Here is a 55,570-nt window from a genome sequence, read left to right as displayed (position 1 = left end):
TCAACCACTTGCGCTTCAGATCTCTCGTCAGCGGGAGGCGAATTCTACAGCGTTACACGCTACTGTCAACACCTCTTTTTCAACTTCCTTCTAGCTTCGATGAACTGAAGCAACCTGCTGCCGAAAACTTCGTAACTCATTGTTTACCAAGGAGTTTTCCGTTTCGACTGCGCCGGAAGTGGGGCGAATTATAGGCTTCCAGAATCTGCCGTCAAGCATTGATTTGGTTTTTCTATCAAGGGCACAAAAACACGGCTTATATATAGACGCGCACACATCAATTGCGCAGTATATTGCCCAACACCAAGTACAACACTCAAGTTCCATACCCCGGACGGTGCCTCCCAATGAATGATCAGCCGCGCAGCCTTGCCTCGACCCTGTTTTCGGTCGGCCTGCTATTAATAGCCATGGCATCGATTCAGTCGGGGGCCTCGCTGGCCAAAAGCATGTTCCCTATCATTGGCGCCCAAGGCACCACCACCCTGCGATTGACCTTCGCCAGCGTGATCATGGTGTTGTTGCTGCGCCCATGGCGGGCCAAGCTCACCACAAAATCACTGCGCACCGTGATTGTCTATGGCATGGCACTGGGCGGTATGAACTTCCTCTTCTATATGTCCCTGCGCACGGTTCCCCTGGGTATCGCGGTTGCCCTGGAGTTCACCGGGCCACTAGCCGTTGCCATTTATGCTTCACGCCGGGCCATCGACTTCTTGTGGATAGCGCTGGCCGCTGTCGGCTTGCTGCTGTTGATACCGACGGGAGCAACGGCGCAAGGTATTGATCTGCTTGGGGCCGGTTATGCACTGGGGGCAGGCGTCTGCTGGGCGCTGTACATTCTTTTCGGGCAAAAGGCCGGTGCCGACAACGGTGTGCAGACTGCCGCCCTGGGTGTGGTGATTGCCGCACTGTTCGTCGCTCCGATCGGCATTGTTCATGCGGGAGCGGCGCTGCTGACCCCATCCTTGATTCCGATCGCCATCGGTGTCGCCGTACTGTCCACGGCCCTCCCCTACACACTGGAAATGGTCGCCCTCACGCGCATGCCGGCCAGGACCTTCGGCACATTGATGAGCATCGAACCGGCGGTGGGCGCCTTGTCCGGTTTGTTGTTCCTGCAGGAGTTCCTGTCTTTGTCACAATGGATGGCCATCCTGTGCATCATTCTGGCTTCCGTGGGGGCCACCATGACCATGGGCAATGCCGCCAAGCCCGCCGTTGCAGCCGATTGACGACCGGTTTTGCACAGGCTCTGGTATTTGCCGCTCAATTAGGCCATGTTTAAGCCCGCAACCCAGTGTCAGAAATGGATTTTTTCAGGACAGGGACTTCAAACCGCTTCATGTGCAAGCGAATACCGCCAGACCGGGCGACAGATCCGGGAACGCTACAAGGATAGCAATGAAACGAATTTTGATACTGATCGCCGTTCTTGCCGTTGCGGGCTGCGCGGCGACCTCCAAACCCCAGACCAAACACGGCAAGAAAGGCATCCACATCAACTGTTCGGGGCTGTCGTCCTCATGGGACCAGTGCTACGCCAGCGCCGCCAACTCGTGCGCCCCCAAGAACTACAAGGTCATCGCCAAATCCGGCGATGCCGTGGAAGAGCCAGGTGATTACCCGTTCGGGCTCAACCCCGCGGGCTATACCAGCCGCAGTATGATCGTCATCTGCAAATGACCTGAAGCCACTGTCAGGCCCGCGGGCCTGACAGCTGGCGGCCAATCTCCTCATGGCTGGACTTCAGCACCCTGCGCTGCAGGTCCGGCGTGACCAGCATTCGCGCTACCACCAAGGCACCGATGCATTGGGACAGAATCGCCCAGGCCAGGCTGTCGCTCTCCAGCACCCGCGCCCAACTCTCCTGCAGCTGGCAGATCCAGTGCTCGGCCTGCTGTCGAATCAGCGGATCGGAGCGAGCAATCTCGGCGCCCAACGCCGGTAATGCACAACCGGTTTCCGGGTGCTCGACGTGGGACATGCTCAAGTAGAGCTTGAGGCAACGCTCGAATTTGTCGCGATCCTGATCAGCCCTCAAGCGCTCCAGGCTTTGTCGCAACTCACGCTCGACAATGGAAGCGAACAGCTCGTCCTTCGACGCGAAGTGACTGTAGAACGCGCCACCACTCAAGCCGATGGCTTTCATCAAACCGTCGACCCCCACCGTGGAAAAACCGGATTGCTTGGCCGACAGTGCGCTGCTTTGCAGCAGTTTCTCTCGGGTTTCCAGTTTGTGACTGGCTGAATAACGCATTGCCCTTCCCTCAAGTTCGATCATCTTGACGCCTGTCAAATCGTAGCATAACGTTCGTTTAGTTAACGATCGTTTACTAAAGAGGTCCAGGCAATGAATAACAAAAAGGTCGTACTGGTTGTCGGTGCGGGAGATGCCACGGGTGGCGCCATTGCCAAACGGTTTGCACAGGAGGGATTCGTGGCCTGTGTGACCCGTCGCAGTGCGGACAAGCTCCAACCTCTGGTCGATGCCATCAATGCCTCCGGCGGTGAGGCCCACGGCTTCGCCTGCGATGCCCGCAAGGAAGACGATGTGGTTGCACTGGTCGAGCAAATCGAAAGCGATATCGGGCCGATCGAAGCGTTCGTGTTCAACATCGGCGCCAACGTGCCCTGCAGCATTCTCGAAGAAACTGCCCGCAAGTATTTCAAGATCTGGGAAATGGCCTGTTTCTCAGGCTTTCTCAATGGCCGGGAAGTGGCCAAGCGCATGGCCAAGCGGCAACGGGGCACTATCCTGTTCACCGGCGCCACTGCCGGTTTACGCGGTGCTGCAGGCTTTGCCGCGTTCGCCGGGGCCAAGCACGGGATCCGTGCGCTGGCGCAAAGCATGGCTCGGGAACTGGGGCCGATGAACATTCACGTCGCCCACGTCGTGGTCGACGGCGCCATCGACACCGATTTCATTCGTGACAGCTTCCCCGAGAAGTACGCAACCAAGGACCAGGACGGCATTCTCAACCCCGAGCACATCGCCGAGAACTATTGGTACCTGCACAGCCAGCCGCGCGACGCCTGGACCTTCGAGCTGGACCTGCGCCCCTGGAGCGAACGCTGGTAATCCTTCCTTACGACAACAAGAAGAGTGCATCGACCATGAGCAAAACCGTGGAGTTCTATTTCGACCTGGGCAGCCCCGCCACCTACCTGGCGTACACCCAGCTACCGAAGATCTGTGAGCAGACCGACAGCCAGCTGATCTACGTGCCAATCCTGCTCGGCGGCGTGTTCAAAGCCACCGGCAACGCTTCCCCGGCGACTATCCCTGCCAAGGGCCGCTACATGTTCATAGACTTGGATCGGTACGCCAGACGCTACGGTGTGCCACTGAAAATCAACCCGCACTTCCCGATCAACACACTGCTGCTCATGCGTGCCGTGACAGGCATGCAGATGCGTCACCCTGAGCGCTTTGCCGCATTCATCGATTGCCTGTTCAAGGCGCTTTGGATCGAAGGTCGAAACCTTAATGATCCGGCCACTGTCGGGGCAGTACTGAGCGAAAACAGTTTCGACCCGCAAGAAATCCTGGCCCTGACCGTCGACGAGGATGTCAAAAACGAGCTCAAGGAAACCACCGAAAAAGCCGTGCAACGCGGCGTATTCGGCGCGCCGAGCATGTTTGTCGGCGATCAGCTGTATTTCGGCCAGGATCGACTGGACTTTGTCATCGAAGCCCTGGGTTAAAAACCCGAGGACCCGATCGACTACGTGAACCGGGCGCTGGAGACAGCGCCCGGGCTGCATCCATCAAATAGCCGCAGTGCGAGTGTTCAACCACTCCAGTGCAGCGCCGTCGAGCAACGGGCTTAAACGCTCGCGCACTTCGGCATGGTAAGCGTTGAACCACTGCTTTTCCTCTTCGCTCAGCAGCGAGGTTTCCAGGCAGCGCGTGTCGATAGGGCACAAGGTCAGGGTTTCGAACTTGAGGAATTCACCGAATTCGCTGCTGCCTGCCTCACGGTTCATCGCCAGGTTCTCGATGCGCACACCCCAGCGCCCTGGACGGTAGGTGCCGGGTTCGATCGAGGTGATCATGCCTGGCTGCATCGCGGTTTGCGGCGCGGGTGCAGCCTGGTAGGCAATCACCTGCGGCCCCTCGTGTACGTTGAGGAAGTAGCCGACGCCGTGACCGGTGCCGTGACCATAATCAACGTTTTCGGCCCAGATCGGCGCCCGAGCGATGGCGTCCAGCAATGGCGACAGGATACCTTTGGGGAATCGCGCACGGGACAGCGCGATCACGCCCTTGAGCACGCGGGTGCAATCGTGCTTCTGTTCTGCCGTCGGTGTGCCGACCGCCACCATCCGCGTGATGTCGGTGGTGCCACCCAGGTACTGGCCGCCGGAATCGATCAGCAACAAGCCGTCACCCTCGATCACCGCGTGCTCTTCTTCCGTGGCGTGGTAATGGGGCATCGCGCCGTTGGCGTTGAACGCAGCAATGGTGTTGAAGCTCAGCGACACATAGCCCGGCCGACGTTCACGCGCTGCGGTCAGTTTTTCATCGATGGTCAGTTCGGTAATACGCTCTTGGCCCCAGGCCGATTCGAGCCAGGTGAAGAATTCGCACAGCGCTGCACCGTCCTGCTCCATGGCCTGGCGGATGTGTTCGGCGTCGGCCAGGCTCTTTTGGGACTTGGCCAGGGTGGTCGGATTCAGGCCTTCGAGCAGTTTGACACCGCTGTCGAGGTTATCCAGCAGGCCCGCCGTTACCCGCGCCGGATCGACCAGCAGGCTCGCCCCCGTCGGCACCGCGCGCAGGGCGTCGGCCACTTCGCTGTAATCGCGCAGGGTCACGCCATCCTGCTCCAGCACCGCACGCAACTGCGCATCGACCTTGCTCAGCGCGACGAACAGCGTCGCCTGCTGCTGGCTGATCAGGGCGAAAGAAACAAACACCGGGTTGAACGACACATCGCCGCCGCGCAGGTTGAACAGCCAGGCGATGTCATCCAGGGTGGCGATGAAATGCCAGTCGGCACCACGTGCCTGCAGGGTTTCGCGCAGCTTGGCGAGTTTTTCGCCACGGCTGACGGTGGCTTGCGGCGGCAGGTGCTGGTAGATCGGTTCGTTCGGCAGGCTTGGGCGGTCGCTCCAGACTTCGCTCAACAGGTCGATGTCGGTGCGCAGGCGTGCGCCCCGCTCTTCAAGCTTGCTGCCCAGCGTGCGTGCGGAAGCCACCGCCATCACCGCGCCATCGACCGCGACTACGCCGCCTTGCGGGGTTTGCTCGGCCAGCCAGTCCAACGGACCCGGTTGCCCGGGTTGCAGCTTGACCAACTCGATGCCACTGCCCTTGAGTTCCTTGCTCGCCTGCTCCCAGTAACGGCTATCGGCCCAGACGCCGGCGAAATCCGCGGTAACGATCAGGGTGCCGACCGAACCGTGGAAGCCGGACAACCATTGACGCCCTTGCCAGTAACCCGGCAGGTATTCGGACAGGTGGGGATCGGCCGACGGCACCAGCAAGGCATGGATACCCTCCCGGCTCATCAGCTCGCGGGTTTGCGCCAGGCGCTGGGGCACTGACCCGGTGATCGTAAACTGCGTATTCATCGTGACTCCTGCTAACCACTCGTCATTATTGTTCAGTGCCGATCAGGGTCGGCGCTTTATTGCCCTATTGCCAGAATGCCGGAGCACTGGCGCAGGCGGTTTTAATCAGCTGTACCGCTTGATCGATATCCTGTTCGGTGGTGAAACGCCCCAGGCTCAAGCGAATGGTGCGACTCGCCGTACGGGCATCATGCCCCAGGGCCAGTAGCACATGGGATGGCGCATTGCTTGCGGAATTACAGGCCGAGGTCGCGGAAAACGCCATCGAGGCGAGCAATGCCGCCGAGTTGAACTCGCCTTCACTGAAGGTCAGGCTCAATGTATGCGGGATGCGTTGGGTGGGACTGCCATTGAGCCGCACGCCCGGAATGCTTAGTACTTGTTCAAGCAGACGTTCGCGCAGATGCACGATCAAGGCTTTTTCTTCATCGAACGAGGCCGCTGCCAAGGCAAAGGCCGCGCCCATCGCGGCAATCTGGTGGGTCGCCAGGGTACCGGAACGCAGGCCGCCTTCATGGCCGCCGCCGTGGATCTGCGCCAGCAGGCGTTGCTGCGCACGCGGGCCGACATACAGCGCGCCGATGCCTTTGGGGCCATAGAGCTTGTGCGCAGAGAAGGACATCAGGTCCACCGGCCACTGCGCCAGGTCGATCGCAACCTTGCCCGCGCCTTGCGCCGCATCGACATGAAACAACGCGTTGCGCTCGCGCACCACTTGACCGATGGCCGGGATATCGTTGACCGTGCCCAGTTCATTGTTGACCAGCATCAGCGACACCAGGAAGGTGTCCTCGCGCATGGCTTCGCTGACCGCTTGCGCGGTGATCAGGCCATCGGCGTCCGGCACCAGGTACGTCACCGCCACGCCGCTGTCCTGCAACTGCCTGGCGGTATCGAGGATGGCCTTGTGTTCGATCTGGCTGGTGATGAGGTGGCCGCAGGCAGAGCCGCGTGCCTGGGCCACCCCCTTGAGGGCAAGGTTGTTGGATTCGGTGGCGCCGGAGGTCCAGACGATCTGTTCAGGCGTGGCGCCGACCAGTTCGGCGACCTGGCGCCGCGCCTGCTCTACCGATCGCCGGGCCTGTTGGCCAAAGGCGTGGGAGCTGGAAGCGGGATTGCCGAAGTTACCGTCAAAGCCCAGGCACTCGACCATGATCTTGATGACTCGCTCATCCACCGGCGTGGTGGCGGCGTAGTCGAAATACAGCGGACGTTTATTCATAAAAGACTCGCAGAGCGTGTTCCGGGATCAGGAGGCTCATGACTGTAAACGGCGAAACGCAGCCTTATGAGCTGCGTGCGGTTTTCAGAAGGTTACCAATACCTGATCGGATGCCGTTAAAGAAGAACAACTTCATTTAAAAGTGCGTCGGAACGCTCCTGAAAAGCCAGCTTAACAGGCATCGGGCAAGCGGTTGAAGCAATGCGTCAACTAAAGCTTTCGAGCAGAATCGGATACAGCGACGCCACCAGCAGCGCGGCCATGCCCCAGTTGAACAGGCGCAACCAGCGCCGGTCCTTGAGAACATTGCGCAACAGTGTGCCGCAAGCAGCCCAGACACCGACGCTCGGCAGGTTGATCAAGGCGAACACCGCAGCGATCACAAACACGTTGGTGAAATAGCCCTGCATCGGTGTGTAGGTGCTGATGGCTCCGATGGCCATGATCCAGGCCTTGGGGTTGACCCACTGGAACGCGGCGGCGCCCAGGTAGCTGATCGGCTTGGCCTCGCCTTTGCCGCTGTCCGAGACGGGCCCGGAATGGGCGATTTTCCACGCCAGGTACAGCAAGTACGCCGCACCGACGTAGCGCAGCACGGTGTAGAGCACAGGATACGCCTGGAACACCGCGCCCAGCCCGAACCCCACTGCCACGACCAGCACGAAGAATCCGCAGGTGATGCCCAGCATGTGGGGGATGGTTCGATGAAAGCCGAAGTTCACCCCGGATGCCAGCAACATGGTGTTGTTCGGACCGGGTGTGATCGAGGTGACGAGGGCAAACAGGGCAAAGCCCAGCAGCAGATCGAGTGAGAGTGTCATCGGTGGCAGTCCATCGGGGTCAGTCAGGTATTGACCCTATCGCGAACTCCCGGGGAAACCCATGGACAGTTGGGTGAAAGTTCAAGCGGTACAGTTTTCGCTCAGCTCTGGCGTCCGTGCAGCTGTACAGTTCGTTCGGCGTTCATTTCACCCTGTTTATCGAAACCAAAGGTTTTGCGTGGCTCGCCAAGCAATTCGGCTTTTTTCGCGTGGTATTCGTCGAAGGACAAGCCGCGGCGATTCAATGCTTCCAGCGCCAGCTCCCGGGTTTCTTCAGCGGTGTAGGGACGCAATTCCGGGGAAACATGACTGGCACATCCGGCAAGTACAGAGACCGCAAGCAGCAAAAAAGTGGCGATTAGAGGTTTCATCTTCGGCGTCCTGGCATCGTGTTCGGGGCAATGAACACAGGCTACTCGCGCCTTTGTCCGAGCAGAAATCAACGCTCTCGATAGTGGCTATCGGGTTTTTCTAATGCAGCCGTTGCAACGCCTTAATATTTCTTAACGATCTATAAATATAGCTTTATTGTATTTTTAGGAATAACAGACAACCTTTATAACAATTGCATCCACTGTTGCCCACGCAACAGTCATTCAACAAACAGCCCCTGAAAATCAACAGCGCGGCCCGCTCAAGGCGCTGAAAGCCCGGTAATCCGGGGCCTCAAAGGATTGGTACAGCTCTTGCTCAAACTGGTGACTACTCACGGGCCTGCTCAAGCACCTGTTCGATCTGATCGACCTGAATGCGCTGATCGACACACCGGTCCTGCTGGCAGCCACCGGTGGCAGCGAACGTCACGCGCTGGTGCTCGATCATCAACTGCGCCCGCTGTTCAGTTTCTTCCAGGCCTTGACCTTGCCGATTGGCGTGTATGCCACCGAAGCCGATTTCTCCAATTACCAAATAACCAGTGATCCCTGTAGGAGCCAGGCTTGCCGGCGATGAACGATAACGCGATGCATCAGATACACCGCAGCGCCTGGTTCGCCGGCAAGCCTGGCTCCTACAAGGCCGTGTCGATTCCAAAAGAAAAACAGCGTGACCGCCAAACCGCAAAGCGCCCTGATATCCCCATTGCAGACCGCCCGCCAATTGGCCGCCGAGTTTGCCTTGACCGCCGTCGAGCGCGACGAACGCGGCGGTACGCCCAAGGCCGAGCGTGATGCCCTGCGCAACAGCGGCCTGAAACCCTGGGCATCGTGCGCGAGTTCGCCAAGGTCGACAGTTCGATTGCCCACGTTTTCGGTTTCCATCACCTGATGCTCGCCACCGTGCGCCTGTTCGCCCGGCCCGAGCAATGGCAGCCGTGGTTTGAACAAACCGCACGCAAGAACTGGTTCTGGGGCAATGCCCTCAACCCGCGTTCACCGGCGCCCTGAGCGCCAAGGCCGGCTGGATCGAGGAAGCCAACGGGGGCACCTTGTTCCTCGATGAAATCGGCAGGTCAAGTTAATGCGCGTGTTGCAGGAGCGCGAAGTGGTGCGCCTGGGTTCGCGCAAGAGCATTCCCATCGATGTGCGCGTGCTCGCGGCCACCAACGTGCAACTGGAAAAAGCCATCAACGCCGGGCACTTTCGCGAAGACCTGGATTACCGGCTCGACGTCGTCAGTCTGGAGCTGAGCCCGCTGCGCGACCGCCCGGGCGACATCCTGCCGCTGACACGTCACTTCATCAACGCCTACAGCCAGCGCCTCGGTTACGGCACCATCACCATCAGCAAAGAGGCCGAACTGAAACTGCGCAGCTACAGTTGGCCGGGCAATATCCGCGAACTGGAAAACGTGATTCACCACACCCTGTTGATTTGCCGCAACGGCGTGATCGAACGCGATGACTTGCGCCTGTCGAACATGCGCATCGAGCGTCAGGACGACTACCACACCCAGGTCGACGACTGCGCCGAAGCCCTGCTCGACCGGGCCTTCCAGAAGCTCTTCGAACAACAGGCTGGCGCGCTGCATGAAAAAGTCGAAGATGCCTTGATGCGCGCGGGCTATCGGTTCAGCCATTACAACCAGGTGCACACCGCCGCCCTGCTGGGGTTGAGCCGCAACGTGACCCGCACGCGCCTGATCAAGATCGGTGAACTGGCGGTGAACAAACGCCGGCCCACGGAAAACATTCAGGGCGAGCGCTTGATGCAGCTGTCGATCTAACCCACCAGATTGCAGTGCAACCCGTGGTCGTGGCTGCGTTCCAGGCTGTGTAGCACCTGGAACGAGCCGAAGGTCACGGTCTTCGCCTGATGGGCGCGGATCAATTGCCAGAAATCCTGTTCCCCGCTTTCAAACGCCTGAAACGCCGCCTCCCCCGCCTCGCGGGTTTGCCATTGCAGATAATTGAGTACCCGCCGTCCGTCCTCGCTGGCCTGGATGCTGGCACTCAGAAAGCCGCTGTGGTGCTGGGCCAGACGCTCGGTCTGCTGTGACAGCGCTTGCACCAGCGCCGGCTGCTGCTGCGGTTCGATTTCGAATTCGATCAGTTGGGTGAAGCTGCGATGTTTCGCTGGCGCGTGCATGGATAGTCCCCCACTCAGGTGCAAGGCGAATCTTGCGATCCGAAGGCGTGCAGGGTAAAACCTCCAGTTAACTAGAGGTCAAGGGGCAATCTGCAAATGATCACTTCAGAGAATCTGCACAAAGAGCTCAGCGTCGGCCAATTGGCCGCCCGCAGCGGTGTCGCGGTCACGGCGCTGCACTTTTATGAATCGAAGGGGTTGATCAAGAGCAATCGCAACCAGGGCAATCAGCGACGCTATCCACGGGAAGTGCTGCGCCGGGTGGCATTGATCAAAGTGGCGCAGCGGCTGGGCATTCCGTTGGCGGAGATTGGCGAGGCGCTCAAATCCCTGCCGGATCACCGTGCACCGACGGCGGCGGACTGGAAGGTGCTGTCGGCGCAGTGGAGTCGGGATCTGGATGAGCGGATCAATCAATTGACGTTGTTGCGCGACAAGCTCAATGGCTGCATTGGCTGTGGGTGCTTGTCGATGGAGGCCTGTCCGTTGCGTAATTTTGGGGATGTGCTGGGGGAACAGGGGCCGGGGGCGCAGCTGCTGGAATCGGGGATCGATCCAAGAATGAATTGAGCCCTTCGCGAGCAAGTCGGATCGCGAAGGAGTACTACTCGACGAAGATTAGAACCCCGGCGCGATTTGGCCTTTGTAGCGGGTCAAAATGAACTGCCGCACCTCATCGGAGTTCAACGCCTTGGTCAGTTTCTGCAGGCCCGGGTCGTTGATGTTGTCCGGCCGTGCCACCAGGAACTCGATGGCGCGCCGCCGAATTCCCTGGGCACGGTGATGCCCCACAGGCCACCGTTGGAATACAGGTCGACGATCTCGGCAGGCACCTGGCGTGTGCGGCCGCGCTCGGCATCCTGTTCCAGCAGGATCGCGGCGACCTGCTCGGCCACCTGCAGCGCTTCGGCTTCGTCGGCGATCCGGTGGGCGGCCGGCGGGTTGATCGGATAAACGGCAGATTGGGACATACAAGACTCTCGATACAGGTGTTTATCGAAGGTCATTGCAGCTTCTGTGCCTGACTGTGTGGGGCAGTGTTTAAAGAGGTTCCAGGGCGTTTTCAAGGGATTTCGCATGACGAAGGCAAGCAATCTGTTGCTTCACTGTTGATGGCTGAACAGTGACGATGAACCCTGTAGGAGCTGCCGCAGACCGCGAACTTTATGGAAACTTGAAACATGCTGACGATCAAAACAAAAGATCGCAGCCTTCGGCAGCTCCTACAATTGTCCGGCTGGAGAGCGATCTTCGTCTCACTATAAAAAGGAGAACCATCATGAGCGTCAAACCGATTCCAGAGGGTTATCACAGCATCACCCCGTACCTGGGCATTCAAAAAGCCGCCGAAGCCATCGATTTCTACAAAAAAGCCTTCGGCGCCATCGAGGTCATGCGCCTGGCCATGCCCGACGGCGGCATCGGCCACGCCGAACTGCGCATTGGCGATTGCCCGATCATGCTCGGCACTCCGTGCGATCAAGGGCCGTTGAGCAATCCAGACAACTCGCCGTCGGTGGGCCTGCATCTGTATGTGACCGATGTGGACAAGTCCTACAAACAGGCCATCGATGCTGGCGGCATCGTGGTTTCAGAGGTCAAGGATCAATTTTACGGCGACCGTTCCGGGACCTTGAGGGATCCCTACGGGCATTTGTGGTTCCTGGCCACGCGTAAAGAGGATCTGACCCAGGAGCAGATCGAGCAGCGGGCGAAGGAGATGTTCCAGCAAGGGTGAAATCTGCGCGGCCTCGTCGTCGGAACGCCGGGTGGCGTTCCGACGAGGGTCTGGCGAAACACGAAACATTTTCTTTCATATCACCCTTCGGGATTTCGGGTGCTCATTCGTCCTATATAGATGCAGTCCTGTCGCGTAGGAAAAACCGCGACCGGACCGTCCATTGACCTCATCGCTGCGAAGCCCGTAGCAGAGGCCTTTCATCGATATAAGACGCCTTAATCATGTCGAAGAAATCCCGTTCAAAAATCTGGTTCCTGGTCCACAGCTGGCTGGCGCTGCCGATCTGGTTTTTCGTGCTGATCGTCTGTGTGACCGGCACGCTGGCGGTGGTCAGCCAGGAAATCGTCTGGCTGGCTAATCCGCAAATGCGCGCCAGCCAACCTGCGGATGACGCGCCACGGCTCAATTACGATCAGATCGTCGCCGCGATCAAGCAAGCCGAGCCCGACATCATCGTCGACAGCATCAGCCGCCCCGACGAAGCGCATTTCGCCCTGGACGTGCGCGTCAACTACCCCGATGGGCGTGAGTTGACGGTGTACGTCAACCCCTACACCGGTGCCATCCAGGGCCCCGCTCCGCAATTCAACTTCCAGGCGTTCACCCGTGCCCTGCATGGCTGGTGGCTGGTGCCGTTCACCAACGGCTACAGCTGGGGCTGGTACCTGGTGTCGTTCCTCAGCCTGCCGATGCTGGCCTCCCTGGTGACGGGTCTCGTGGTGTACAAGCGCTTCTGGAAAGGCTTTTTCCGGCCAACCCTGCGCATTCGCCATGGCGCACGGATTTTCTGGGGCGATTTCCACCGCCTCAGCGGCATCTGGTCGATCTGGTTCATCGCGGTCATTTCCGTCACCAGCACCTGGTTCCTGATCGAAGCGTTCATGTTCGATAACCAGATTTCCATCTCCACCGCGCCTGTGGCGGCCGTGGTCCCGCGCGAAAGCGTGCCACTCATCACCGATGGCTCGCCGGCGCCGATGATCAGCTTGGAAGCAGCGATCCGCGAGGCCAAGGAACGTATCCCGGGGCTCGACGAGAGCTTTGTCAGTATGCCGGCCAACGCCTACAGCTACCTGTCGGTGGGCGGGCGCAGCTGGTATCCGCTGATGTTCCAGACCGCCGACATCAACCCGTACACCGGCGAAGTCGCCGCCACGCGCCTGCTGTCGGACCGCTCGGGCCTGGAGTTCGTGACCGAATCCATGCGTCCGCTGCACACCGGTGATTTCGGCGGGATCTGGATCAAGCTGATCTGGTGCTTCTTCGGCCTGTTGTTGAGCATGATGGTGCTCAGCGGCCTGTTGATCTGGACCAAGCGCACCGCGCTGGCCACGGCCAACGCGCTCAAGCGCAACAACAAACGCCCACGCAACGAGTCTGCCACGGCCAGCAGCGCTGAAACCACGGAGGTTAGCCAATGAGCCAGGTCGCCACTCAAGCACCCCGTTCGACGCTGAGCCGCTTCTGGCACAAATGGCGTTTCCACATCAACGTTTTGCTGTTGCTGGTGCCGCTGGGCTTCATGCCCAAATACTTCGCCGATGCCGCGCTGTTTCGCGGTGACACGGGCCTGGGCGAGCGGGAAATCGGCGAAGTCCAGGTCGGACCCTGGAGCCTGCGCCTGGCCGAGCTTCGTAATGAAGCACCACGGCCCGATGGCCCGGCCGGCTATATGAAAAACTTCAACGCCGCGCTGTGCGACAGCTGCCGCGAGCAGGTCAAGGCGACTTACCTGCGCATCGGCAAGCCACGCAGCTTGCGCGCCGCCGGGGTGATTTTCTTCGGCACGCCCTACCGCATGGGCGCCATGCTGCCGGTCCCGACAAAAACCAAGGCCGACGCCGAACTGTGGATCACCATGGAAGGCTGGGATGGCTCCATGCATCAGGCATCCATTCCTCTGAGCCAGGCCTCCCCCGCCACCCTCGCCTGGCTGTCCACCCAAGGAGGCAAACCATGATCAAACCTATCCGCCCTTTGCGCGCCGCGATGCTGGTGCTCAGCGCCGGCTTCAGCGCCAGCGCCCTGGCCCACAACCCGATGTGCGAATGCAAGGCCATCGACGCCGAGCAGATCCAGTGCACCGGCGGTTTTTCCGACGGCAGCGGTGCACCGGGCGTGACCCTGGACGTGATCGGCTACGACGAAACCATCCTGGTGCCGGGCAAGCTCGGGGCCGACTCGACCTTGACCTTCAAGAAGCCCGGGGCCGAGTTCTATGTGCTGTTCGACGCAGGCCCTGGCCATGTGGTCGAGATCGACCAGGCGGACATCGAAACCCCATGAGTACGCCAACCAGCCAAATCGTCCGCCCGGCCGGCGCCGGCCATGAAACCCTCTACGTCTTGCTGTTGTGCCTGATGATCCTGGCGGTGGCCGGCTCGGTGGTCGCCTGGCGCGGCGAGTCGCAGCCAGTGAGCAGCGTCAACAGCCATCAACTGGATGCCCGGCGCGATCTGAGCGCCTCCGAACAAGGCATCTACGCCGATTTGCGCGTGACGCTGGATGAGATTCACCTGCTGCGCCAGGAACAACACAGCCTGCCGACACCTGAAACCCTCGCCGATGAAGGCTTTGCTCCCTTTGCCCAGGATGCCAGCTCGGTCAGCCGCGGCGGCCATGCCTGGCAGTTGCTCGACACCAGGGCGTACTTCGGACGGAGCCTGCGCGTCACCGTGGCCGGCTCGTTCCTGATGCGCCTGAGTGCTGGCGACGACGCCCCGGACATCTGGCTCAACCGCGCCGCCGACCTCAAGGCCCCTGGCGACCTCAGCGACGCCACGCTCGAAGGCACCGGCTGGCAGCAGGTCGTCGCGCAATTCGACGCCGGCGTGACCCGCCAGCACCGGCACTGAACCCTCGCCTTCACCCGAGAGAAGACCGATTTCCCATGCCAATTTCATCGCTACGTTCTTTCCTGCGCCTGTCACTGGTCGGCCTGCTGGCCTGCCTGCTGACACCCCTGGCCAGCGCCGATGAGGCCAAGCGCCTGCGCATCGGCATCACCCTGCACCCCTATTACAGCTACGTGGCCAACATTGTCGGCGACAAGGCCGAGGTGGTGCCGCTGATTCCCGCCGGCTTCAACCCCCACGCCTACGAGCCACGGGCCGAGGACATCAAGCGCATCAGCGGGCTCGACGTGATCGTTCTCAACGGCGTCGGCCATGACGACTTCGCCGACCGCATGATCGCCGCCAGTGAAACACCAAACGTGCCGGTGATCGAGGCCAACGAAAACGTGCCGCTGCTGGCCGCCACCGGCGTCGCCGCGCGTGGCGCGGGCAAAGTGGTCAACCCGCACACCTTCCTGTCGATCAGCGCTTCGATTGCCCAGGTCAACAATATCGCCCGCGAATTGGGAAAACTCGACCCGACCAATGCCAAAACCTACACCGAGAACGCTCGTGCCTACGGCAAGCGCCTGCGCAAGATGCGCGCCGACGCGCTGGCCAAATTGACCGAGGCACCAAATGCCGAGTTGCGCGTGGCCACGGTTCACGCCGCCTACGATTACCTGCTGCGCGAATTCGGCCTGGAAGTGACGGCGGTGGTCGAGCCGGCCCATGGCATCGAACCCAGCCCGAGCCAGTTGAAAAAGACCATCGACCAACTGCGTGAACTGGACGTCAAAGTGATCTTCTCGGAAATGGATTTCCCCTCCACCTATGTCGACACCATCCAGCGCGAATCCGGGGTGAAGCTGTACCCGCTGTCGCATATCTCCTACGGCGAATACACCGCCGACAAGTACGAAAAGGAAATGACCGGCAACCTCAACACCGTGGTGCGGGCGATTCAGGAGTCCGGGGCATGACAGCGCAAGAAAACCTGGCCGTACAGAGTAGCGGCCCGACTCTGGATTTCGCCGACGTCAGCCTGACCCTCGGTCGCACGACGATCCTCGATAAAGTCACTTTTCAAGTCCGTCCCGGCAGCGTGCATGCACTGGTCGGCCCCAACGGCGGCGGCAAAAGCTCGCTGATCAAGACCCTGCTCGGGCAGATGCCGCACCAAGGCCGTTTGAGCCTGCAATGGCCGGGCGAACCGGGAACGATCGGCTACGTGCCCCAGGCGCTGGAATTCGATCGCGGCCTGCCAATGACCGTCGACGATTTCATGGCTGCGATGTGCCAGCGGCGCCCGGCGTTCCTCGGTTTGAGCAAGCACTACGTGAAGGCGATTGGCGATGCGCTGGAACGGGTCGGTATGCAGGACAAGCGCAAGCGGCGCATGGGCGCACTGTCGGGTGGCGAGCGCCAGCGAGTGTTGTTGGCGCAAGGGCTGATTCCGGCGCCGCAACTGCTGGTGCTCGACGAGCCGATGTCGGCCCTCGATGAAGCCGGCATCCGGGTGTTCGAACGCTTGCTGGGCGACTGGCGCGCAGCGGGCATCACCGTGCTGTGGATCGAGCACGATCTGGAGGCGGTCGGACGCTTGGCCGATCACGTCACCGGGCTGAACCGCCGAGTGCTGTTCGACGCTACGCCGCAACAGGCGCTGACCCCTGATCGCCTGCTGACCTTGTTTTCGACCCATCCACGGAGCGCTGCCTGATGAGTTACGAAGCCTTTCGTTTGATGGTGCAGGGCTGGGCCTCGTCGGGTTACCTGCCAGAGGCGCTGGCCTATGGATTTGTGGTCAACGCCTTGCTCGCCGGCCTGTTGATCGGCCCGGTGCTGGGCGGTCTGGGCACCTTGGTGGTGGTCAAGCGCTTCGCGTTTTTCTCCGAAGCGGTGGGTCACGCAGCGCTGACCGGCGTGGCCATCGGCATCCTGCTGGGCGAGCCCTACACCGGGCCCTACGGCAGCCTGTTCGGCTACTGCCTGCTGTTCGGCATCTTGCTCAACTACCTGCGCAACCGCACAGGTCTGGCGCCGGATACCTTGATCGGTGTGTTCCTGTCGGTGTCGTTGGCGCTGGGTGCCAGCCTGCTGTTGATCCTGGCGGGCAAGATCAACGTGCACATCCTCGAGAACGTGTTGTTCGGTTCGGTACTGACGGTCAACGGCAATGACCTGCTGGTGCTGGCCATCGTCGGTTCGCTGGTCATGGCCCTGGCCTTGCCGCTGTACAACCGCATCATGCTCGCCAGCTTCAACCCGCAATTGGCGGCGGTGCGCGGGGTGGCGGTGAAGTCACTGGATTATTTGTTCGTGATCCTGGTGACGCTGATCACCGTCGCCGCCGTGAAAGTCATCGGCGCCATCCTCGTGGGTGCGTTGCTGGTGATACCGGCCGCGGCGGCGCGCCTGCTCAGCCAGTCACTGAAGGGCTTCTTCTGGTGCTCGGTGCTGATCGCCACGGTGAGCACGCTGTGCGGGATTCTCGCGCCGATTGTCTTTGACCTGCCGATCCCGTCCGGTGCCGCGATCATCCTGATGGCCGGCATCGCCTTCGCCCTGGCCGCCATCGCGCGCGGCGTCGTCCCCAGCCTCAAAGGGAACCTTGGATAAATGTCATTTTCTCTGCGACAACTGACCCTGGCGCTCGCCCTGTGCGGGCTGGCCACTACAACCGTCGGCGCTGACAGCAGCAAACCGCTGCGGGTGCTGGCTTCTCTGCCCATCACCTACGGCCTGGGCGAAGTGCTGCTCAAGGGTACCGATGTCAGCCTTGAGCGCGCGGCGCCAGCCAACCTGCCCGGCAGTCGCCAGACCGCCTACTTCACGGGCCGTGGCGCTCCAGCGCTGGCAACGCTGGCGACCGGCGCCGATGCGGTGATCGGCGTGCGTTCGCTGTGGCCAGACGATCCGTTGTACCCGATCTCCCGGCGCAGCAATATCCGCATCATCGAAGTCGATGCCGCACGACCTGTGGATGGTGCCCTGCCCGGCATTGCCGTGCAGCCGGGCAACCAGGTCGATGGCTTGAACAGCCAGCCCTGGCTGGCCAGCAACAACATGGGACGCATGGCCGACGTGATGGCCGCGGACCTGGTACGCCTGGCCCCCGCTGCCAAGCCTGCGATCGAGGCGAACCTGGCGGCACTCAAACAGCGCTTGCTCAAACTCAGCGCCGACAGCGAAGCGCGCCTGGCCGCCGCGGACAACCTAAGCGTGGTGAGCTTGAGCGATCACTTTGGCTACCTGATCGGTGGGCTTAACCTGGAGTTGGTCGGGCTGGATGCACGGCCGGATGCCGAATGGACGCCAGAGGCACTCAAGACACTGGCTGCGACGCTCAAGGACAATGACGTGGCGGTGGTGTTGCACCACCGGCAGCCCCCAGACGCGGTGAAAGCGGTGATTGCCGAGGCCGGGAGTCGGTTGGTGGTGTTGAGTGTCGACGCCGCCGATCCGGTGGCCGAGCTGGAAGGGGATGTGGATCTGCTGATCAAGGGGTTGAGCGGCGCGTAGCGCCAGACACCAAAGCGCCTGGCTCGCCTGTCGTTGTAGGAGCCAGGCTTGCCGGCGAACCAGACACCGCGGTGTATCTGTACGCCCGCGTTATCGTTCTTCGCCGGCTCGCCTGGCTCCTACAAGCGCAGGCGCTGACTCAGTGCGCCACAGCCGCCTGCTCGTCCATCTTCTGGCGCAGGCTCAGCGGACGCATATCGGTCCAGGTCTCTTCGATGTAGGCCAGGCATTCCTTTTTCAGCCCACTTTTGCCCACGGTACGCCAGCCCTCGGGTACGGCTTTGTAGTCGGGCCAGATCGAGTATTGCTCTTCGTGGTTGACCACGACCTGAAAGAGGATGTCCTCGCGGTCGAATACTGACGTCATGCTGTCTCTCCATCGCTGTTAGGGTGGGCTGCACGCTGTGTGCAGCCGCTATGTAGAAGGAACGTTCCAGGGCTCGGAAAATTTAGAGGCTGGCGGTGGCAGCGGCCAGGGCCCTGCCGAAAATCTCGGCCACCCGGTCGATTTCCGTGGCGGTGATCACCAGCGGTGGCAGGAAGCGCACCACGGCACCCTGGCGGCCGCCCAGTTCAAGGATCAAGCCGCGCTTGAGGCATTCGCGCTGCACCAGTGGCGCCAGTCGCGCAAACGCCGGCGGATGCCCCAACGCATCCGGTGCGCCGGTCGGATCGACCAGTTCCACACCGAGCATCAGGCCTCGACCTCGAATATCGCCCAGCTGCGGGAAATCCCGCTGCAGGATGCGCAGGTGCTCGCCCAGGCGCTCGCCCATGGCGGCGGCATGTTCGCAAACCTTGTGCTCGACCAGGTAACGCATCACGGCAGAACCGGCGGCCATCGCCATCTGATTGCCACGGAAGGTCCCGGCATGGGCGCCCGGCAGCCAGGTGTCGAGCCAGTCGCGATAGACCACCACAGCCAATGGCAAGCTGCCGCCGATGGCCTTGGACATCACAACCACGTCCGGAATGATCCCGGCGTGCTCGAAGGCAAACATCTTGCCGGTGCGGGCAAAGCCGCTTTGAATCTCGTCGACGATCAACGCCACGCCGGCTTTTTCGGTGATCCGACGCAAGCCGCACAACCAGTCGAGATCGGCCGGGATCACCCCGCCCTCTCCCTGCACCACTTCAACGATCACTGCCGCCGGCAGTTGCACGCCGGCCTCGGGATCGTTCAACAGGTTTTCCAGGTAGTTGAGGTTGGCGTTCACCCCCTGCGCGCCACCCAGGCCAAACGGGCAACGGTAATCGTAAGGGTACGGCATGAACTGCACGCCGTTGCTGAGCAAGGCGCCCAAAGGCTTTTTCGGCCCCAGGCTGCCCATCAAACTCAGCGCCCCCTGGCTCATACCGTGGTAACCGCCCTGGAACGACAGCACGGTGCTGCGGCCGGTGGCCGTACGCACCAGTTTCAGCGCGGCTTCCACCGCATCGGTGCCGGTGGGGCCGCAGAACTGGATCTTCGCTTGCGCAGCCAAGGCTTTGGGTAACAAGCCGAACAGGTCCTGGACGAACTGATCCTTGACCGGCGTGGTCAGGTCCAGGGTGTGCAGCGGCAGTTCGTCGGCCAGCACGCGCTGGATCGCCTCGATTACCACCGGATGGTTGTGCCCCAGGGCCAGCGTCCCGGCGCCGGCGAGGCAATCGATGAACGTGCGGCCTTCGACATCTTCCACATACAGGCCCTTGGCGCGCTTGAGTGCCAAGGGAATGCGTCGCGGATAACTGCGCGCGTTGGACTCCTGCTGGCTTTGACGGGCCAGCAACGGCGATTCGTTGAACTGATAAAGCGTCTCGGCCGGCACCGGAATGATCCGGGCCGACTGGTCTTGCACAAGCCTGGAAGCGACTGACATCTCTCGACCCCTCAAAAAGGTTTTCCTGTTGTGGAAACGCATCAGGAGTCCGAGTATTTAGACCTCAGGCAACGCTTTGTGCATGGGGATGGCATACAGGCCTGCTACCGCGAACGCCTGGGCATACGCCTGATAACCCAGGCGCCTGTAAAAGGCTTCGCCGGTGCGGGTGCTGTTGAGTCGAGAATGACGCAGTCCCTGTTCGATCAACCAGCCTTCGAGATCGCGTACCAGGGCCTGCCCGACCCCGCGACGAAACCATTCCGGCAGTACGTAACAGAACGCTACCTTGCCGCTGCTGGCGGCCATGGCGACACCCACGGGCTTGTTCTGCAACAGGGCGATGTTCAGGTACAACCGCCGGTCGGTGAACCAGGGAAGGATGTGTTCGACGGTCTTGTTGTGGGTCCAGTTGGCCACGGTTCGCAGGTTGTTGCGGTGGTCGAGCACGCAACCGACCCGGATGGAGCGCTCGATGATGCGACTGATGATGCCAGCGTCGGCCGGGGTTGCCTTGCAGGTGTGTACGGATGCTTCCATGGTGTGCTCACCTCAATCCATTGAGTAGGAGCAACGATAGTCGTGCGGGATCCGGGCGGCCAATCGACAGGAGTTACATTTGATGTGCGCCCGGGATCCGTCGGGTTTTATGTGGTTCGTTACACCGGTTGCAACGGCATCGTCAGCTCCACCCGCAAGCCATCCGGCCGGCTGTCGAAATGCAGGGTGCAGCCGCAGCGCTGGACGATCGCCTGGACAATCGCCAGGCCGAGGCCGCAGCCGTTGCTCTGGCCGTTGCGCCAGAAGCGTTGGGTCAGGTGTTGCAGGTCGTCATCGGCAATGCCCGGGCCATGGTCGCGCACCACGAACTGCACGCGGTTACCGGTGGTTTGCAGGCTCAGCTCCACCGGCCCGTCGCCAGGCGTATGACGCAAGGCGTTGTCCAGGAGGTTGCGCAGTGCGGCGATCGACAGCACCGAGGGCATTTTCACCGGGGCGTGGGAAACCCTGGTCGGCAGCTGGAGCCTGATGCGTTGACGATCGCCACCGGCCGTGTCCTGTATCGCCAGTTTTGCCACCTGCTCGGCATTGCACTGCACGCCATCGTCAAACGACAGGCTGCCCTCGACCCGTGCCAGCAACAGCAGTTGCTCGAGGGTGCGATGCAGGCGGTCGGCGCCCTCTTCGGCCCGGGCCAGGGATTGATCCCGGGCCGCGCCTTCGGTCATGCGCGCCACTTGCAGGTGAGTCTTGATCGCGGTCAGCGGGCTGCGCAATTCATGGGCTGCGTCGCCGGTCAGCCGGCGTTCGCGTTCGATGGTCTTGCCGATGCGCTGGAACAACTGGTTCTGCGTGTCGAGCAAGGGTTGCAGTTCGCTGGGCAACGGCTGGACCTGCAAAGGCTCCAGGGAGTCGGGGCTGCGGCGCATCAAGGCGTCGCGCATGCGGTTGAGCGGCGCCAGGCCCTGGCCGATGCCGAGCCAGAGCAGGCACAGGCAACCGAGCAGCGCCACGCCCACCGGCACCGAAGCGGCCAACAGGATCGACATGTTCAGCGCCTCGCGTTCGATCTGCCGGTCGGCCGTGGTGATCCGCAGGTCGCCACGGGCCAGGGTGAAACTGCGCCACGGCGCGCCGTCGATGATCTGGTCGTGGAACCCCATTTTCTCGGCTTCGAGGGTTTGCCCCGGATCACTGTGGCTGCGGGCAAGGATTTCACCGCGCAACGAACTGACCTGACAAGCCATGCCACCGGGAATGTTCAGTTGCTCGGCACTGAAATGGGTGCCCTCGCCCTTGCTCGGCAACGGTGGCAATTGCTCCATGAGCCCGGCGACCATGCGCGCCGAAGCCACCAGGCGCTGGTCGAGGGAAAACATCATCTGGTTGCGCAGGTCGCTGAGCATCCAGGCTGCGGCCAAGGCCCAGATCAGGGCAAAAGCGCCACCGAGCGTCAGGCTCAGGCGCAAACGCAGGCTCATCACTTTTTCAGTTCCTCTGCGCCATCGGCCGGCCCCAGGCGATAGCCCAGGCCGCGCACTGTTTCGACAATGCCATTACCCAGTTTGCGCCGCAGGTGATGGATATGCACGTTGAGGGCGTTGCTTTCCAGTTCGTCGTTGAATCCGTAGACGCTGTCTTTCAACTGCTCGGTGGACAGCACCCGGCCACGGTTGTGCAACAAGGCTTGCAACAGTGACTGTTCACGACGGGAAAGGTCCACTGGCTGACCACCAAGCGTGGTTTCGCGGCTGCTCGGGTCGTAAGTCAGGGCACCGTGCTCAATCAGGTTGACGCTGCGACCCGCCACCCGCCGCAAAAGCGTGTGCAGGCGCGCGGCGAGTTCGCGCAGGTCGAACGGCTTGAGCAAATAATCATCAGCACCGGCCTGCAGGCCATCAACACGGTCGGTGACCGAATCCCGGGCGGTGAGGATCAGCACCGGAATCTCCAGGCCATGATGGCGCAACTGCTGCAACAACTTCAGCCCATCTTCATCCGGCAAACCGAGGTCGAGGACCATGACGTCGAATTCGGCGACCTTGAGCATCGCCCGCGCCGCCGATGCGGTGGCGACATGTTCCACGGTCAGGCCCTGGGCTGTCAGGCCGGCAACGATGCCGCTGGCAATCAACTCATCGTCTTCGCAAACCAGTACGTGCATGGAAAGCCTCGTGTAAATAACGCTATTAGGCCGGTGACCGATTAAGCGGACATTATGCCGCAAGTGCCCCAGCCACAAGGCGGCCAGGGTTAATCATCGGTTAATCGCCACCCCCCATTGTGCAGCTCACTTGCTAAAGGATAAGGCTTTTCCATGCGTCAGCTGTTTCTACTCATCGCCCTGCTGTTTTCCGGCCTGACCCAGGCTGGCAGCAATCCGTTCGAGACAAAACCCGACTTTCTCCCGGTCGGCAACGCGTTCGTTTTCACTTCAGAACGCCTTGAGTCCGGTGAAACCCAGCTGTTCTGGCAGATTGCCGATGGCTATTACCTGTATCAGAAGCGCTTGAAATTCGACGGTTTGCCTGTCGACCAGCATCCCGCGTTGCCGGAGGGTGAATCTCACAGTGATGAATTCTTCGGCGAGCAGCAGGTTTATCGCCAAGGCCTTGAGCTGAAAATCCCGGCAGGCGCGACGGGCCAGATCAAGGTCGGGTTCCAGGGCTGTGCCGATGCCGGCCTGTGTTATCCGCCACAAACCCAGGTCGTGGATCTGGGTGGTCAATCCCTGACGGGCGCGGTGGGCGAAGCGCCGGACCAGGCCCTGGCCAGCAACCTGCAGCAACGAGCACTGGGCTGGAGCCTGTTGGTGTTCTTCGGGCTGGGCCTGTTGTTGGCATTCACCCCGTGTTCGCTGCCGATGCTGCCCATTCTGGCCGGGCTGATTGTCGGCAGCGGCGCTACGCCGAGGCGCGGCGTGGCCCTGGCCGGCAGTTATGTGGTGAGCATGGCGCTGGTGTATGCGGCGATGGGCGTGTTGGCCGCATCCCTCGGGGCGAACCTGCAAGCCTGGTTGCAAAACCCTTGGCTGCTGGGCAGTTTCGCGGCGATTTTCGTGCTGCTGGCATTGCCGATGTTCGGCTTCTTCGAGCTGCAACTGCCGGTGGCCGTGCGTGACCGGCTGGAAAACGTCTCACGCAATCAGCGTGGTGGCAGCCTGGTCGGCGCCGGTGCGCTGGGCGCGTTGTCCGGTCTGCTGGTCGGCCCGTGCATGACCGCGCCCCTGGCCGGAGCGCTGCTTTATATCGCGCAGAGCGGCAACGCGCTGCACGGTGGCTTGATTCTGTTTGCCATGGGCATCGGCATCGGTGTGCCGTTGCTTCTGCTGGTGACGGTCGGCAATCGCTTCCTGCCCAAACCTGGCGCCTGGATGAACCTGCTCAAGGGCATCTTCGGCTTCCTGTTCCTCGCCACGGCGTTGCTGATGCTGCGCCCGGTGCTGGATGAATCCCTGTGGGTCGGCTTGTGTGGTGCATTGCTGGTAATCGCGGCTTATAGCGCGTGGAAGCAGTCGGACGGTTTTGGTCGCATCGCTCATCTGTTCGGCACCACCTCGCTCCTGCTGGGTTTGTGGGGCAGTCTGTTGATGATCGGCGCGGCGGGGGGCAGTGATGACCTGTTCAAGCCGTTGCAGGTCTTTCGCGCTTCCGGCTCGGCCGTGGCCGCCGTGCCAAGCGGCCACGACGCCTTCACCACGATCAAGGACCCTGCGGCCTTGCAGCGGGAACTCGACGCGGCACAAGCGCAGGGCCAATGGGTGCTGCTGGATTACTACGCCGACTGGTGCGTGTCGTGCAAGGTCATGGAAAAAAAGGTGTTCGGCAAAGCTCGCGTCCTGCAAGCCTTGAGTGACGTGCGCTTGCTCCGGCTGGATGTCACCGCCGACAATGCCGCCAGCCGCGAACTGCTCGGCCGTTATAAAGTGCCAGGCCCACCGAGCTTGCTGTGGATAGGTGCCGACGGCATCGAGCGACGCAGCCAGCGCATCACCGGCGAGGTCGATGCCGACACTTTCCTGCAACGCTGGACCACCACCCGAGACGCCCGTTAATGCTGACTTTTACCCTCGGCACCTTTGCCATCGCGCTTAACCATCTGCTGCTGATCAGTGCCTTGGTGTTGGCCACATTCGTCGGTTGGCGGGTGGCCAAGCGCGGTGGCGAGAACCCCGAGTCGGTGCTGTTCAGCCTGTTCCTGATTGGTATGCTCGCGGCGCGGATCGGTTTCGTCGCCGTTTACTGGGCGCACTATCGCAGCGATCCCTGGCAGGTCATCGACTTGCGCGACGGCGGTTTCCTCGCCTGGCCTGGGGTCATCGCGCTGGTGCTCGCCACGCTCTACCGTGGCTGGCGTCGCCCGGGCCTGCGCCGTCCATTGGGCTTCGGCGTGGCCAGCGGCCTGGCGTTCTGGTTGCTCGCGACCTTCTCGCTGAGCATTTTTGAACAAGGCACGCGCCTGCCGGACATCAGCCTGCGCAATTCCGCCGGTGAAACCGTGCAATTGGCGGATTACAAGGGAGGCCCGCTGGTGATCAATCTCTGGGCCACCTGGTGCCCGCCTTGCCGCCGGGAAATGCCGGTGCTGGAACACGCCCAGCAACAACGCCCCGACCTGACCTTCCTGTTCGTCAACCAGGCCGAAAGCATGCAAAGCGTCAGCACGTTCCTGGAAACCCAGGGGCTGAGCCTGTCCAACGTGCTGTTCGACGGCGGCAGCCGCCTGGGTCAGGCCGTCGGCTCCATGGCCCTGCCAACTACGCTGTTCTATAGTCCCGACGGTCGCCTGCTGGGCAGTCATCTGGGCGAGTTGTCGCAAGCCAGCCTGGCCCGCGCCCTGGAAAACTTCGATTCCGTACCTGCCACTTCTTCAAGGAAATTGCCATGCCCCGCCTCCGCCACCTGCTGACCCTGAGCCTGGGTGCCGCCCTGCTGCACCTGCCAACGGTGCAGGCCGAAGAGCTGCCCGAGGCGATCAAGAAGATCGAAGCCAAGGGCGCGAAAATCGTCGGCCAATTCGACGCCCCCGATGGCTTGCGCGGCTACGCGGCGCAATACCAGAACCGCGGCATGGCACTGTACCTGACGCCCGATGGCAAGCACGTTTTGCTGGGTAACCTGTACGACGCCGAAGGCAATGACCTGAGCAGCGCGCCGTTGCAGAAACTGGTGTACGCGCCAATGTCCAAGGAAGTCTGGGCCAAGATGGAAACAAGCAACTGGATCGCCGACGGCAAGAAGGATGCACCACGGATCGTCTACATGTTCAGCGATCCGAACTGCCCTTACTGCAGCATGTTCTGGGAACAGGCGCGGCCGTGGGTCAAGGCCGGCAAGGTGCAGTTGCGGCACATCATGGTCGGGATCATTCGTGAGGACAGCCCGGGCAAATCCGCTGCGCTGCTCGCCGCCAAGGATCCGCAAAAGGCCCTGTACGACCACGAAGCCGCGGGCAAAAGCAGCTCGCTCAAGGCCTTGAAGGATGTGCCTGCGGCGATTCAGGCAAAACTCGCGGCCAATATGCAACTGATGGAAGACCTGGAGCTGCAAGCCACGCCGGCGATTTTCTACATGGATGACAAGGGCGAGTTGCAGCAACAGCAAGGGGCGCCGGCGCCGGACAGGTTGGCGAAGATTCTTGGGCCGAAGTAACTTCGCCGTTGATCGTTCCCACGCTCTGCGTGGGAATGCAGCCCGGGACGCTCCGCGTCCCTTCAACAGCCGAACGCAGAGCGTCCGAAGAGGCATTCCCACGCAGAGCGTGGGAACGATCCTCTAATTTCTCTGGGCTAAAAACTCGAGCAACGCCTCGGTGACAAACCCCGGATTCTCCAGATTGGAAATATGCCCCGCCTCCGGCACCAGCACATACGGGCATCCGATCAACCCGGCCATTTCAATCGTTTCGCTGGGCGGACGTGGCTTGTCCTGATCACCACACATCAGCAACGTGGTCGCGGCGTTCAATTCGCCCAGGCGCGGCAGCAAATCATCCCGGCCAAAGGTGATTCGCCCCATCGGCACAATGCTTTCACGCAGCCGCTCAGGCGGCAGCGCGGCGAGTTTGACGCGAAATTCCTGATAAAGCGCGGACTGCGGATCGATGCCCGGACGGAAGAAGATCGGCACCACGATATCCAGCAATTGCGCTGAAATGACGCCGGTCTCTTCAATCATCTTGAACAGCGAAAAGTAGTACTGCCGAGTCGGTTCCGGCTCCACACCCACGAAGGTGTCCATCAGCACCAGACCGTTGAGCCGTTGCGGTGCCGACAGCGCCAGACGCACACCCCACATGCCACCCACCGACAGGCCGACCAGGGTCACGCGATCGATGTCCAGGTGATCGAGCAGGGCCAAGGCCTGGCGTGCGATGTCATCCAGCGAGGTTGTACTGGCAGGCAGCGGTCCAGATTCACCGTGGCCCCACAGGTCCAGGGCGATCACCCGATATTGTTGCGACAATACGGCAATCTGCGGTGCCCACATGGCCTGGTCCCACAGGTAGCTGCCGGCCAGCAGGACGGCTGGGCCAGTGCCTTGATCGATGTAGTGGAGGGGTTGTCCGTCGATGGTTACGAAGGGCATCGCAGTGGCTCCGTTTGAAAATGGAGCCGCAAGATTGAGCGGCTGACGGTTTGCCGTCAATCACACGATTGTATGCGTGCGTACCGGCCCCTTCGCTGGCAAGCCAGCTCCTACAGTGTTTTGTGGTGTTCACATGTTATGTGTTCACCCACTAACCTGTGGGAGCTGGCTTGCCAGCGATTGGGGTCGGCACAGACACTGGAGAATCAAAGCCCCTCCAACTCCGCCATCAAATCATTCAACCGATCCACCTTCTCCTCGGTGATATCGTTGGCCGCCAATCCGTCGATATACCCGGCCAATTCCTCCACCGTGCTGCATTCGAACATCGCCCGCAACGGCACATCGCGCTGCAGGGTTTTCTGCACCCGCGAGGCGATCTGCGTGGCCAGCAGCGAATGCCCGCCCAGTTCGAAGAAGTTGTCGCGGATGCCGACTTTCTCGACCTTCAGCACCTCGGCCCAGATATCCGCCAACGTCTGCTCCAGGTCGTTGCGCGGCGCCTGGTAGTCCTGGCTTTGCAAATGACCGATCTCCAGCGTCGGCAGGGCCTTGCGGTCCAGTTTGCCGTTGGCGTTGAGCGGCATCCCGTCGAGCCACAGCCAGTGCAGCGGCACCATGTATTCCGGCAGCTCGGCGCGCAGGCGTTGCTTGATGCGCTCTAGTCGTTCCGCCGGATCGAGCGTTGCATCCGCCGCCACCAGGTAGCCCACCAGATGCTTGCCATTGACCCCTTCCTGCACACCGACCGCCGCGTCGCGGACTTGCGGCTGTTCATGCAGGCGCGCTTCGATTTCACCCAGTTCGATGCGGTAACCGCGGATCTTCACCTGATGGTCGATACGCCCGACGTATTCCAGCACGCCGTCACTGCGACGGCGGGCCAGGTCGCCGGTGCGATACAGGCGATCGCCCGGTGCACCGAACGGGTTTGGCACAAACACCTGGGCCGTGCGCAACGGATCGCTGACGTAACCACGCCCGACCCCGGTGCCAGCCACGCACAACTCGCCCACCGCACCCAGCGGCACCAGTTCCAGCGCGCCGTCGAGCAGGTACAGGCGGTTGTTGTCGGTCGGCGTACCGATCGGCAAGTAGCTGCCGCGGGTGGAGGCCATGTCGACGCGGAAGAACGCCACGTCATCCGAGCATTCCGCCGGGCCATAGGCATTCACCAGCCCGATCTGCGGGTAACGCAGCAGCCATTGATGCGCCAATTCCGGCGGCATCGCCTCACCCGTCGGCAGCATCCAGCGCAGGCCATCGAGGCTCATGCGTTCCTGGGCGAGCATGCCCTGGATCAGCGACGGCACACTTTCCAGCACGGTGATGCCCTGGCTTTGTACGTGTGCCAGCAAGCCCTGCGGGTCGTGGGCGATGCTGTTCGGCACGATGTCCACCCGCGCGCCGAACAACGGCGCGGCGAGGAATTGCCAGACCGAAATATCGAAGCTTTGCGAAGCGGTCTGGGCAATCACGTCAGCCTCGCCCAAGCTCAGGTACGGCACCTTGCTCAACTGGTTATTGAGCATGCCGCGCTGTTCGACCATCACGCCCTTGGGCAAACCGGTGGAGCCGGAGGTGTAGATCACGTAGGCCAGGTTGTCCGGCCCGCTGTGGATGCCCGGATTGGCCACCGAGACATCGCTCGCCTGCACGTCTTCCCACACCAGCAAGCGCGGCCGACTGGCGCAACCGAACTCATCCAGCAACGCCAGCGCTTGCGCGTGACAGGCACGTGTGCACAGCAGCAACGGCGTGCGGCTCAAGTCGATGATGCGACTCAAGCGCTGGCTCGGCAGCCCTGGGTCCAGCGGCAGATAACCGGCACCGGCCTTGAAGCTGCCGATGATCATGCCGAGCAAATCGAGGTTGCGTTCGGCCAGCAGCGCCACCGGTTGATCCAGCCCGACGCCAGCGGCAATCAGCGCATGGCCAAGGCGGTTACTGCGCTGGTTCAACTCAAGGTAGCTGTAGTGCTGATCCAGGCAACTGGCGGCGATGCGCTGCGGATGCGCCGCCACTTGCGCTTCAAACAATGCGACGTAACTCTGCTCCAGGGGATAAACGTGTTCGCTCTGGTTGCAGCCGTGGATCAGGAAGTCCTGCTCCTGCGCACCCAGCAGCGGCAGGTCTGCCATGTCGCCATGGAAGCCTTCGACCAGCGCCAGCAGCAACCGCTTGAACTCGCCGAGCATGCGCTCGACGGTGGACTCATCGAAATAACGCTGGTCATAGGACAGGTGCAAGCCCAGGTCATCCCCTGGATAACACACCGCCGTCAGTGGGAAGTTGGTGTGGGTGCGGCCCGAATCCGAGGTCGCATTCAGACTTTGCGCACGGTCCAGCACCGAGACTTCCACCGGGGCGTTCTCGAACACGAACAGGCTGTCGAACAGCGGCTGGCCCTTGGGCAGTTCGCTGTTTTCCTGAATGCTCACCAGCGGCAGGTACTCGTACTCACGCAGTTGCATGTTGCTGTCGAGCAAAGCGCTCAGCCATTGGCGCACGCTGCAACGTTGATCGTCGTCAGGCATTTTCACCCGCAGCGCGATGCTGTTGATGAACAGGCCGACGGTGCGTTGCATCTCTGGCATCTCGACCGGACGTCCGGCCACCGTCACCCCGAACAGCACGTCGCGATCGCCGCTCAACCGGCGCAATACCAGGGCCCACGCCGCCTGGGCAAAGGTGTTGATGGTCAGCTGGTGCGCCTGGGCCAGTTCACGCAGCCGCGCACCGTCACGGGCATCGAGGCGGGTGTAGCGGTCGCCGACGAACATGCCGCCGCTGTCGCCGGCATGTTCGCGCAGGAACGGCCGGTCGCTCGGGATCGGCGTGGTCCGCTCAAAACCTTGCAGATTGGTTTTCCACCACTGCCGCGCTTCAGCCAGGCTCTGGTGTTGCAACCAGGCGATATAGTCGCGGTAACGCGGCGGTACGGCCAACTGCGCTTCCCGGCCTTCGCCGAGGGCAGTGTAGATCTCGAAGAAGTCGTTCATCAGCAACGAACGGCACCAGGCATCGATCAGGATGTGGTGGTTGCTCATCATGAACCAGTACCGCGCCGCCCCCACCCGGATCAAGCGCAGGTGGAACGGTGCCTGGTTGAGCAGATCGAACCCCGCCTCGCGTTCGGACTTGAGCAAGGCTTGCAGCTTCGGCTCCTGCTCGGCGGCAGCGATCTCGCTCCAGTCCAGGTACTCGATCGGCGGGCTGCCCGGCTTGTGGATAACCTGCAGCATGTCTTCACCGACATTCCAGCAGAACGAGGCGCGCAAGGCTTCGTGACGGGCGATCACCGTTTGCCAGGCCTGGGCGAAACGTTGCGCATCGAGTTCGCTGTTGATGCGGTAGCGATCCTGCATGTAGTACAGGCCCGTGCCCGGTTCCAGCAGGGTGTGCAGCAGCATGCCTTCCTGCATCGGCGTCAACGGGTAGACGTCTTCGATCTGCGCCGCTGGAATCGGCAGCACATCCAGTTGCGCCTGGTTCAGTTTCGCCAGCGGGAAGTCCGACGGCGTCAGGCCGCCCGCGTCATCACGCAGGCAGTGCTCGATCAGGCTGCACAATTCGCCCAGGTAGGCATCGGCCAGCTCGCTGATGGTCTGGGGGGCATAACGTTCGGCGCTGAAGGTCCAGCGCAGCACCAGTTCGCCGCCGTAGACCTGACTGTCGACGCTCAATTCATTAGGCAACGGTGCCCGCGCATCGTGGGCCGCGCCGATGGCTTCATCCAGCGGATGAAACAGCGCATCGGCTGCAAAGCTCTGGTCGAACTGACCCAGGTAGTTGAAGGTGATCGGCGCCGCTGGCAGCTCGGCCATGCGCTGACGGCTCGGCTCATCCGCCAGATAACGCAGCACGCCATACCCCAGCCCTTTGTGCGGCACGGCACGCAGTTGCTCCTTGATCGCCTTGATCGAGGCGCCCTGCCCGGCCGCCTCCTCGATGTTCGAGGGTGTCAGGCGCAGCGGGTAGGCGCTGGTGAACCAGCCGACGGTGCGGGTCAGGTCAATTTCGTCGAACAGCGCCTCGCGGCCATGGCCTTCGAGTTGAACCAGCGCCGATTCGTGACCGCTCCAACGGCACAACACACGGGCCAATGCGGTCAGCAGCAGGTCGTTGACCTGGGTGCGATAAGCACTCGGCGCCTGTTGCAGCAATTGCCGGGTGCGCTCGCTGTCGAGGCGCACGCTGACGGTTTGCGCATGACGATGCTGACGACCACCTTCCGGCCGATCGCAAGGCAATTCGGCGCTCGGCCCGGCCAATTGCGCCTGCCACCAGCCCAGTTCTTCACGCAGGGATTCGCTGCCGGCATAGGCCTGCAAGCGGGCGGCCCAATCCTTGAAGGCGCTGGTCTTGGCCGGCAGTTTCACCGGCTGTTGCGCGTCGAGTTGGCGATAGACGTTTTGCAAATCGTCCAGCAGCACGCGCCATGAAACGCCGTCGATCACCAGGTGGTGAATCGCAATGAACAAGCGTTGCTGACCCTGGGGACCATCGACCAGCAACACGCGCAGCAACGGCCCCTCTTCGAGATCGAGGCTGCACTGGGCGTCGGCGAACAGGGCGGTGCACTTGTCCATGGACGAGACGCGGACTTGCCACAGTACCGGCATCTCGGAAAGCGCCTGGTGCTTTGCCTGCCATTGACTGCCCACCTGGCTGAAACGCAAGCGCAACGCATCGTGCTGTTCAATCACCGCCAGCAGCGCTTGTTCCAGGCGATGGGGTTCCAGGACCTCGCTCGGTTGCAGCAGCAACGCCTGGTTCCAGTGTTGGCGCTGGGGAATGGCGGTGTCGAAGAACCAGTGCTGGATCGGCGTCAGGCGCGACTCACCGCTGAGCAAGCCTTGCTCGGCGGTCACCTGCTCGGTGCGGGTCGCCACGGCGGCGAGGGTCTGCACGGTCTGGTGCTGGAACAGGTCGCGGGGGCTGAAGTGAATGCCCTGCTGACGCGCGCGACTGACCACCTGAATCGACAGGATCGAGTCGCCACCGAGCTCGAAGAAGTTATCGTTGAGCCCGACCTGTTCGACGTTCAGCACTTCGCACCAGATCTGCGCCAACGTCAGCTCCAGCTCGTTGCTCGGCGCCACATACTGCTGGCGGTTCAGCTCCGGGTCTGGCGCCGGCAGTGCGCGGCGGTCGAGTTTGCCGTTGGCGGTCAGCGGCATGCTCGCCAGCAGGATCAGGTGCGTGGGCACCATGTAATCCGGCAGCTGGGACTTGAGGTGCGACTTGAGTGATTCACGCAGGGCGGTTTGTTGCGACGGGTCCTGTTCGGCAACGTCCGTGACCAGATAGCCGACCAGCTGCTTGCCGCTCGGAGCATCGAGCGCCAACACCACCGCTTCACGCACCGATTCATGCTCCAGCAATCGGGTTTCGATTTCGCCCAGTTCGATGCGGAAACCGCGAATCTTCACTTGATGGTCGATACGCCCCAGGTACTCCACCAGGCCATCGGCGCGCTGGCGCACCAGGTCGCCGGTACGGTAGATACGCCCACCGTTGCCCGCAAATGGATCGGCAACAAAACGCTCCGCGGTCATCCCCGCACGCTGGTGATACCCCTGGGCCAGGCCGGCACCACCGACGTACAACTCGCCGGTCGCGCCCTGCGGCACCAATGCCAGGTCGGCATCGAGAATGTACGCCACGCGATCACCGATCACGCTGCCGATCGGTACGCTGCCGACGCCTTCTTCCAACACCTCGGGAGCCAGGCTGGCCAGGGGCATGACCACGGTTTCCGTCGGGCCGTAGGCATTGAAGAACAGGTTCGGATTAAACGCCGCACGAATACGCGCCAGGTGTTCACCGGTCAGCGCCTCGCCGCCGGTGATGATCATGCGCACCGGCAGGGTTGCGCTTTGCGTCGCCAGCCACTGCGCCAACTGGCTGCCGTAGCTCGGGGTGAAGCCGAGGATGTTGATGTGGTGGCGACGGATCAGCCCGCAGATCTCTTGCGCATCCCATTGGCCCTGGGCACGCAGCACAACCTGGGCACCGCTCAACAGCGGCACCAACAGGCGTTCGGTGGCGGCGTCGAAGTTGATCGAATAGAAGTGCAACTCGCAGTCGTCCGGGCGCATGGCGAAACGTTCGATCACGGCGCGGCAATGCATGGCGATTTCGCCGTGGGACACCACCACGCCTTTCGGTTTACCGGTGGAACCCGAGGTGTAGATCAGGTACGCCTGATGTTGTGGCAGGCTGATGCATGGCAGTTCGGCCAGCGGATAATTGGCCAGCGCCGCCGTATCTTCCTCCAGGCACCAGCGGCCGACGCCCACGGGCAAATCGCCAAGGGCCTGGAACATCGCCGCGTCACTGAGCAACAAACCGACGCCGCTGTCCTCGATCATGTAGTGTAAGCGATCCAGCGGGTATTCCGGGTCCAGCGGCACGTAGGCGCCACCGGCCTTGAGGATCGCCAGCAGACCGACGACCATCTCCAGCGACCGCTCCAGCGCCAGGCCCACCCGCACCTGTGGGCCGACACCGCGCTCGCGCAGCATCCAGGCCAGGCGATTGGCGCGGCTGTCGAGTTCGGCGTAGCTCAGGGTTTGCCCGGCAAAGGTCAGTGCTGGCGCATCGGGTCGCGCCAGCGCCTGTTCGCTGAACAGCTGATGGATGCACTGGTCGAGTCGATGCTCGCCCGGCTCGACGCCAAGGCTGTCGAGCAGCTGTTGTTGTTCGCCGGCTTCGAGCAAGGGCAACTCACTGAGGCGCTGCTGCGGATCGGCAATCAGCGCCTCCAGCAGGTTGCGCCAATGGGCGGCCATGCGCGCAATGCGCGGCTCGTCGAACAGATCGGTGCTGTAGGTCAGGCAGCAACCGAGGCGATGATCGAGGTCGGTGACTTCCAGGTTGAGGTCGAACTTCGTCGCGCGGGCATCGTTGGCCAGGTATTGCACGGTCATGCCGGCCAGGGTGCGGCTCTGCTGGAACTCCCAGCGCTGCACGTTGCACATCACCTGGAACAGCGGGTTGTAGGCGGCGCTGCGCGGTGGCTGCAAGGCTTCCACCAGATGATCGAACGGCAGATCCTGATGGGACTGGCCCTCGATCACGGTGTGACGAACCTGCTCGAACAACTCGCCGACGGACATCTGCCCATCGAGCTGGCAACGCAGCACCTGGGTGTTGAGGAACGCGCCGATCAGCCCTTCGCTTTCCGGGCGAATCCGGTTGGCCACCGGCGCGCCGATGCGCAGGTCGGTCTGGCCGCTATAGCGATACAGCAACGTGGCCAGGGCGGCGGTCATGGTCATGAACAGGGTCAAACCGTTTTGCGCATTGAAGGCGCGCACCCGTGCCGCCAGGTCATCGCTGAGGTCGAAACGGTACAACTCACCCTGGTGGCTTTGCACCGGTGGACGTGGACGGTCGGCCGGCAATTCCAGCAGCGGATGCTCGCGGCCCAGTTGCGCCGTCCAGTAGTCGAGCTGGCGCTGGCGTTCACCGGACTCCAGCCATTGGCGCTGCCAGACGCTGTAATCCAGGTACTGCACCGGCAACGGTGCCAGCGGTGATTCGCGATCCTCGACGAAGGCTTCGTACAGCGCACTGAGTTCCCGGGCAAAGATGTCCATCGCCCAGCCCTCGGTGACGATGTGGTGCAGGGTCAACACCAGGTAATGTTCCTGCTCGGCGGTCTTGACCAGGCAGGCGCGCAGCAGCGGTCCGGTTTCCAGATCGAAGGGTTTGTGCGCCTCATCGTCGGCCAGTTGCTGCACTTGCCACTCGCGGCCATCGGCATCCAGCGCGGTGAAATCCTTGCAGTCCATGCACACACCTGTCTCGGCGTGCACCTGCTGGCGCGCGACGCCATCGACGCTCGGGAAAGTGGTGCGCAGGGTTTCGTGACGCATGATCAAGGCCTGCAACGCGGCCTCGAAACGCTCGACATCCAGCACCCCACGCAAGCGCGCCATACCGCCGACGTTGTAGGCCGGGCTGTCCGGCTCCATCTGCCAGAGGAACCACATGCGCTGCTGGGAATAGGACAGCGGCACCGCTTGGCTGCGGTCGACCTTGGCAATCGGCGGCTGTTCGTTGGTACGGCCGCTGGCCTGGATCAGGCGCACCCGTTCGGCAAACGCACCGAGCTCACTGTGTTCGAACAGCGCGCGCAGCGGCAACTCGACGTCGCAGGCCTGGCGCGTGCGGGAAATGATTTGCGTGGCCAGCAGCGAATGGCCGCCGAGGGCGAAGAAGTCATCGCGCAGGCCGACTTGTTCAACGCCCAACATCTGACGCCAGATGCCGGCGATCTGCTGCTCCAATGCAGTTACCGGCGCCACGTGTTCACGCACCTGCCACTGGGGCTCCGGCAAGGCCCGGCGGTCGAGTTTACCGCTCGGGCTGAGGGGCATTTGCTCCAGGCGCATCAGTTGTGCCGGAACCATGTATTCCGGCAGTTCGGCCGTCAGCGCGTTTTTCAGGCGAGTGCTTTGGGCTTCTTCGGATTCAGTGGAATCAGCAGTGTAGTAACCGATCAACTGACCACCGGCTGACGTTTCGCGGACCAGCACCACGGCTTGGGTGACGCCGACTTGCGCCAACAGCCGCGCTTCGATTTCTTCCGGTTCGACACGGAAGCCGCGCAGCTTGACCTGCTGATCGAGACGTCCCAGGTATTCGATCACACCATCGGCGGTCCAGCGCGCACGGTCACCGGTGCGGTACAGACGCCCTCCCTGCTCGCCCAGCGGATCGACCACAAAACGCTCGGCGGTCAGGCCCGGGCGGCCCAAGTAACCACGGGCCAGGCCGATGCCGCTGATGCACAGTTCACCCGGCACACCGGCCGGTACGGGATTCAGATCACTGTCGAGTACGCGGCAGATCACGTTGCCCAGCGGCCGGCCAATCGGCGAGCGCTCGCCATCGGCACGGGAGCAGTGCCAATGGGTCACGTTGATCGCGGTTTCGGTCGGGCCGTAGCGGTTGTGCAACTGCACGGCCGGCAGTTGCTGCAGTACGCGGTTGCGCAGCTCGGCCGGCAGCGCTTCGCCACCGCAGAACAGCCGACGCAGGCTGGTGCATTCGGCGCTGAGCGGTTCGTCGATGAACAACGCCAGCAATGGCGGCACGAAGTGCAGCGTGGTCACCCCGTACGCTTGGACCAACTGCGCGATGCGATGCGGATCGCGGTGTTCACCCGGCCCGGCAAGCAGCAGCCGGGCCCCGGTGATCAGCGGCCAGAAGCACTCCCACACCGACACGTCGAAACTGATCGGCGCCTTCTGCATCAGCACATCGGTTTCATTCAGGCGGTAAGTGTCCTGCATCCATTGCAGACGTTCGGCGAGGGCCGCGTGGGTGTTGCCGACGCCTTTCGGTTGCCCGGTCGAGCCGGAGGTGTAGATCACGTAGGCCAGGTTGTCGCCGTGCAGGTGCAGGCCCGGCGTGTGGCTTGGCCAACTCTCCAAATGCAGTGCATCCATGGCGATGACGCTTACGCCCTCGCTGGCCGGCAGGCGATCGAGCAGCTGGGTTTGGGTCAGCAGCAAATCGACCTTGCTGTCGCTGAGCATGTAGGCCAGGCGTTCGGCCGGGTAATCCGGATCGAGCGGCACATAAGCGCCACCGGCCTTGATGATCGCCAGCAGGCCGATCAGCAGTTGCGGCGAACGCTCGCAAGCAATGGCCACGCAGACATCCGGGCCGACGCCTTTGTCCCGTAGGTAATGGGCCAGGCGATTGGCCTGGGTGTGCAGCTCGGCGAAATCGAGGCTACCGCCGTCCCACAGCAGCGCGGTGCGTTCCGGGGTCTGGCGTGCCTGTTGGCTGAGCAATTCCGGCAGCCATTGGCTGGCGGGCGGGCAAGGTGCAACGGCCCACTCGGCTTGCTGATTTATTTCAGTTGCGGTCAGCAGTGGCAGCTCGCCGATGGCGGTTTGCGGTTGCTCACTGATGGCGCGCAACAGGTTGCGGTAATGCTCGGCCAGACGCTCGATGGTCGCGGTATCGAACAGCTCGCTGGCGTAGTCGAAGGACAGGCTCAAGCGCCCGTTGCGGTCTTCTTCGCTGTGCAACTGCAGGTCGAACTTGGCCTCGCGACTGTGCCACGGCAGCTCTTCGGCGAGCAGCCCTGGCAAGCGTTTCAAGGCGCTGAAATCCCGTTGCTGGTGGTTGAACATGACCTGGAACAGGCCTTGTTCACGGGCCTGCGGGAAGGCCTCGAGCAGTTGCTCGAACGGCAGGTCCTGATGCGCCTGTGCGCCCAACGCGGCCTGCCGGGTTTGCGCCAACAGCTCAACGAATGGCAGGCGCGAATCCACTTCGGCGCGCAGCACCTGGGTGTTGATGAAGAAGCCGATCAGGCCTTGGGTTTCCAGGCGCGGACGGTTGGCGTTGGGCACGCCGATGCGGATGTCGCGCGCACCGCTGTAGCGATGCAACAGGCTCTGGAACGCGGCCAGCAACAGCATGTACGGCGTGGCTTGATGCGCCTGGGCGGTTTGGCGAATGGCATCGCTCAAGTCCGCCCCCAGGCGCACGGTGTGGCGGGCAGCGCTGTGCAACTGTTGCGCCGAGCGCGGGTGGTCGCTGGCCAAACTCAGGGTTGGATGCTCCTCGCCCAACTGCGCCTTCCAGTACGCCAGTTGGCGCTCGCCCTCCCCTTGCGCCAGCCATTGGCGCTGCCAGCTGCCGTAGTCGGCGTACTGGGTCGGCAGTGGCGCAAGCGTAGCCTGTTGTCCTTGGGTCGCCGCCGCGTACAGCCGGGAAAATTCGTCGATCAACACATTCATCGACCAGCCGTCAGCGATGATGTGGTGCAGCGTTACCAGCAACTGGTGATCTTCGTCGTCGAGGCGCACCAGCGTCACCCAGAGCAACGGACCTTTCTCCAGGTCGAACTGAGTGCACGCTTCGTCCTCGCGGATTTGTTGCGCCCGGACTTCACGCTCGGCCATCGGCAAATCGCTGATGTCGATGCATTGCAGATTGAATTCAGCGGCCGCATCGACCTGCTGCAACGCCACTCCGTTACGCTCGAAGAAACGCGTGCGCAGGGATTCGTGGCGCTCGATCAACTGCTGGAAACTTGCGCGCAGGGCGTCTTCGTCCAGTTCGCCGCGCAGGCGCAAGGCGCCGGGGATGTTGTAGGCGCTGCTCTGCGGGTCGAGTTGCCAGGTGATCCACAGGCGATTTTGCGCCAGGGATTGCGGCATGGCCTGGGTGCGCGACAGCGTGCTGATCGCGCCTTGGGCCAGACCTCCGTCCTGCTGTTGCCGCGCCACCACGTCGGCGAACGCGCCCAGGGTCGGCGCTTCGAACAGCAGGCGCAGGTTCAGCTCCAGGCCGAGTTGTTCGCGTAGACGCGCCACCACTTGCGTGGCCGCGATGGAGTTACCGCCCAGCAGGAAGAAGTGATCGTCGGCAGCGACCTGCTTGACCTGCAATTGCTCGCACCAGATCTGGCCGATCAGGCTTTGCAGCTCCGAGGCGGACTCGCTGTTGCCTGCGTTTTCTGTGACCGCCGAAGGGAAGACTGCATAACTGTCGAGGCTGCCATCCGCCAGGCGATTGCGACACGCCGAGCGTTGCAATTTGCCGCTGGAAGTCTTGGGCAAGGCGCCCGGATTGAGCAGCACCACCACGCTCGGTGCTTCCTGATAGGCCTCGGCCACAGCTTGGCGGATGGCCTTGATCAAGGCCTCGGGCGGCAGGATTTTTTGCACGCTGCGGCTGATTTCCGCGGCGATACCGATGCCTTCCTGACCGTCGATATTCACCGCAAAGGCCGCAACGCGCCCTTTGCGCACCACTTCCACTTCACGCTCGACGGTCTGCTCGATGTCCTGTGGATAAAGGTTGTGCCCGCGCACGATCAACATGTCTTTCAGGCGCCCGGTGATGAACAGCTCACCGTCGCGCATGAAGCCCAGGTCACCGGTACGCAGCCATGTTTTGCCGGCATGCTGGACGAAGGTCTTGGCCGAGGCCTCCGGATTGCGCCAGTAACCGTGGGCGATGCTCGGGCCGCTGGCCCAGACTTCGCCGACCGCGTTGTCCGCCAGTTCGTTGAGCGATGCCGGGTCGATGATCAGCACTGCGTGCTCCGGCTGGCTGATGCCGCAGCTCATGATCGCGCTGCCCTCGCCGGCTTCGGCACGGTTTTGCGCCAGGGCCTGATCGTCCACTCGCAGGTTGCCGATGCCCTGGCCGCGCGGCGTACCGGCAACGAACAGCGTGGCTTCCGCCAGACCGTAGGAGGCCATGAAACTGTCTTCGCTGAAACCGCAGGTGGCGAACTTCTCGGCGAAGCGTTCCAAGGTGTCGAGACGAATCGGTTCCGACCCGGAATACGCCACGCGCCAGCCGCTCAGGTCGAGGCGCTCCAGGGCCGACTCACTGGCCCGTTCGCTGCACAGGCGATAGGCAAAATCCGGCCCGCCGCTAATAGTCCCGCCGTATTCACTGATCGCTTCGAGCCAGCGCAACGGCCGACCGAGGAAATACGCCGGCGACATCAACACGCACGGCACGCCACTGAAAATCGGCTGCAACAGGCCACCGATCAGGCCCATGTCGTGGTACAGCGGCAGCCAGCTGACGATCACGTCGTCGGGGTTCAGATCGATGCCGAAACCGTGGCGGATCAGCGATTCGTTGGCCACCAGATTGCCGTGGCTGACCTGCACACCTTTAGGTAATGCGGTGGAACCGGAGGTGTATTGCAGGAAGGCGATGTCATCGCCTGCCAGGTTCGGCGCGACCCAGCGTTCGGCGTGGGCGCTGTCGAGGGTATCAACGCACAGCAGCGGCGGCGCGCCTTCGATTTGCAGGAGCGAATCGCGCAGGCCGGCACTGGTCAGCAGCAGGCGCGGCTCGGCATCGCCGATGATCGACAGCAGGCGCTCCTGGTGATGCCGGCGCGCCGACTCCGGCGGATAGGCCGGCACCGCGATCACCCCGGCATACAGGCAACCGAAAAATGCCGCGACATAATCCGGCCCACTGGGAAACAGCAAGACCGCGCGATCGCCAAAAACGGCCTCGGCCTGCAGCGCGCCGGCAATCGTTCGGGCCCGCTGATCCAGCTCGCGATAACTGAGCACCACAGCCTGGTCCTGGGTTTCGGCGAGAAAACGCAAGGCCACCCGATCCGGCGTCAGGGCCGCGCGGCGCTGGAGGGCTTGGACCAGTGTGCTGGGGAGTTCGAACGCGTCGGTCATGAGGTTTCCTGCCTGAATTCGGCTTGCAATTGGAATCGGTGTTGTAACGTCACGCCCCATCGGGGGGCATGCAGGACGCGGTCTTCGCCGACCGCGCAAGGCATTGGCAATGCTGTGGCGTCCGGAGCTGCAGCCCGGAGCCATTCACCAATGAGAACGGATGACCTTGGCAAATAATTAGTCGACAGCCTTGCGCACCAAGCAGGCCGTGGCGCGACAGCGTGTCGCAGTTCTCACTCTGCACTTTTCAGGCGCATTACTTCTCTTTCTCAATTGACAATCATTATCATTCAACATAATTTGTCGCTCGATGTGTAGGGCGGCCCCGGCCTTCTTGTCGTCCCACTAACCTATTGGCAGCAAGGTGATTTCCAATGACGGAACAAGCGTCCACAAGCAGGTGCGATTCGCCGCTACTTCAAGCCTTCGTCGACAATCGACTGATACTGGTCAAGATTGCAGCCCGCATCACCGGCTGCCGCTCGCGCGCTGAAGATGTGGTGCAAGACGCGTTCTTCCGCCTGCAATCGGCGCCGAACATCACCTCCTCCTTCAAGGCACAGCTCAGCTACCTGTTCCAGATCGTGCGCAACCTGGCCATCGACCACTACCGCAAGCAGGCCCTGGAACAGAAATACTCCGGCCCTGAAGAAGAAGGTCTCAACGTGGTCATCCAGGGCGCCTCCCCGGAAACCTCGCACATCAACTTCTCCACCCTGGAAAACATCGCCGACGCATTGACCGAACTGCCGAGCCGGACGCGTTATGCGTTTGAGATGTACCGTCTGCATGGCGTACCGCAGAAGGACATTGCCAAGGAGTTGGGGGTGTCACCGACGCTGGTGAACTTCATGATTCGCGATGCGCTGGTGCATTGCCGGAAGGTGTCGGGGAGTCGGGGGGATACGTTTGCCCAGCGTTGAGGCTTGATCGCCCGATCAAGAAAGCCATTCTGAAATTCGCGACGAATCAGTCGCCCTGCAGCAAACCTGAGCTGTATTCGCTGAAACTGCTGCCAAGTGCACTGCCCTGGAAATTCAGTTTGCCGGGGGTGCTGCTGTGGCTTGGGGTAAAACCAGCAGACGGCTGGCAGTCTTCGGAATAACAGCTGTGGGTACTCGTTCCCGAACAGGCACTCAACAGCAAAGCGCTGGCGATTAGCGCGACTTTGATTTGGGTTGAGATCATTTTTCAGATTCCTGTGGGGAGGCGCGTTGATTTGAGCCGACACCTTCATCCTAGGCCGCTGACCCGTCGCCTATAATGAAACCTGGATGAGTGACAGGGTTCGTTCAGGATCGGTGGTTTTGCGCACAACTCTCCCGGCGTCCGTCCAACCGCTACCCGTCCCCCAAACTTATGTATTAAAGACAGCTGTTTTCCGGGAGCTTACATTCGCTCACCGGCAAGGACGCATTCCAACCAGACACTCACGCCGAAGGCACTGAGTAAAATGCGTTACATAGCCATCCTCCTCATAGCCATCATCTTCGCCATCCTTGCCTTGGCGCTGTATGGTTGGTATCGCCACCTGCGGGACGATGAAGATGACCTTGTTTAGCCTGCGTGAGCGTAGTTTGCAGTCAGGTCTCAGGGTTGGAAGCAGGCTCCCCTTGAGCTCTCACCCCAAACAACCGGTCGGCTATCTGAGGACCTCGCTCCAGCCCTTCTTCCGTCAACCAGATCGATTTGTTCTTGTTTACCGGATTGCTGATGAAACCCTGTTCATGCAATCGGTTCATGGTCTCGAAGTCGAACCTTTTCCAGGCATTGCCGTCGTCGGAACTGAAGGTTGTCAAAAGGGCGGTGTAGCCGTCGCAGTACATCATATTCACGGGGTAACTCCTGCCTGGTCAAGGAAAGCCCGGGCGTCACGAGAAACTGGCAGCGTGAAAACCGAAACTGGTGTCCAGAATTACTTGACCCGTTCAGTCCAGCATTTCGCCTGGATACCGATCGGCGCTTTCTGAATGATCCATCCGCATATAAACAACTTTTTAGCGGCCCCGCCATTTGAGAAGAAAAAATCATTTTGGTGCTTCTTGAATCGTTTTTCTGACGTCGCTATATATTTTTGTACGCGATGCCGAAACCGGGTCGCGGCATAAATCACTTGGAGAAAACTCAGGAGATTTAGCAATGGCTACTACCGTTTCGTTAGCCCCACTGTTCCGTCAGTCGGTAGGCTTTGATCGTTTCAACGACCTTTTTGAATCCGCGCTACGCAGCGAGGCGGCCTCGACTACCTATCCACCTCATAACGTCGAGAAGCATGGCGATGATCACTATCGAATCGTCATAGCTGTGGCGGGTTTATCTGAGGAGGATCTGGACATTCAAGTCGAAAAGGAAGTTTTGACCATCGTCGGTGGCAAGCGAGAGAGCGATAAGGAGGCGATTTACCTTCATCAGGGAATCGCTCAACGTGCATTTCGTCTGTCTTTCCGATTAGCGGATCACATTGAGGTTCAAAATGCATCGTTGTCCAATGGATTGTTGAGCATAGATCTGCTGCGGGTTGTACCCGAGGAAGCCAAGCCCCGGCGCATCAACATCGATGGCCCGGGCAAGTCTGATCTGAAACAAATCAACTGACAGCAGCAAACGAGGCGCTCTACGGAGCGCCTTTTTTTTGCGACCAAGCGCCCTGCTTTAAGGGCGGGTGGCCACCTTATTTTGACAAACGACGAAAGCTGAAGGTCGTCGCCTGGCAGCGCTTGTTGTGTAGCCTCTCCAATCATCAATAAGACGGGCAACAAAAAGGGGGCGAATTTATTTTTAAATTGAAAAAATAAATCCGTCCCCTTTTCCGGTCCCCTTTTCCGCTAATTGCTCGAGCAGCTCTTTCGGGATTTTCGGCAGCTCTCGCAACGCGGTTTTCTTTTTGGTTGGCATACATGCACCTCTTACTCATGTTATGCCCGAACACAAAATTACTGACACCCCCGTTTGCTGAACCTACCGCAGCCGCTCAACGAGGCTTCTTCGCACGCTCATACACCGCACTACGCTCCCGCTTCCCTACTGCAACCACCGAAACCACGACGCGCGCTTCAATAACCTCATACACCAACCTGTATCCGGACGATTTCAACTTGATCTTGTAGCAGTCCGGCATCCCGTGCAGCGCATCCGCTGGCACTCTGGGATTCTCCAATCGTTCGGCGAGTTTTTTTTGAGTTGGTCGCGCAAGGTATGGCCCAATTTGTCCCGCGTGCCGAAGGCAGGAATTCGAGCTTATAAGTCATCCAGTTCTACCGGCACGGGCGTTTCGTGGCGGCGAGCGCGGACCAGCTCCGCCAGATCCAGATCGTCCAGCCGCTCCATCATCGCTTCGAAGACATCGGCAGGGACCATGTAGCCCATGACACGATTATGGTTAAGGACGGCGACCGGGCTGCCATGGGCGCCACTCAGCACTGCCGAAGGATTTTTTTTCAGTTCAGATACGCTGACAGCAATATCGGCCAATACACGCTGCATGATTAAGACTCCAAATTAGGTCTTTATATTGGTCTAAATTATCATTTTCAGCAACCTCGAATGTGGATGCTGAGGCTGTCGCCCCCTGTTCCGCCCCGGCCCTCTTTTCCCACTTTTCTCGTCACCTTCCCAGAGGTCAATTGGTGCTTTCCCGTGCATTTGAGAGCCGGTGTAGATTGAGCCGGAATTGCAACGATCGTGTCACATACGTCACAAAGCCCAGCCAAAATGTTCTTCGCCTCGCCGTGGCCATCGCTGAAGGGCGCATCGCGGCGGGCATAAGTCGTGGTGACAACCTGCTGGCAGTACTCGCATTAAGCCTTACTGTGATCGCCTTCAAATAGAAGCCTCATAAGCTCACTCACCGTCAGACGCTAATGAACCACGCAAGGTGTTGTAGCCGGTGCGAAGTAACACTGAGTGTTTTGAAATACGCGATCTACAACCGTTGAAAACATCACCAATTACGGCGTTTCCAATGGATTTAGAAGGCGCAAGACTCACCAAACTCCCATTCCTGATAAACTCCCCCACCTCCCAGCCTCACCGATTCCAGATCCCCAATGTCCGTATCCCACGCCACACCCGCCCCGCTCTCCCGCCGTTTTTCCGTCGCCCCGATGATGGACTGGACCGACCGTCACTGCCGTTTCTTCCTGCGCCTGCTCTCCAAGCACACCCTGCTCTACACCGAAATGGTCACCACCGGTGCCTTGCTCAACGGCGATCACGAGCGGTTCCTGCGGCACAACGAGGCCGAGCATCCGTTGGCGTTGCAGTTGGGTGGCAGTGTGCCGCTGGACTTGGCGGCGTGTGCGCGGATGGCGCAGGAGCATGGGTACGATGAGGTGAATTTGAATGTGGGCTGCCCCAGCGACAGGGTGCAGAACAATATGATCGGGGCGTGCCTGATGGGGCATCCGCAGTTGGTGGCCGATTGTGTGAAGGCGATGCGCGATGCGGTGTCGATTCCGGTGACGGTGAAGCATCGGATCGGGATCAACGGGCGTGACAGTTATGAAGAGCTGTGCGATTTCGTTGGTACGGTGCGTGATGCCGGTTGCACCAGTTTTACCGTGCATGCGCGGATCGCGATTCTGGAGGGGTTGTCGCCGAAGGAGAACCGCGATATTCCGCCGCTGCGGTATGACGTGGCCGCGCGGTTGAAGGCGGATTTTCCGGAGCTGGAGATTATTCTCAACGGCGGGATCAAGAGCCTGGAAGCCTGTCATGAGCATTTGCAGACGTTCGACGGTGTGATGCTCGGGCGTGAGGCTTATCACAATCCCTATGTGATGGCCGAGGTGGATCAGCAGTTGTTTGGCAGCACGGCGCCGGTGATCACCCGCGCCGAGGCGTTGGCGCAGTTGCGGCCTTATATCGCTGCGCACCTGGAAGCCGGGGGGGCGATGCACCATATCACTCGCCATGTGCTGGGGCTGGGCACCGGGTTTCCGGGGGCGCGCAAGTTTCGCCAGTTGCTGTCGGTGGATATCCACAAGGCGAAGGATCCGCTGGCCTTGCTGGATCAGGCGGCCGGGTTGCTTGAGGGGCGTTGATCGCCCCTTGTTTCAGCGTTTGGGCAAGTCGATGGTTACTTTCAAGCCGCCCCACTCGCTTTCGTGCAGCAGCAACTGCCCGCCCCAGCTGTCGACAATGTCGCGCACGATGCCCAGGCCCAGGCCATGTCCGTCGGTCTGTTCATCCAGGCGCGTGCCGCGGCTGAATACCTGATCGCGCTGGTCCTGGGGGATCCCCGGGCCGTCGTCTTCCACATTTAGTTCGTAGGCTTGCGCGGTTTCGACCACGCTCAGGCGCACTTCGGCGTCCGCCCATTTGCAGGCGTTGTCCAACAGGTTGCCGAGCAGTTCCAGCAGGTCCTCGCGGTCCCAGGGCAATTGCAGGCCAGTGGGCGCGACATAGCTGAGGTGCAGGTGTTCGCCGTGAATCATGTTCAGGGTGGCGAGCAATCCCGGCAGTTCGGCGTCGCAATCGAACAAGGCCCCCGGCAAGGCGTCGCCGGCCAGGCGGGCGCGGTTGAGTTCGCGATTGAGTCGTAGACGGACCTGTTCCAGTTGGTCCTTGAGGACCTGGCGCAGTTGCGGGTGGGCGTCGAGTTGCTCGCTGGAGGCCAGGCTCAACAACACCGCCAACGGGGTTTTCAGGGCATGGCCGAGGTTGCCCAGGGCATTGCGCGAGCGCTTGAGGCTGTCTTCGGTGTGGGCCAGCAAATGGTTGATCTGGGTCACCAGCGGTTCCAGCTCGATCGGCACTTGATCGTCGAGTTGCGAGCGTTGGCCCTGTTGCAGTTGAGCGATCTGTTCCCGCGCCTTTTCCAGCGGGCGCAAGGCGCGCCGCACGGTGATCCGTTGCAGCAGCAGGATCAGCAGCAAGCCTGCCAGCCCCAGGCCGAGGCCGATCTGTTGCATGCGCTTGAAGCTCTCGCGCACCGGGGTGTAGTCCTGCGCCACGCTGATGGAAATCGACTGGCCCAGGCGCCGATAGTCGGAACGCAGCACCAGCAACTGCTGGCCTTCCGGGCCCAGTTGCAGGTTGCTCTCCAGGCCCGGGCGCTCGAGGTGTGGCAGTTCCTGGTCCCACAGTGAACGCGAACGCCAATGGCTGTCGGCAAAATCGATACGGAAATAGTGGCCGGAAAACGGCCGCTGATAAGCCGGCGATAACAGCCGCTCATCCAGTTGCAAACCCTGGGGGCCGCGCACCAGCGCTATCAACAGGTTTTCGCTGTCGTTGCGCAACCCGGCTTCGAGGTAGCGCTGCAATCCCACTTCGAACAGCCACAGGCTGGTTTGCGCCAACACCAGGCCGACGATCACCATCACGCTGATCAGGCCCAGGCTCAAACGGCGCTGGATCGACCTCACCGGGCTTGCCCACCCAGCAGGTAACCCTGACCGCGACGGGTTTCGATCACGCTGCGCCCGAGTTTGCGCCGCAGGTGATTGACATGCACTTCCAGCACGTTCGAATCGCGCTCGGTTTCACCGTCGTAGAGGTGTTCGGCCAGGTGGCTTTTGGACAGGATCTGTTCCGGGTGCAGCATGAAGTAGCGCAACAGGCGAAACTCGGCGGCCGTGAGCTGGATGTCGGTGCCGTCGCGGGTGACGCACTGGCGCCCCTCATCCAGTTGCAGCCCGGCCGCCTTCAGGGTCGGTTGATTGACCTGGCCGTGGGAGCGGCGTAACAGGGACTGGATGCGCAGGTGCAGTTCTTCGGGGTGGAAAGGCTTGGTCAGGTAGTCGTCGGCGCCGGCCTTGAGGCCTTCGATGCGCTCGGCCCAGGAACCGCGGGCGGTGAGGATCAGCACCGGCGTCGCGAGACCTCCGGCACGCCACTGGGTCAACACCTCAAGCCCCGGCAACCCCGGCAGGCCAAGGTCGAGGATGATCAGGTCGTAGGGTTCGGTGCTGCCCTGGTACACCGCGTCGCGACCGTCGGCCAGCCAGTCCACGGCATAGCCTTGGCGATTGAGGCCGGCCACCAGTTCGTCGGCCAGCGGCACGTGGTCTTCCACCAGGAGCAAACGCATCGGTCAATCTTCCTTGTCTTTGAGTAAATGGCCTGTGGTGGCGTCGATGTCCAGTTCGCGTACCACACCTTCGGTGGTCAGCAATTCGACCTCATAAATGTAGACGTCGTGCTTCTCTTCGAGCTCGGCTTCCAGCAGCTTGGCGCCCGGATAACGATCCAGCGCTTTTTGCAGAAGCTGCTCGAGCGGCAGGATCACACCCTGTTGGCGCAGGCGCAGGGCCTCGTCCTGGTCGAGGTCGCGGGCCATGACCACCGAGCAAAAAACCAGCAGCGCCAGCGCCAGGCGGCCGCTGGCGCGTCGATGGGAAAAGGATTGCAGCGTCATTACGTGTCCTGATGATCCTTGAGAATCTGCCCGCTGACCGCGTCCAGTTCCAGGTCCCACTCGAGGCCCTGCGGGTCGCGCAGTTCAATCTGGTAGATGTACTTGCCGTACTCTTCTTCCAGTGCGGTTTCGGTGACGGTGGAGCCTGGGTGCTTGGCTAACGCTGCGGCATTGAGCTTCTCGAAAGACACAATGGTACCAGCGTCGCGCAGTCTCAGGGCTTCGTCGGGGCCGAGGTCGCGTGCGTGGGCGAGGCTGGCGGTCAGGCCGATGAGGGATGCGACGAACAGGGCAGTGAAGGATTTCATGGGTGTCTCCGTATTCTTTTATGTGTTGCCTACGGGGGTCACCTTAGCGAAACGAACTTAACTGAAACTGAATTGCCATCATGTACAACTATTGCGCCAGTACCTCATCCGCCCTGCCGCCCTCGCGTTGGATCACCAGGTGGATGAAGTGCAGTTTGGCGATCACCGCTGGCGGCAGCACGAAAGGGTAGAAATCCGGCTGACCCATGCTGCGCGACAGCTCGTTGAGCATTCCGGCCAGTTCGATCCACGCATTGACGAATGACAGGAACGCGGTGCCGCCGGGGTGCTGCGGATCGTAGAGGGTGCTGGGGGGAAAGGGTTGATAGTCGAGGTCCATTTCCCGGGCGCTCATGCCAAACCCGAGCGCGGTGTCGACGGCGTCCATCATGTGCAGGTAGTGGGCCCAGGTTTCGGCCCAGTCTTCCCAAGGGTGCATGGTGGCGTAGGCGCTGACGTAATGTTGCTGCCAGTCGAGCGGCGCGCCTTGCTGGTAATGCCGCTCCAGGGCCTCGGCGTAGCTTCCGCGTTCATCGCCGAACAGGCCGCGAAAGGGTTCCAGCCAGTCGCTGTCGGCAATCAAGCGATCCCAGTAGTAGTGCCCGACTTCGTGACGCAAATGCCCGAGCAAGGTGCGGTAGTGTTCGTGCATTTGCACCCGCACCTTTTCGCGGTGGGCGTCGTCGGCTTCCTTGATGTCGAGGGTGATCAGGCCGTTGGCGTGGCCGGTGGTCGGTGCCTTGCCTTCGAGATCGACGCCGATGAAATCGAAAGCCAGGCCGGTTTCTTCGTCCTGGGTTTTCGGGATGACCGGCAACCCGAGGCTGAGCAACTGCGCGATCAGTCGGCGCTTGGCGGTTTCCACCTTGCGCCAGCGCTCGTGGTTTTCGGCGATGGATAAGTCGGGAATGGTGCGGTTCAGGCTACAGGCGATGCACAGCGCATCGTGGTCATTGGCCGGCAGCAGCCAATTACACGCGGCCGGGGAATCGAGGTTGGCGCAGCGACGGAACAGGCCCGCGCCGGGATCGGCATCGAGCAGCCAGGTGTCGGGCTGTACGCCCGGTTGCAGGGAGGACAAGTGACTTTGCTGCGGTTGATAACCCAGGGCTGCGGAACAGGCCAGGCATTGGCTGTTGCGAAAGAACAGCGACTGCCCGCAACGACAGGGCCAGATCTTGCTATTGCGCGAGCTTTCGCCGATGAAGGGGGCAGCGATGCGCGAAGTGAGCTGTTCGAAGAAGCGGTACATGAGCGATCTCTCCCTGGGGCTTGCCAAGACTAGATCATTGTCGAGCGAAGATCGTTCCCACGCTCTGCGTGGGAACGATCATTTAGACCGCAATACCGTGCGTTTTCAGGAACTCGACGAACGTCTCTTCATCCAGCACCTTCAACCCCAGCTCGTTGGCCTTGGTCAGCTTCGACCCCGCCCCCGGGCCTGCGACCACGCAATGGGTCTTGGCCGAGACGGAACCTGCGACCTTGGCACCGAGGCTTTCGAGTTTGTCCTTGGCCACGTCGCGGCTCATCAATTCCAGGGAACCTGTGAGCACCCAGGTCTGGCCGGCCAGCGGCAGGCCTTCGACGACTTTTTTCTCGCTGAGCCAGTGCATGCCGAAATCGGACAGTTGCTTCTCGGCAGCCTCGGCCAGTTGGCGATTGGCCTCGACAGCGAAAAACTCGCGCACCGAGGTGGCTTGCTTCTCGGGCAGCGCCTGGCGCATGTCCAGCCAGTCGGCGCTGATCACCGCTTGCAGCGAGCCGAACTTGTCTGCCAGTTTCTGCGCCCCGCCCGGCCCTACCGACGGGATGTGCAACTTGTCGAGGAAGCCGCCCAGGGTGGTGCTGGCGGCAAACTCGGCGCCCAGCTCACCCTGGTCCTGAATCTGCAAACCGTGGTTGAGCAGTTCGGTAATCACCTGCTGGTTGTGCGCGTCTTCGAAGAAGCTGTGGATTTCGTGGGCCACTTCCAGGCCGACGTCCGGCAGGTAGGTCAGCACTTGCGGCAAGGCCGCTTGGACCCGTTCCAGCGAACCCAGGGAACGCGCCAGCACTTTGGCCGTCTCTTCGCCGACATCGGGAATCCCCAGGGCGTAGATGAAGCGCGCCAGGCCCGGTTTCTTGCTGTCGGCGATGGCACTGAGCAGCTTGTTGCTCGACAGCTCGGCGAAGCCTTCCAGGTCGACGATGTCTTCAAACTTCAGGGCGTACAGGTCGGCCGGCGAGCTCACCAGCCCTTCGTCGACCAGCTGTTCTACGCTCTTGTCGCCCAGGCCTTCGATGTCCATGGCCCGACGGGAGACGAAGTGAATGATCGCCTGCTTGAGTTGTGCACCGCAGGCCAGGCGACCGACACAGCGATATACCGCGCCTTCGCTGACGGTCTCGCGGCCCTTGCTGCGCTTGACCAGTTGCGTACGCTCGACGTGGGAGCCGCACACCGGGCACTGCTGCGGGATCTGCACCGGCCGGGCGTATTCCGGGCGACGCTCGGTAACCACCTGCACCACTTGCGGAATCACGTCGCCGGCGCGGCGAATGATCACCGTGTCGCCGATCATCAGGCCCAGGCGCGCCACTTCGTCCATGTTATGCAGTGTTGCATTGGCCACGGTGACCCCGGCTACCTTGACCGGCCTGAGGCGCGCCACCGGCGTCACCGCGCCGGTGCGACCGACCTGGAATTCCACGTCGAGCAACTCGGTGAGTTCTTCCATGGCCGGGAATTTATGGGCGATGGCCCAACGCGGTTCGCGGGCGCGGAAGCCCAGTTCACGCTGGGACGCGATGCTGTTGACCTTGAACACCACGCCGTCGATTTCATAGGGCAAGGCATTGCGGCGCTCGCCAATGTCGCGGTAGTAATCCAGGCACTCGTCGATGCCGTTCGCCAGCTTCAGCTCGTGGCTGATCGGCATGCCCCAGGCCTTGAGCTGCTGCAGATTGCCGATGTGCGTGTCGGCGATGTCCGCAGACACCTGGCCTATGCCGTAGCAGCAGAATTCCAGCGGACGGTTGGCGGTGATCTTCGAATCCAGCTGGCGCAGGCTGCCTGCCGCGGCATTGCGCGGGTTGGCGAAGGTCTTGCCACCGACTTCCAGTTGCGTGGCGTTGAGCCGCTCGAAACCGGCCTTGGACATGAACACTTCGCCGCGCACTTCCAGGGTCGCCGGCCAGCCGGTGCCGTGCAGCTTGAGCGGGATGTTGCGCACGGTGCGCACGTTGACGCTGATGTCTTCGCCCGTGGTGCCGTCGCCGCGTGTGGCCCCGCGCACCAGCATGCCGTCCTGATAAAGCAGGCTGACCGCCAGGCCATCGAGCTTGGGCTCACAGCTGTATTCCACCGCCGCGCCTGCGCCGAACAGGTCTCCGGCCGGCAGGTCCAGGCCCTCGGTCACCCGACGGTCGAACTCGCGCATGTCGGTTTCTTCGAAGGCGTTGCCCAGGCTGAGCATCGGCACTTCGTGGCGCACCTGGGTGAACGCCGACAGTGCCGCGCTGCCGACTCGCTGGGTTGGCGAGTCGCTGGTGACCAGGTCGGGATGGGCCGCTTCGAGGGCCTTGAGCTCGTTGAACAACCGGTCGTACTCGGCGTCCGGGATGCTCGGCTCGTCCAGCACGTGATAGCGATAGTTGTGCAGATCCAGCTCGGCGCGTAGCTCTAGAATGCGGTCTTGGGCGGCAGTCATGGGTGGTCTCTCATAAAGCAAAAGAGCAGCCGAGGCTGCTCAATCTTCGATGCGGCGCAGATTCATTGTAGGAGCCCGGCTTGCCGGCGAAGGCGTATTTGAAATCGCCTTCGCCGGCAAGCCGGGATCCTACAGGGTGTGGAAGTCGCCACACGCTGCTGGTTTTAACGTTTTTGGGTCAGGGCGCGACGTTCGAATTCAACGATGCGTTGACGGTAGTGCTCAATCGTCTGGGCGGTCAGTACGCTGCGCTGGTCGTCCTTCAGCTCGCCGTTCAACTCTTGTGACAATTTACGCGCCGCAGCCACCATCACGTCGAAGGCCTGCTTGGGATGACGCGGGCCTGGCAAGCCGAGGAAGAAGCTCACGGCCGGGGTGCTGAAGTGGTCGATGTCGTCCAGGTCGAAGACGCCAGGCTTGACCGCGTTGGCCATGGAGAACAGCACTTCGCCATTGCCCGCCATGCTTTCGTGGCGGTGGAAGATATCCATTTCGCCGAAACGCAGGCCGCTTTCGAGAATGTTCTGCAGCAGCGCCGGGCCTTTGAAGCCGACCGGGTCGCGGCAGATCACGCTGATGACCAGCACTTCTTCGGCTTGCGGCTGTTCCTTGTCACTGACCGCAGGCGCTACCTTGGTGTCATCCGGGAAATCGTCGTCACGGCTGCTGAAGCTCGGGCCGCCGTCCAGGTCGAGGCTAAGGTTCATGTCGCCCTGGGAAGGCTCGCCATGGCCACGCTTGCCGCGCTTGGAGCCCGAATCGCGGGCCGGCATGCTCACCGACGGCAGGTCCTGCTCGTCCAGTTGCGGTTCCTTGTGCGTATCCAGGACGCGAGACGGGCCCAACAGCTCGGGGCTGGTGTCCTCGTCGGGCAGATTGGACAGGCTCCGGTCGAGACGGAATTTCAGTTTTCCCTTGCCGCCGCGCATACGGCGCCAGCCATCGAAAAGAATACCGGCAATGACAATAATGCCGATGACGATCAGCCACTCGCGCAGACCGATTTCCATGTAATCCCGTGCCTCTATAAAAAATGCTGAAAAATAAGGGGCTTACATTCTGTAAACCGCTTTAAAACGTGGCGCCAACTCTATGTTCTGACAGGCGTTTTACCCACGTATACGAAAAATTGACATTAAACTAGCACGACCAAAGGCAACTTTACACCGTCTGGCACGCTGGTCCCTCGAATATGTCGATTGGCCAGCAAGTCGGCATGGCAAATCGCGTACCATCGCTACCCCCCCTCCCCTGAAACCCCTGTTTCAGGCATCCACCATCGCCATGGCCTCCTCGACATCCACCGCCACCAGACGCGAGCATCCCGGTTCGTGCATCGTCACCCCCATCAATTGCTCGGCCATTTCCATGGCGATCTTGTTGTGGGTGATATAGATGAACTGCACCGTCTGCGACATCTCCTTGACCAGACGTGCATAGCGTCCAACGTTGGCGTCATCCAATGGCGCGTCCACTTCATCGAGCATGCAGAACGGCGCCGGGTTCAACTTGAAGATCGCAAAAACCAGGGCCAATGCAGTCAGGGCTTTTTCGCCACCGGAGAGCAAATGGATGGTGCTGTTCTTCTTTCCGGGCGGCTGCGCCATGATCGTCACCCCTGTATCGAGTAGATCTTCGCCCGTCAGTTCCAAATACGCGCGCCCTCCACCGAAAACTTTTGGGAAAAGTGCCTGTAAACCGCCATTGATCTGATCAAAGGTATCTTTGAAACGGTTTCGGGTTTCCTTGTCGATCTTGCGAATCACGTTCTCGAGCGTGTCGAGCGCTTCGACCAGATCGTCGTTCTGGGCGTCGAGATAACGTTTACGCTCCGATTGTTGCTGGTATTCATCGATGGCCGCGAGGTTGATCGCGCCCAGGCGCTGGATCCGCGCGCCAATGCGCTCGAGTTCTTCCTCGGCGGCTTTCTCGCTGGCCTCGGCGGTCAGCGTGGCCAGCACGCCGTGCAGGTCGTAGCCGTCTTCGAGCAACTGGTCCTGCAACGCCTTGCGCCGCACGGTCAGGGCTTGCCATTCCATGCGCTGGTTTTCGAGCTGGCCGCGTATCAGCTGGGACTGCTGTTCGGCCTGGTTGCGGCGTTTTTCGGCATCACGCAGTTCGCGGTCGGCGTCTTCCAGGGCGATCTGCGCGGTCTTGAGCTCTTCGTCGACGGTCATGCGCTTGTCGAGCAGTTCTTCGAGCTTCAGGCGCAACTCTTCCAGCGGCGCCTCGCCCTCCTCCAGGTTGAGGCTCAGTTGCTCGCGTTTTTCCGTCAGGCGTTCGGCCTGCATTTCCAGGCGCTCCAGGGCCTGGCGCGTCGAGTCATGCTGGGCCCGCAGCGAGCCCAGGCGCACCGCCAGTTGATGGGCGTGATCCTTGTGCTGGCGGGCTTCCTGGCGTACCCGGTCAAGCCGTTCGCGCAAGCTGTCGCGCTGGGCCAGCAGCAGCTCGCGCTGCTCGGTGTCCAGGGCCATGGCGTCGAGGGCTTCCTGCAGGTGCAGACGCGCTTCGCCGATGTTTTCGTGTTCCAGGGCGCGTTGTTCGCCCAACTCCTCGATTTCTTCATCAAGACGCGTGCGCCGCAGGGCCAACTGCTCGGCCTTGGCTTTGCCGGCCGACAGCTGGGCTTTCAACTCGCCTTGCTGGCGGGCTTCGTCTTGCAGCAAACGACGCAAGTGTTCGCGACCGTTTTCCTGCTGGCGCTGTTGCGCCCGCAGGTTTTGCAATTCGGTTTCCAGGGTCTCGACCGCCGCTTCGCGCTCCTCGCGCTCAAGGCCCAGCTTCTGGATTTCCTGGCCACGGGCGAGCATGCCGCTTTCCGCTTCACTGGCACGGCGCACACGCAGAAAGTGCCGACCGACCCAGTATCCGTCGCGGCTGATCAAGCTCTGGCCGACGGCCAACTGACCACGCAAGGCCAGCGCTTGCTCGAGGCTGTCTACCGGCTTGACCTGGCCCAGCCACGGCGACAGATCGATCTGCGCCTCGACCTTGTCAAGCAAGCTGCCGGGCACTCGCTGGCCATCGCTGGCCGGGCTGAGCAAGCGTAGATCGCCCTGGGTAAAGCTGGACAGGTCAAAGTCGTTGAAGTCATCCACCAGCACCGCTTGCAGATCGGCGCCGAGCACGGTTTCCACCGCCAGTTCCCAACCTGCTTCAACCTTCAGCCCTTCAGCCAGGCGCGGGCGATCCGCCAAATGCTGCTCACGCAACCATTCGGCGGTGCCGGTGCCCGGGTTGAGCGCGGCCTGTTGCAGGGCTTCCAGGGAGGCAAGTCTTCCGTTGAGACGCTGCAAATCGCCCTGGGCCTGTTGCTGTGCCGTCAGCGCTTGCTGCAATTGCTGGCGCAATTGCTCCAGACGTTCGACCTGGGCTTCTTCGCTGGCTTGCAAGTCTTCAAGGGTCGCTTCACTCGCTTCAAGCTGCTCGCTCAGTTCCAGGATCGCTGCGTCTTCCGGATCTGCCGAAAGCAAGGCGCGTTCCTCGCCAAGACGTTTCTGCCGATCGGCCAGGCGTTCCAGGCTGGTTTCCAGCTGCTGGATCCGCGATTGCTGGACTTCCGACTGGCGCCGTGGCTCGGCGGCGCTGAGGTTGAACGTGTCCCACTGCTCCTGCCAGCCGTGCATGGTGGTTTCGGATTCCTCCAGCGCGGCGGCGGCCTCTTCGGCGGCGGCGCTGGTGACTTCCTGCTCCGGCGTGAGCATGTCCAGCTCTTCGCCAAGGGTCAGCAACAGCGTGCGGTCGTGGCCCAGGTGCGATTCGGTCTCCAGGCGCGCACGCTCGGCTTCCTTCAAATCGTCCTGCAATTGG

The 55,570-nt window shown here is 61.6% G+C and carries 44 protein-coding genes and 6 pseudogenes (1 of these 50 running past the window's edge); 23 read left to right on the top strand and 27 right to left on the bottom strand.

What is annotated here, in order from left to right; all coding sequences use genetic code 11:
* Positions 1-347 precede the first annotated feature (347 nt).
* A complete protein-coding gene (rhtA, locus tag ACIO0C_RS17235; RefSeq protein WP_401313985.1) occupies positions 348-1,235 on the top strand; it encodes a threonine/homoserine exporter RhtA in 888 nt (295 codons plus the stop codon).
* A gap of 169 nt (positions 1,236-1,404) precedes the next feature.
* The gene (locus tag ACIO0C_RS17230; RefSeq protein WP_401313983.1) at positions 1,405-1,686 is read left to right on the top strand and encodes a hypothetical protein; all 282 of its coding nucleotides are present in this window, start codon (positions 1,405-1,407) and stop codon (positions 1,684-1,686) included.
* Between the two features lie 13 nt (positions 1,687-1,699).
* Here the strand turns inward: ACIO0C_RS17230 and ACIO0C_RS17225 are convergent, their stop codons facing one another.
* Complete coding sequence (locus tag ACIO0C_RS17225) at positions 1,700-2,260, bottom strand: TetR/AcrR family transcriptional regulator (RefSeq protein WP_008056520.1); 561 nt, start codon at positions 2,258-2,260, stop codon at positions 1,700-1,702.
* 93 nt (positions 2,261-2,353) lie between these two features.
* Here ACIO0C_RS17225 and ACIO0C_RS17220 point away from each other — a divergent pair, with 93 nt between their 5' ends.
* Together ACIO0C_RS17220 and ACIO0C_RS17215 are read left to right on the top strand one after the other, a co-directional pair.
* A complete protein-coding gene (locus ACIO0C_RS17220; RefSeq protein WP_401313981.1) occupies positions 2,354-3,082 on the top strand; it encodes an SDR family oxidoreductase in 729 nt (242 codons plus the stop codon).
* 35 nt (positions 3,083-3,117) lie between these two features.
* Positions 3,118-3,708, top strand: a complete 591-nt coding sequence (locus ACIO0C_RS17215; protein ID WP_401313979.1) for a 2-hydroxychromene-2-carboxylate isomerase — start codon at positions 3,118-3,120, stop codon at positions 3,706-3,708.
* 63 nt (positions 3,709-3,771) lie between these two features.
* Here ACIO0C_RS17215 and ACIO0C_RS17210 read toward each other — a convergent pair whose 3' ends face one another.
* From ACIO0C_RS17210 to ACIO0C_RS17195, 4 genes are all read right to left on the bottom strand, one after another.
* A complete protein-coding gene (locus tag ACIO0C_RS17210) occupies positions 3,772-5,580 on the bottom strand; it encodes an aminopeptidase P family protein (RefSeq protein ID WP_401313977.1) in 1,809 nt (602 codons plus the stop codon).
* A gap of 64 nt (positions 5,581-5,644) precedes the next feature.
* Complete coding sequence (locus ACIO0C_RS17205; RefSeq protein WP_401313975.1) at positions 5,645-6,802, bottom strand: cysteine desulfurase family protein; 1,158 nt, start codon at positions 6,800-6,802, stop codon at positions 5,645-5,647.
* Between the two features lie 206 nt (positions 6,803-7,008).
* On the bottom strand, positions 7,009-7,623 hold the full coding sequence (locus ACIO0C_RS17200) for a LysE family translocator (protein ID WP_401313974.1): 615 nt from the start codon (positions 7,621-7,623) through the stop codon (positions 7,009-7,011).
* A 101-nt stretch (positions 7,624-7,724) separates the two neighbouring features.
* On the bottom strand, positions 7,725-7,994 hold the full coding sequence (locus tag ACIO0C_RS17195; RefSeq protein WP_401313972.1) for a hypothetical protein: 270 nt from the start codon (positions 7,992-7,994) through the stop codon (positions 7,725-7,727).
* A 340-nt stretch (positions 7,995-8,334) separates the two neighbouring features.
* Between ACIO0C_RS17195 and ACIO0C_RS17190 the strand changes: the two are divergent.
* From ACIO0C_RS17190 to ACIO0C_RS17180, 3 pseudogenes are all read left to right on the top strand, one after another.
* Positions 8,335-8,559 (top strand): annotated as a pseudogene (locus tag ACIO0C_RS17190) (NAD(P)H-dependent oxidoreductase); the annotation flags it as partial.
* 108 nt (positions 8,560-8,667) lie between these two features.
* Positions 8,668-8,990: pseudogene (locus tag ACIO0C_RS17185) on the top strand (monooxygenase); the annotation flags it as partial.
* Positions 8,990-9,786 (top strand): annotated as a pseudogene (locus ACIO0C_RS17180) (sigma 54-interacting transcriptional regulator); the annotation flags it as partial. The pseudogenes ACIO0C_RS17185 and ACIO0C_RS17180, both read left to right, overlap by 1 nt.
* Here ACIO0C_RS17180 and ACIO0C_RS17175 read toward each other — a convergent pair.
* Positions 9,783-10,148, bottom strand: coding sequence for an antibiotic biosynthesis monooxygenase (locus ACIO0C_RS17175; RefSeq protein ID WP_008056493.1), 366 nt, complete (start codon positions 10,146-10,148; stop codon positions 9,783-9,785). The pseudogene ACIO0C_RS17180 and the gene ACIO0C_RS17175 sit on opposite strands and share 4 nt — an antisense overlap.
* A 96-nt stretch (positions 10,149-10,244) precedes the next feature.
* On the opposite strand from ACIO0C_RS17175, the gene soxR reads away from it, so the two are divergent.
* A complete protein-coding gene (gene soxR, locus ACIO0C_RS17170) occupies positions 10,245-10,718 on the top strand; it encodes a redox-sensitive transcriptional activator SoxR (protein WP_401313970.1) in 474 nt (157 codons plus the stop codon).
* Positions 10,719-10,766: 48 nt separating this feature from the next.
* Here soxR and ACIO0C_RS17165 read toward each other — a convergent pair.
* Positions 10,767-10,901: pseudogene (locus ACIO0C_RS17165) on the bottom strand (MetQ/NlpA family ABC transporter substrate-binding protein); the annotation flags it as partial.
* Positions 10,895-11,119: pseudogene (locus ACIO0C_RS17160) on the bottom strand (SfnB family sulfur acquisition oxidoreductase); the annotation flags it as partial. The pseudogenes ACIO0C_RS17160 and ACIO0C_RS17165, both read right to left, overlap by 7 nt.
* A 308-nt stretch (positions 11,120-11,427) precedes the next feature.
* Between ACIO0C_RS17160 and ACIO0C_RS17155 the strand changes: the two are divergent.
* From ACIO0C_RS17155 to ACIO0C_RS17115, 9 genes are all read left to right on the top strand, one after another.
* Positions 11,428-11,886 carry a VOC family protein gene (locus ACIO0C_RS17155; RefSeq protein ID WP_401313968.1) on the top strand — a complete coding sequence of 153 codons (459 nt, stop codon included), beginning with the start codon at positions 11,428-11,430 and terminating at the stop codon, positions 11,884-11,886.
* Positions 11,887-12,110: 224 nt separating this feature from the next.
* Positions 12,111-13,310 (top strand): PepSY-associated TM helix domain-containing protein, encoded by a 1,200-nt coding sequence (locus ACIO0C_RS17150; RefSeq protein WP_401313966.1) that lies wholly within the window; start codon positions 12,111-12,113, stop codon positions 13,308-13,310.
* Positions 13,307-13,849 carry a thiamine pyrophosphate-binding protein gene (locus tag ACIO0C_RS17145; protein WP_401313964.1) on the top strand — a complete coding sequence of 181 codons (543 nt, stop codon included), beginning with the start codon at positions 13,307-13,309 and terminating at the stop codon, positions 13,847-13,849. The genes ACIO0C_RS17150 and ACIO0C_RS17145 overlap by 4 nt, the downstream gene beginning before the upstream one ends.
* Positions 13,846-14,175, top strand: a complete 330-nt coding sequence (locus tag ACIO0C_RS17140; RefSeq protein ID WP_401313962.1) for a hypothetical protein — start codon at positions 13,846-13,848, stop codon at positions 14,173-14,175. Before ACIO0C_RS17145 ends, ACIO0C_RS17140 begins: the two co-directional genes overlap by 4 nt.
* Positions 14,172-14,744 carry a DUF6162 family protein gene (locus ACIO0C_RS17135; protein WP_401313961.1) on the top strand — a complete coding sequence of 191 codons (573 nt, stop codon included), beginning with the start codon at positions 14,172-14,174 and terminating at the stop codon, positions 14,742-14,744. The genes ACIO0C_RS17140 and ACIO0C_RS17135 overlap by 4 nt, the downstream gene beginning before the upstream one ends.
* Before the next feature lie 35 nt (positions 14,745-14,779).
* Entirely contained in the window at positions 14,780-15,706 is a 927-nt protein-coding gene (locus ACIO0C_RS17130; protein WP_401313959.1) for a metal ABC transporter substrate-binding protein, read from the top strand.
* Entirely contained in the window at positions 15,703-16,446 is a 744-nt protein-coding gene (locus ACIO0C_RS17125) for a metal ABC transporter ATP-binding protein (protein WP_401313957.1), read from the top strand. Before ACIO0C_RS17130 ends, ACIO0C_RS17125 begins: the two co-directional genes overlap by 4 nt.
* Positions 16,446-17,345, top strand: coding sequence for a metal ABC transporter permease (locus ACIO0C_RS17120; RefSeq protein ID WP_401313955.1), 900 nt, complete (start codon positions 16,446-16,448; stop codon positions 17,343-17,345). Before ACIO0C_RS17125 ends, ACIO0C_RS17120 begins: the two co-directional genes overlap by 1 nt.
* Positions 17,346-18,248, top strand: a complete 903-nt coding sequence (locus tag ACIO0C_RS17115) for a metal ABC transporter substrate-binding protein (RefSeq protein WP_401313954.1) — start codon at positions 17,346-17,348, stop codon at positions 18,246-18,248.
* 139 nt (positions 18,249-18,387) lie between these two features.
* Here the strand turns inward: ACIO0C_RS17115 and ACIO0C_RS17110 are convergent, their stop codons facing one another.
* From ACIO0C_RS17110 to ACIO0C_RS17090, 5 genes are all read right to left on the bottom strand, one after another.
* Positions 18,388-18,615 (bottom strand): MbtH family protein, encoded by a 228-nt coding sequence (locus ACIO0C_RS17110; RefSeq protein ID WP_128608950.1) that lies wholly within the window; start codon positions 18,613-18,615, stop codon positions 18,388-18,390.
* Between the two features lie 82 nt (positions 18,616-18,697).
* Positions 18,698-20,110 (bottom strand): aspartate aminotransferase family protein, encoded by a 1,413-nt coding sequence (locus tag ACIO0C_RS17105; protein ID WP_401313952.1) that lies wholly within the window; start codon positions 20,108-20,110, stop codon positions 18,698-18,700.
* Between the two features lie 57 nt (positions 20,111-20,167).
* Positions 20,168-20,650: a GNAT family N-acetyltransferase gene (locus tag ACIO0C_RS17100; RefSeq protein ID WP_401313950.1), complete on the bottom strand. Its 483-nt coding sequence runs from the start codon at positions 20,648-20,650 to the stop codon at positions 20,168-20,170.
* Positions 20,651-20,769: 119 nt separating this feature from the next.
* Positions 20,770-22,095 (bottom strand): ATP-binding protein, encoded by a 1,326-nt coding sequence (locus ACIO0C_RS17095; protein WP_401313948.1) that lies wholly within the window; start codon positions 22,093-22,095, stop codon positions 20,770-20,772.
* Positions 22,092-22,775 (bottom strand): response regulator, encoded by a 684-nt coding sequence (locus ACIO0C_RS17090; RefSeq protein WP_272603106.1) that lies wholly within the window; start codon positions 22,773-22,775, stop codon positions 22,092-22,094. The genes ACIO0C_RS17095 and ACIO0C_RS17090 overlap by 4 nt, the downstream gene beginning before the upstream one ends.
* A 153-nt stretch (positions 22,776-22,928) precedes the next feature.
* Between ACIO0C_RS17090 and dsbD the strand changes: the two genes are divergently transcribed.
* From dsbD to dsbG, 3 genes are read left to right on the top strand one after another with little or no spacing between them, the layout of a single operon-like run.
* Complete coding sequence (gene dsbD / locus ACIO0C_RS17085) at positions 22,929-24,665, top strand: protein-disulfide reductase DsbD (protein WP_401313946.1); 1,737 nt, start codon at positions 22,929-22,931, stop codon at positions 24,663-24,665.
* Positions 24,665-25,519: a prolipoprotein diacylglyceryl transferase family protein gene (locus ACIO0C_RS17080; protein ID WP_401313944.1), complete on the top strand. Its 855-nt coding sequence runs from the start codon at positions 24,665-24,667 to the stop codon at positions 25,517-25,519. Before dsbD ends, ACIO0C_RS17080 begins: the two co-directional genes overlap by 1 nt.
* Positions 25,495-26,262, top strand: a complete 768-nt coding sequence (gene dsbG, locus ACIO0C_RS17075; RefSeq protein WP_401313942.1) for a thiol:disulfide interchange protein DsbG — start codon at positions 25,495-25,497, stop codon at positions 26,260-26,262. The genes ACIO0C_RS17080 and dsbG overlap by 25 nt, the downstream gene beginning before the upstream one ends.
* A 123-nt stretch (positions 26,263-26,385) precedes the next feature.
* Here the strand turns inward: dsbG and ACIO0C_RS17070 are convergent, their stop codons facing one another.
* Positions 26,386-27,198, bottom strand: a complete 813-nt coding sequence (locus ACIO0C_RS17070; RefSeq protein WP_401313940.1) for an alpha/beta fold hydrolase — start codon at positions 27,196-27,198, stop codon at positions 26,386-26,388.
* A 206-nt stretch (positions 27,199-27,404) separates the two neighbouring features.
* Positions 27,405-40,400 carry a non-ribosomal peptide synthetase gene (locus ACIO0C_RS17065; protein WP_401313938.1) on the bottom strand — a complete coding sequence of 4,332 codons (12,996 nt, stop codon included), beginning with the start codon at positions 40,398-40,400 and terminating at the stop codon, positions 27,405-27,407.
* 374 nt (positions 40,401-40,774) lie between these two features.
* Here ACIO0C_RS17065 and ACIO0C_RS17060 point away from each other — a divergent pair, with 374 nt between their 5' ends.
* Positions 40,775-41,323, top strand: a complete 549-nt coding sequence (locus tag ACIO0C_RS17060) for an RNA polymerase factor sigma-70 (protein WP_020795936.1) — start codon at positions 40,775-40,777, stop codon at positions 41,321-41,323.
* Positions 41,324-41,369: 46 nt separating this feature from the next.
* On the opposite strand, the gene ACIO0C_RS17055 is transcribed toward ACIO0C_RS17060, so the two are convergent.
* Both ACIO0C_RS17055 and ACIO0C_RS17050 read right to left on the bottom strand, forming a co-directional pair.
* Entirely contained in the window at positions 41,370-41,588 is a 219-nt protein-coding gene (locus ACIO0C_RS17055; protein ID WP_401313936.1) for a hypothetical protein, read from the bottom strand.
* Between the two features lie 395 nt (positions 41,589-41,983).
* A complete protein-coding gene (locus ACIO0C_RS17050; RefSeq protein ID WP_401313993.1) occupies positions 41,984-42,229 on the bottom strand; it encodes a DUF6429 family protein in 246 nt (81 codons plus the stop codon).
* A gap of 310 nt (positions 42,230-42,539) precedes the next feature.
* Here ACIO0C_RS17050 and ACIO0C_RS17045 point away from each other — a divergent pair, with 310 nt between their 5' ends.
* Positions 42,540-42,995 carry an Hsp20 family protein gene (locus ACIO0C_RS17045; protein ID WP_401313934.1) on the top strand — a complete coding sequence of 152 codons (456 nt, stop codon included), beginning with the start codon at positions 42,540-42,542 and terminating at the stop codon, positions 42,993-42,995.
* Positions 42,996-43,371: 376 nt separating this feature from the next.
* Here ACIO0C_RS17045 and ACIO0C_RS17040 read toward each other — a convergent pair.
* Positions 43,372-43,648: pseudogene (locus ACIO0C_RS17040) on the bottom strand (type II toxin-antitoxin system RelE/ParE family toxin).
* Positions 43,638-43,883: a type II toxin-antitoxin system Phd/YefM family antitoxin gene (locus tag ACIO0C_RS17035; RefSeq protein ID WP_401313933.1), complete on the bottom strand. Its 246-nt coding sequence runs from the start codon at positions 43,881-43,883 to the stop codon at positions 43,638-43,640. Before ACIO0C_RS17035 ends, ACIO0C_RS17040 begins: the two are co-directional and overlap by 11 nt.
* A 563-nt stretch (positions 43,884-44,446) precedes the next feature.
* Here ACIO0C_RS17035 and dusA point away from each other — a divergent pair.
* Entirely contained in the window at positions 44,447-45,442 is a 996-nt protein-coding gene (gene dusA / locus ACIO0C_RS17030) for a tRNA dihydrouridine(20/20a) synthase DusA (RefSeq protein ID WP_401313932.1), read from the top strand.
* 12 nt (positions 45,443-45,454) lie between these two features.
* On the opposite strand, the gene ACIO0C_RS17025 is transcribed toward dusA, so the two are convergent.
* From ACIO0C_RS17025 to smc, 8 genes are all read right to left on the bottom strand, one after another.
* Positions 45,455-46,768 (bottom strand): sensor histidine kinase, encoded by a 1,314-nt coding sequence (locus tag ACIO0C_RS17025; protein WP_401313930.1) that lies wholly within the window; start codon positions 46,766-46,768, stop codon positions 45,455-45,457.
* Complete coding sequence (locus ACIO0C_RS17020; protein ID WP_401313928.1) at positions 46,765-47,433, bottom strand: response regulator transcription factor; 669 nt, start codon at positions 47,431-47,433, stop codon at positions 46,765-46,767. The genes ACIO0C_RS17025 and ACIO0C_RS17020 overlap by 4 nt, the downstream gene beginning before the upstream one ends.
* 3 nt (positions 47,434-47,436) lie before the next feature.
* The gene (locus ACIO0C_RS17015) at positions 47,437-47,760 is read right to left on the bottom strand and encodes a PepSY domain-containing protein (protein ID WP_401313926.1); all 324 of its coding nucleotides are present in this window, start codon (positions 47,758-47,760) and stop codon (positions 47,437-47,439) included.
* The gene (locus ACIO0C_RS17010) at positions 47,760-48,068 is read right to left on the bottom strand and encodes a PepSY domain-containing protein (protein ID WP_401313924.1); all 309 of its coding nucleotides are present in this window, start codon (positions 48,066-48,068) and stop codon (positions 47,760-47,762) included. The genes ACIO0C_RS17015 and ACIO0C_RS17010 overlap by 1 nt, the downstream gene beginning before the upstream one ends.
* A gap of 88 nt (positions 48,069-48,156) precedes the next feature.
* Positions 48,157-49,320, bottom strand: a complete 1,164-nt coding sequence (locus tag ACIO0C_RS17005) for a putative zinc-binding metallopeptidase (RefSeq protein ID WP_401313923.1) — start codon at positions 49,318-49,320, stop codon at positions 48,157-48,159.
* An 82-nt stretch (positions 49,321-49,402) separates the two neighbouring features.
* Positions 49,403-51,760 carry an NAD-dependent DNA ligase LigA gene (ligA, locus tag ACIO0C_RS17000; protein ID WP_401313921.1) on the bottom strand — a complete coding sequence of 786 codons (2,358 nt, stop codon included), beginning with the start codon at positions 51,758-51,760 and terminating at the stop codon, positions 49,403-49,405.
* A gap of 164 nt (positions 51,761-51,924) precedes the next feature.
* Positions 51,925-52,770, bottom strand: a complete 846-nt coding sequence (zipA, locus tag ACIO0C_RS16995; RefSeq protein ID WP_401313919.1) for a cell division protein ZipA — start codon at positions 52,768-52,770, stop codon at positions 51,925-51,927.
* A 255-nt stretch (positions 52,771-53,025) separates the two neighbouring features.
* Positions 53,026-55,570, bottom strand: partial view of a chromosome segregation protein SMC gene (smc, locus tag ACIO0C_RS16990; protein WP_401313917.1) — the 3' portion only. Its footprint extends 944 nt past the window's final position; the window shows 2,545 of its 3,489 coding nt (coding positions 945-3,489); its start codon lies off the right edge, out of view — the gene reads right to left on this strand; it ends in the stop codon at positions 53,026-53,028.

It is taken from the genome of Pseudomonas sp. NPDC087336 (genome assembly GCF_044744285.1).
GTDB lineage: Bacteria > Pseudomonadota > Gammaproteobacteria > Pseudomonadales > Pseudomonadaceae > Aquipseudomonas.
The sequence above is the reverse complement of the archived record's forward strand: the minus strand, read 5'-3'. Positions and strand labels throughout refer to the sequence as shown.

Bases quoted from the DNA above. Each gene is read 5' to 3' on its own strand.
- dusA (WP_401313932.1), top strand. From the start codon at position 44,447: ATGTCCGTATCCCACGCCACACCCGCCCCGCTCTCCCGCCGTTTTTCC.
- ACIO0C_RS17125 (WP_401313957.1), top strand. From the start codon at position 15,703: ATGACAGCGCAAGAAAACCTGGCCGTACAGAGTAGCGGCCCGACTCTG.
- ACIO0C_RS17175 (WP_008056493.1), bottom strand. From the start codon at position 10,148: ATGCACGCGCCAGCGAAACATCGCAGCTTCACCCAACTGATCGAATTC.
- ACIO0C_RS17110 (WP_128608950.1), bottom strand. From the start codon at position 18,615: ATGACGTCAGTATTCGACCGCGAGGACATCCTCTTTCAGGTCGTGGTC.
- ACIO0C_RS17005 (WP_401313923.1), bottom strand. From the start codon at position 49,320: ATGTACCGCTTCTTCGAACAGCTCACTTCGCGCATCGCTGCCCCCTTC.
- rhtA (WP_401313985.1), top strand. From the start codon at position 348: ATGAATGATCAGCCGCGCAGCCTTGCCTCGACCCTGTTTTCGGTCGGC.
- ACIO0C_RS17200 (WP_401313974.1), bottom strand. From the start codon at position 7,623: ATGACACTCTCACTCGATCTGCTGCTGGGCTTTGCCCTGTTTGCCCTC.
- ACIO0C_RS17020 (WP_401313928.1), bottom strand. From the start codon at position 47,433: ATGCGTTTGCTCCTGGTGGAAGACCACGTGCCGCTGGCCGACGAACTG.
- ACIO0C_RS17220 (WP_401313981.1), top strand. From the start codon at position 2,354: ATGAATAACAAAAAGGTCGTACTGGTTGTCGGTGCGGGAGATGCCACG.
- ligA (WP_401313921.1), bottom strand. From the start codon at position 51,760: ATGACTGCCGCCCAAGACCGCATTCTAGAGCTACGCGCCGAGCTGGAT.
- ACIO0C_RS17215 (WP_401313979.1), top strand. From the start codon at position 3,118: ATGAGCAAAACCGTGGAGTTCTATTTCGACCTGGGCAGCCCCGCCACC.
- ACIO0C_RS17130 (WP_401313959.1), top strand. From the start codon at position 14,780: ATGCCAATTTCATCGCTACGTTCTTTCCTGCGCCTGTCACTGGTCGGC.
- ACIO0C_RS17055 (WP_401313936.1), bottom strand. From the start codon at position 41,588: ATGATCTCAACCCAAATCAAAGTCGCGCTAATCGCCAGCGCTTTGCTG.
- ACIO0C_RS17225 (WP_008056520.1), bottom strand. From the start codon at position 2,260: ATGCGTTATTCAGCCAGTCACAAACTGGAAACCCGAGAGAAACTGCTG.
- ACIO0C_RS17230 (WP_401313983.1), top strand. From the start codon at position 1,405: ATGAAACGAATTTTGATACTGATCGCCGTTCTTGCCGTTGCGGGCTGC.
- ACIO0C_RS17145 (WP_401313964.1), top strand. From the start codon at position 13,307: ATGAGCCAGGTCGCCACTCAAGCACCCCGTTCGACGCTGAGCCGCTTC.
- ACIO0C_RS17155 (WP_401313968.1), top strand. From the start codon at position 11,428: ATGAGCGTCAAACCGATTCCAGAGGGTTATCACAGCATCACCCCGTAC.
- ACIO0C_RS17045 (WP_401313934.1), top strand. From the start codon at position 42,540: ATGGCTACTACCGTTTCGTTAGCCCCACTGTTCCGTCAGTCGGTAGGC.
- ACIO0C_RS17120 (WP_401313955.1), top strand. From the start codon at position 16,446: ATGAGTTACGAAGCCTTTCGTTTGATGGTGCAGGGCTGGGCCTCGTCG.
- ACIO0C_RS17210 (WP_401313977.1), bottom strand. From the start codon at position 5,580: ATGAATACGCAGTTTACGATCACCGGGTCAGTGCCCCAGCGCCTGGCG.
- zipA (WP_401313919.1), bottom strand. From the start codon at position 52,770: ATGGAAATCGGTCTGCGCGAGTGGCTGATCGTCATCGGCATTATTGTC.
- soxR (WP_401313970.1), top strand. From the start codon at position 10,245: ATGATCACTTCAGAGAATCTGCACAAAGAGCTCAGCGTCGGCCAATTG.
- ACIO0C_RS17065 (WP_401313938.1), bottom strand. From the start codon at position 40,400: ATGACCGACGCGTTCGAACTCCCCAGCACACTGGTCCAAGCCCTCCAG.
- ACIO0C_RS17050 (WP_401313993.1), bottom strand. From the start codon at position 42,229: ATGATGTACTGCGACGGCTACACCGCCCTTTTGACAACCTTCAGTTCC.
- ACIO0C_RS17195 (WP_401313972.1), bottom strand. From the start codon at position 7,994: ATGAAACCTCTAATCGCCACTTTTTTGCTGCTTGCGGTCTCTGTACTT.
- ACIO0C_RS17080 (WP_401313944.1), top strand. From the start codon at position 24,665: ATGCTGACTTTTACCCTCGGCACCTTTGCCATCGCGCTTAACCATCTG.
- ACIO0C_RS17070 (WP_401313940.1), bottom strand. From the start codon at position 27,198: ATGCCCTTCGTAACCATCGACGGACAACCCCTCCACTACATCGATCAA.
- ACIO0C_RS17100 (WP_401313950.1), bottom strand. From the start codon at position 20,650: ATGGAAGCATCCGTACACACCTGCAAGGCAACCCCGGCCGACGCTGGC.
- dsbG (WP_401313942.1), top strand. From the start codon at position 25,495: ATGCCCCGCCTCCGCCACCTGCTGACCCTGAGCCTGGGTGCCGCCCTG.
- ACIO0C_RS17015 (WP_401313926.1), bottom strand. From the start codon at position 47,760: ATGACGCTGCAATCCTTTTCCCATCGACGCGCCAGCGGCCGCCTGGCG.
- ACIO0C_RS17140 (WP_401313962.1), top strand. From the start codon at position 13,846: ATGATCAAACCTATCCGCCCTTTGCGCGCCGCGATGCTGGTGCTCAGC.
- ACIO0C_RS17205 (WP_401313975.1), bottom strand. From the start codon at position 6,802: ATGAATAAACGTCCGCTGTATTTCGACTACGCCGCCACCACGCCGGTG.
- ACIO0C_RS17010 (WP_401313924.1), bottom strand. From the start codon at position 48,068: ATGAAATCCTTCACTGCCCTGTTCGTCGCATCCCTCATCGGCCTGACC.
- dsbD (WP_401313946.1), top strand. From the start codon at position 22,929: ATGCGTCAGCTGTTTCTACTCATCGCCCTGCTGTTTTCCGGCCTGACC.
- ACIO0C_RS17135 (WP_401313961.1), top strand. From the start codon at position 14,172: ATGAGTACGCCAACCAGCCAAATCGTCCGCCCGGCCGGCGCCGGCCAT.
- ACIO0C_RS17035 (WP_401313933.1), bottom strand. From the start codon at position 43,883: ATGCAGCGTGTATTGGCCGATATTGCTGTCAGCGTATCTGAACTGAAA.
- ACIO0C_RS17105 (WP_401313952.1), bottom strand. From the start codon at position 20,110: ATGTCAGTCGCTTCCAGGCTTGTGCAAGACCAGTCGGCCCGGATCATT.
- ACIO0C_RS17115 (WP_401313954.1), top strand. From the start codon at position 17,346: ATGTCATTTTCTCTGCGACAACTGACCCTGGCGCTCGCCCTGTGCGGG.
- ACIO0C_RS17150 (WP_401313966.1), top strand. From the start codon at position 12,111: ATGTCGAAGAAATCCCGTTCAAAAATCTGGTTCCTGGTCCACAGCTGG.
- ACIO0C_RS17060 (WP_020795936.1), top strand. From the start codon at position 40,775: ATGACGGAACAAGCGTCCACAAGCAGGTGCGATTCGCCGCTACTTCAA.
- ACIO0C_RS17090 (WP_272603106.1), bottom strand. From the start codon at position 22,775: ATGCACGTACTGGTTTGCGAAGACGATGAGTTGATTGCCAGCGGCATC.